At 65.6% G+C, this 54,376-nt stretch carries 53 protein-coding genes and 3 tRNA genes (1 of these 56 only partly in view); 27 read left to right on the top strand and 29 right to left on the bottom strand.

Annotated elements, in window-relative coordinates:
• Positions 1–1,011: the final stretch of a FimV/HubP family polar landmark protein gene (locus JVX91_RS25595; protein ID WP_345890264.1), read on the top strand. The gene continues 1,077 nt to the left of window position 1, outside the view; the window shows 1,011 of its 2,088 coding nt (coding positions 1,078–2,088); the start codon falls outside the window, past its left edge; the stop codon is at positions 1,009–1,011.
• Positions 1,012–1,474: 463 nt separating this feature from the next.
• Here JVX91_RS25595 and JVX91_RS25590 read toward each other — a convergent pair whose 3' ends face one another.
• Positions 1,475–3,679: a patatin-like phospholipase family protein gene (locus JVX91_RS25590; RefSeq protein ID WP_205336857.1), complete on the bottom strand. Its 2,205-nt coding sequence runs from the start codon at positions 3,677–3,679 to the stop codon at positions 1,475–1,477.
• 70 nt (positions 3,680–3,749) lie between these two features.
• Here JVX91_RS25590 and JVX91_RS25585 point away from each other — a divergent pair, with 70 nt between their 5' ends.
• Positions 3,750–4,034 carry a SelT/SelW/SelH family protein gene (locus JVX91_RS25585; RefSeq protein ID WP_081520272.1) on the top strand — a complete coding sequence of 95 codons (285 nt, stop codon included), beginning with the start codon at positions 3,750–3,752 and terminating at the stop codon, positions 4,032–4,034.
• A 123-nt stretch (positions 4,035–4,157) separates the two neighbouring features.
• Positions 4,158–5,150 carry an ADP-glyceromanno-heptose 6-epimerase gene (gene rfaD, locus JVX91_RS25580; RefSeq protein ID WP_205336856.1) on the top strand — a complete coding sequence of 331 codons (993 nt, stop codon included), beginning with the start codon at positions 4,158–4,160 and terminating at the stop codon, positions 5,148–5,150.
• Positions 5,151–5,540: 390 nt separating this feature from the next.
• Here rfaD and JVX91_RS25575 read toward each other — a convergent pair whose 3' ends face one another.
• From JVX91_RS25575 to JVX91_RS25565, 3 genes are all read right to left on the bottom strand, one after another.
• Positions 5,541–6,407, bottom strand: a complete 867-nt coding sequence (locus tag JVX91_RS25575) for a DMT family transporter (RefSeq protein ID WP_205336855.1) — start codon at positions 6,405–6,407, stop codon at positions 5,541–5,543.
• A gap of 84 nt (positions 6,408–6,491) precedes the next feature.
• Positions 6,492–6,833 (bottom strand): tRNA-binding protein, encoded by a 342-nt coding sequence (locus JVX91_RS25570; protein ID WP_205336854.1) that lies wholly within the window; start codon positions 6,831–6,833, stop codon positions 6,492–6,494.
• A 73-nt stretch (positions 6,834–6,906) separates the two neighbouring features.
• Positions 6,907–7,671 carry an AraC family transcriptional regulator gene (locus JVX91_RS25565; protein WP_205336853.1) on the bottom strand — a complete coding sequence of 255 codons (765 nt, stop codon included), beginning with the start codon at positions 7,669–7,671 and terminating at the stop codon, positions 6,907–6,909.
• Between the two features lie 127 nt (positions 7,672–7,798).
• Between JVX91_RS25565 and JVX91_RS25560 the strand changes: the two genes are divergently transcribed.
• Together JVX91_RS25560 and JVX91_RS25555 are read left to right on the top strand one after the other, a co-directional pair.
• Positions 7,799–8,608 carry a UDP-2,3-diacylglucosamine diphosphatase gene (locus JVX91_RS25560; RefSeq protein ID WP_205336852.1) on the top strand — a complete coding sequence of 270 codons (810 nt, stop codon included), beginning with the start codon at positions 7,799–7,801 and terminating at the stop codon, positions 8,606–8,608.
• Positions 8,605–9,636 carry a glycosyltransferase family 1 protein gene (locus JVX91_RS25555; protein WP_205336851.1) on the top strand — a complete coding sequence of 344 codons (1,032 nt, stop codon included), beginning with the start codon at positions 8,605–8,607 and terminating at the stop codon, positions 9,634–9,636. Before JVX91_RS25560 ends, JVX91_RS25555 begins: the two co-directional genes overlap by 4 nt.
• Here the strand turns inward: JVX91_RS25555 and JVX91_RS25550 are convergent, their stop codons facing one another.
• Positions 9,637–9,885, bottom strand: a complete 249-nt coding sequence (locus JVX91_RS25550) for a hypothetical protein (protein ID WP_205336850.1) — start codon at positions 9,883–9,885, stop codon at positions 9,637–9,639.
• A 216-nt stretch (positions 9,886–10,101) separates the two neighbouring features.
• Here JVX91_RS25550 and JVX91_RS25545 point away from each other — a divergent pair, with 216 nt between their 5' ends.
• Positions 10,102–11,235, top strand: a complete 1,134-nt coding sequence (locus JVX91_RS25545; protein ID WP_205336849.1) for a GNAT family N-acetyltransferase — start codon at positions 10,102–10,104, stop codon at positions 11,233–11,235.
• 371 nt (positions 11,236–11,606) lie between these two features.
• Here JVX91_RS25545 and JVX91_RS25540 read toward each other — a convergent pair whose 3' ends face one another.
• The 6 genes from JVX91_RS25540 to JVX91_RS25515 form a co-directional block, all read right to left on the bottom strand.
• Complete coding sequence (locus JVX91_RS25540) at positions 11,607–12,170, bottom strand: cytochrome b (protein WP_205336848.1); 564 nt, start codon at positions 12,168–12,170, stop codon at positions 11,607–11,609.
• Between the two features lie 142 nt (positions 12,171–12,312).
• Entirely contained in the window at positions 12,313–13,587 is a 1,275-nt protein-coding gene (locus tag JVX91_RS25535; RefSeq protein ID WP_205336847.1) for a virulence factor family protein, read from the bottom strand.
• 1 nt (position 13,588) lies between these two features.
• Positions 13,589–16,222: a bifunctional lysylphosphatidylglycerol flippase/synthetase MprF gene (mprF, locus tag JVX91_RS25530; RefSeq protein WP_205336846.1), complete on the bottom strand. Its 2,634-nt coding sequence runs from the start codon at positions 16,220–16,222 to the stop codon at positions 13,589–13,591.
• A 164-nt stretch (positions 16,223–16,386) separates the two neighbouring features.
• Positions 16,387–16,463: transfer RNA gene (locus JVX91_RS25525), tRNA-Met, on the bottom strand.
• A gap of 117 nt (positions 16,464–16,580) precedes the next feature.
• Positions 16,581–16,657, bottom strand: a tRNA-Met gene (locus JVX91_RS25520).
• A 116-nt stretch (positions 16,658–16,773) separates the two neighbouring features.
• Positions 16,774–16,850 (bottom strand) — tRNA-Met (locus JVX91_RS25515).
• Between the two features lie 288 nt (positions 16,851–17,138).
• Here JVX91_RS25515 and dinB point away from each other — a divergent pair.
• Positions 17,139–18,197, top strand: a complete 1,059-nt coding sequence (gene dinB, locus JVX91_RS25510) for a DNA polymerase IV (RefSeq protein ID WP_205336845.1) — start codon at positions 17,139–17,141, stop codon at positions 18,195–18,197.
• Positions 18,198–18,200: 3 nt separating this feature from the next.
• On the opposite strand, the gene JVX91_RS25505 is transcribed toward dinB, so the two are convergent.
• The 4 genes from JVX91_RS25505 to JVX91_RS25490 form a co-directional block, all read right to left on the bottom strand.
• Complete coding sequence (locus tag JVX91_RS25505) at positions 18,201–18,599, bottom strand: META domain-containing protein (protein WP_205336844.1); 399 nt, start codon at positions 18,597–18,599, stop codon at positions 18,201–18,203.
• Positions 18,596–19,036, bottom strand: coding sequence for a hypothetical protein (locus tag JVX91_RS25500; protein ID WP_205336843.1), 441 nt, complete (start codon positions 19,034–19,036; stop codon positions 18,596–18,598). Before JVX91_RS25500 ends, JVX91_RS25505 begins: the two co-directional genes overlap by 4 nt.
• A gap of 62 nt (positions 19,037–19,098) precedes the next feature.
• Entirely contained in the window at positions 19,099–20,088 is a 990-nt protein-coding gene (locus JVX91_RS25495) for a 2-hydroxyacid dehydrogenase (RefSeq protein WP_205336842.1), read from the bottom strand.
• A gap of 14 nt (positions 20,089–20,102) precedes the next feature.
• Complete coding sequence (locus JVX91_RS25490) at positions 20,103–22,874, bottom strand: response regulator (RefSeq protein WP_205336841.1); 2,772 nt, start codon at positions 22,872–22,874, stop codon at positions 20,103–20,105.
• A gap of 126 nt (positions 22,875–23,000) precedes the next feature.
• Between JVX91_RS25490 and JVX91_RS25485 the strand changes: the two genes are divergently transcribed.
• From JVX91_RS25485 to mazG, 6 genes are all read left to right on the top strand, one after another.
• Complete coding sequence (locus tag JVX91_RS25485) at positions 23,001–23,714, top strand: response regulator transcription factor (protein WP_205336840.1); 714 nt, start codon at positions 23,001–23,003, stop codon at positions 23,712–23,714.
• A 2-nt stretch (positions 23,715–23,716) separates the two neighbouring features.
• Positions 23,717–25,063, top strand: a complete 1,347-nt coding sequence (locus tag JVX91_RS25480) for a sensor histidine kinase (protein WP_205336839.1) — start codon at positions 23,717–23,719, stop codon at positions 25,061–25,063.
• 126 nt (positions 25,064–25,189) lie between these two features.
• Positions 25,190–26,089, top strand: a complete 900-nt coding sequence (cysM, locus tag JVX91_RS25475) for a cysteine synthase CysM (protein WP_205336838.1) — start codon at positions 25,190–25,192, stop codon at positions 26,087–26,089.
• 1 nt (position 26,090) lies between these two features.
• Positions 26,091–27,479, top strand: a complete 1,389-nt coding sequence (rlmD, locus tag JVX91_RS25470; protein WP_205336837.1) for a 23S rRNA (uracil(1939)-C(5))-methyltransferase RlmD — start codon at positions 26,091–26,093, stop codon at positions 27,477–27,479.
• Between the two features lie 89 nt (positions 27,480–27,568).
• Entirely contained in the window at positions 27,569–29,827 is a 2,259-nt protein-coding gene (gene relA, locus JVX91_RS25465; protein WP_205336836.1) for a GTP diphosphokinase, read from the top strand.
• Positions 29,820–30,653: a nucleoside triphosphate pyrophosphohydrolase gene (gene mazG, locus JVX91_RS25460; RefSeq protein ID WP_205336835.1), complete on the top strand. Its 834-nt coding sequence runs from the start codon at positions 29,820–29,822 to the stop codon at positions 30,651–30,653. The genes relA and mazG overlap by 8 nt, the downstream gene beginning before the upstream one ends.
• A gap of 67 nt (positions 30,654–30,720) precedes the next feature.
• Here the strand turns inward: mazG and JVX91_RS25455 are convergent, their stop codons facing one another.
• Positions 30,721–31,653, bottom strand: coding sequence for an aspartyl/asparaginyl beta-hydroxylase domain-containing protein (locus tag JVX91_RS25455; RefSeq protein WP_205336834.1), 933 nt, complete (start codon positions 31,651–31,653; stop codon positions 30,721–30,723).
• Positions 31,654–31,816: 163 nt separating this feature from the next.
• On the opposite strand from JVX91_RS25455, the gene JVX91_RS25450 reads away from it, so the two are divergent.
• Entirely contained in the window at positions 31,817–32,356 is a 540-nt protein-coding gene (locus tag JVX91_RS25450; protein WP_205336833.1) for a DUF2058 family protein, read from the top strand.
• An 18-nt stretch (positions 32,357–32,374) separates the two neighbouring features.
• On the opposite strand, the gene JVX91_RS25445 is transcribed toward JVX91_RS25450, so the two are convergent.
• Genes JVX91_RS25445 through JVX91_RS25435 form a run of 3 tightly spaced genes read right to left on the bottom strand, consistent with a single transcriptional unit; the run spans position 32,375 to position 33,147 of the window.
• Entirely contained in the window at positions 32,375–32,653 is a 279-nt protein-coding gene (locus JVX91_RS25445) for a Rho-binding antiterminator (protein ID WP_205336832.1), read from the bottom strand.
• Between the two features lie 4 nt (positions 32,654–32,657).
• Complete coding sequence (locus JVX91_RS25440; protein ID WP_205336831.1) at positions 32,658–32,912, bottom strand: DUF2024 family protein; 255 nt, start codon at positions 32,910–32,912, stop codon at positions 32,658–32,660.
• 10 nt (positions 32,913–32,922) lie between these two features.
• Complete coding sequence (locus JVX91_RS25435; RefSeq protein WP_205336830.1) at positions 32,923–33,147, bottom strand: thioredoxin family protein; 225 nt, start codon at positions 33,145–33,147, stop codon at positions 32,923–32,925.
• A gap of 114 nt (positions 33,148–33,261) precedes the next feature.
• Here JVX91_RS25435 and JVX91_RS25430 point away from each other — a divergent pair, with 114 nt between their 5' ends.
• Entirely contained in the window at positions 33,262–33,831 is a 570-nt protein-coding gene (locus tag JVX91_RS25430) for a MarR family transcriptional regulator (protein ID WP_205336829.1), read from the top strand.
• A gap of 164 nt (positions 33,832–33,995) precedes the next feature.
• Here JVX91_RS25430 and JVX91_RS25425 read toward each other — a convergent pair whose 3' ends face one another.
• From JVX91_RS25425 to JVX91_RS25410, 4 genes are all read right to left on the bottom strand, one after another.
• Positions 33,996–35,285 carry an outer membrane protein transport protein gene (locus JVX91_RS25425; RefSeq protein WP_205336828.1) on the bottom strand — a complete coding sequence of 430 codons (1,290 nt, stop codon included), beginning with the start codon at positions 35,283–35,285 and terminating at the stop codon, positions 33,996–33,998.
• A 185-nt stretch (positions 35,286–35,470) separates the two neighbouring features.
• Positions 35,471–35,950, bottom strand: a complete 480-nt coding sequence (locus JVX91_RS25420; RefSeq protein ID WP_205336827.1) for a hypothetical protein — start codon at positions 35,948–35,950, stop codon at positions 35,471–35,473.
• Positions 35,951–36,131: 181 nt separating this feature from the next.
• Entirely contained in the window at positions 36,132–36,779 is a 648-nt protein-coding gene (locus JVX91_RS25415) for a tetratricopeptide repeat protein (protein WP_205336826.1), read from the bottom strand.
• Positions 36,780–36,890: 111 nt separating this feature from the next.
• A complete protein-coding gene (locus tag JVX91_RS25410; RefSeq protein ID WP_205336825.1) occupies positions 36,891–37,745 on the bottom strand; it encodes a sulfurtransferase in 855 nt (284 codons plus the stop codon).
• Between the two features lie 82 nt (positions 37,746–37,827).
• On the opposite strand from JVX91_RS25410, the gene JVX91_RS25405 reads away from it, so the two are divergent.
• Positions 37,828–38,622, top strand: a complete 795-nt coding sequence (locus tag JVX91_RS25405) for a lysophospholipid acyltransferase family protein (RefSeq protein ID WP_205336824.1) — start codon at positions 37,828–37,830, stop codon at positions 38,620–38,622.
• A gap of 4 nt (positions 38,623–38,626) precedes the next feature.
• Here the strand turns inward: JVX91_RS25405 and JVX91_RS25400 are convergent, their stop codons facing one another.
• A complete protein-coding gene (locus JVX91_RS25400; protein WP_205336823.1) occupies positions 38,627–39,688 on the bottom strand; it encodes an SMP-30/gluconolactonase/LRE family protein in 1,062 nt (353 codons plus the stop codon).
• A 139-nt stretch (positions 39,689–39,827) separates the two neighbouring features.
• On the opposite strand from JVX91_RS25400, the gene rnd reads away from it, so the two are divergent.
• The 3 genes from rnd to JVX91_RS25385 all read left to right on the top strand — a co-directional run bounded on the left by rnd (position 39,828) and on the right by JVX91_RS25385 (position 42,453).
• Positions 39,828–40,961, top strand: coding sequence for a ribonuclease D (gene rnd, locus JVX91_RS25395; protein WP_205336822.1), 1,134 nt, complete (start codon positions 39,828–39,830; stop codon positions 40,959–40,961).
• 15 nt (positions 40,962–40,976) lie between these two features.
• The gene (locus JVX91_RS25390; protein ID WP_205336821.1) at positions 40,977–41,270 is read left to right on the top strand and encodes a YcgL domain-containing protein; all 294 of its coding nucleotides are present in this window, start codon (positions 40,977–40,979) and stop codon (positions 41,268–41,270) included.
• A 250-nt stretch (positions 41,271–41,520) separates the two neighbouring features.
• Positions 41,521–42,453, top strand: a complete 933-nt coding sequence (locus JVX91_RS25385) for a D-2-hydroxyacid dehydrogenase (RefSeq protein ID WP_205336820.1) — start codon at positions 41,521–41,523, stop codon at positions 42,451–42,453.
• A gap of 99 nt (positions 42,454–42,552) precedes the next feature.
• Here the strand turns inward: JVX91_RS25385 and JVX91_RS25380 are convergent, their stop codons facing one another.
• Positions 42,553–43,146, bottom strand: coding sequence for a nitroreductase family protein (locus JVX91_RS25380; RefSeq protein ID WP_205336819.1), 594 nt, complete (start codon positions 43,144–43,146; stop codon positions 42,553–42,555).
• Between the two features lie 266 nt (positions 43,147–43,412).
• On the opposite strand from JVX91_RS25380, the gene JVX91_RS25375 reads away from it, so the two are divergent.
• Positions 43,413–43,862, top strand: a complete 450-nt coding sequence (locus JVX91_RS25375; protein WP_205336818.1) for a YcgN family cysteine cluster protein — start codon at positions 43,413–43,415, stop codon at positions 43,860–43,862.
• 56 nt (positions 43,863–43,918) lie between these two features.
• The gene (locus JVX91_RS25370) at positions 43,919–44,548 is read left to right on the top strand and encodes a LysE family translocator (protein ID WP_205336817.1); all 630 of its coding nucleotides are present in this window, start codon (positions 43,919–43,921) and stop codon (positions 44,546–44,548) included.
• 7 nt (positions 44,549–44,555) lie between these two features.
• Here the strand turns inward: JVX91_RS25370 and JVX91_RS25365 are convergent, their stop codons facing one another.
• Positions 44,556–44,897 (bottom strand): CPCC family cysteine-rich protein, encoded by a 342-nt coding sequence (locus JVX91_RS25365; RefSeq protein WP_205336816.1) that lies wholly within the window; start codon positions 44,895–44,897, stop codon positions 44,556–44,558.
• The gene (locus JVX91_RS25360) at positions 44,897–46,957 is read right to left on the bottom strand and encodes a S9 family peptidase (protein ID WP_205336815.1); all 2,061 of its coding nucleotides are present in this window, start codon (positions 46,955–46,957) and stop codon (positions 44,897–44,899) included. Before JVX91_RS25360 ends, JVX91_RS25365 begins: the two co-directional genes overlap by 1 nt.
• Before the next feature lie 103 nt (positions 46,958–47,060).
• Between JVX91_RS25360 and JVX91_RS25355 the strand changes: the two genes are divergently transcribed.
• The 4 genes from JVX91_RS25355 to JVX91_RS25340 all read left to right on the top strand — a co-directional run bounded on the left by JVX91_RS25355 (position 47,061) and on the right by JVX91_RS25340 (position 49,444).
• Positions 47,061–47,531, top strand: a complete 471-nt coding sequence (locus JVX91_RS25355; RefSeq protein WP_205336814.1) for an MFS transporter — start codon at positions 47,061–47,063, stop codon at positions 47,529–47,531.
• A gap of 65 nt (positions 47,532–47,596) precedes the next feature.
• Entirely contained in the window at positions 47,597–48,043 is a 447-nt protein-coding gene (locus JVX91_RS25350) for an HIT family protein (protein ID WP_205336813.1), read from the top strand.
• Between the two features lie 3 nt (positions 48,044–48,046).
• Positions 48,047–48,820: a class II glutamine amidotransferase gene (locus tag JVX91_RS25345; RefSeq protein WP_205336812.1), complete on the top strand. Its 774-nt coding sequence runs from the start codon at positions 48,047–48,049 to the stop codon at positions 48,818–48,820.
• Between the two features lie 99 nt (positions 48,821–48,919).
• Positions 48,920–49,444 carry a DUF2937 family protein gene (locus tag JVX91_RS25340; protein ID WP_205336811.1) on the top strand — a complete coding sequence of 175 codons (525 nt, stop codon included), beginning with the start codon at positions 48,920–48,922 and terminating at the stop codon, positions 49,442–49,444.
• 32 nt (positions 49,445–49,476) lie between these two features.
• Here JVX91_RS25340 and aceK read toward each other — a convergent pair whose 3' ends face one another.
• A complete protein-coding gene (gene aceK, locus JVX91_RS25335; RefSeq protein WP_205336810.1) occupies positions 49,477–51,213 on the bottom strand; it encodes a bifunctional isocitrate dehydrogenase kinase/phosphatase in 1,737 nt (578 codons plus the stop codon).
• 149 nt (positions 51,214–51,362) lie between these two features.
• On the opposite strand from aceK, the gene JVX91_RS25330 reads away from it, so the two are divergent.
• Together JVX91_RS25330 and JVX91_RS25325 are read left to right on the top strand one after the other, a co-directional pair.
• A complete protein-coding gene (locus JVX91_RS25330; protein WP_205336809.1) occupies positions 51,363–51,860 on the top strand; it encodes a GNAT family N-acetyltransferase in 498 nt (165 codons plus the stop codon).
• Between the two features lie 85 nt (positions 51,861–51,945).
• Entirely contained in the window at positions 51,946–52,851 is a 906-nt protein-coding gene (locus JVX91_RS25325; protein WP_205336808.1) for a DMT family transporter, read from the top strand.
• Between the two features lie 185 nt (positions 52,852–53,036).
• Here the strand turns inward: JVX91_RS25325 and JVX91_RS25320 are convergent, their stop codons facing one another.
• Entirely contained in the window at positions 53,037–53,939 is a 903-nt protein-coding gene (locus JVX91_RS25320; protein WP_205336807.1) for a DMT family transporter, read from the bottom strand.
• Positions 53,940–54,376 lie beyond the last annotated feature (437 nt).

Below are 54,376 nucleotides of genomic sequence, written 5' to 3'. Positions count from 1 at the left end.
GCTCTGGGCGCATTGCTCATCGGTCTGCTCGTGGCACGCCGCAAGCGCAACGACAAGCCGGTGGAGAAACCGCCGGTCCAGGCTGCTGCCGCCGAACCGATCAGGCCGCTTCCGCCGGCCAAGCCGCTGGCTGCCGCAGTGGTCGCGCCGGTACCGATTCCGCATCCGGTGGTGATTGCCACGCCGGAGGCTGGCGTCGCTCGCCTGCCTGCCGCCAGCGCCGACAGCCTGGAAGGCGCCGATATCTACATCGCCTACGGCCGCTTCAACCAGGCCCGCGACATGCTGCGCAAGGCCGTGGCCGCCGAGCCGCAACGCCGCGAGCTGCGGATCAAGCTGTTGATGGTGCTGGCGGAACTGGGTGATGTGATCGGTTTCCACGAGGAAGAGCGCAGCCTGGTGGCCATCGGTGGCGACCAGAAGCAGATCGACCAGTTGAAGTCCCGCTATCCGGCCATGCTGGCTCGTCCCGAGGACGAACTGCAGGGCCCCACTGGCGAGACCCTCACCGATTGGGACGACCTGGAACTGGGCGATGTCGCCGAGCCGGTACCGGCCGCCGCTCCGCAGGCTTCTGCAGCTGACGACCAGGCCGATTTCGCGATGAACCTCAGCGATCTTTCGCTGGATCTGGATTGGGACAAGCTCGACAACCCCTTCGAGTCGCCCAAGCAGGGCAAGGTCGCGGCCAAGGTCGAGCAGGGCGTGCCGACGGATTTCCGCAGCAACCTGCACGAGCTGCCGGAAATCACCGAGCTGGACCTGGGCGAGCATGGCGAGATGTTTGGCCAGGGCCGCAAGGCGCAGGCGGTGGACGATGACCTGAGCTTCGAGCTGCCGGACGATCTGGGCAGCGAGCACGACGAGCTGCTGGCCAGCCTCGACCGCGCCCGCGCCTGCATCGACCAGGGCAACCTGGAGGAGGCCTATCGCATTCTCAAGCAGGTCATCGAGAACGGCGACTCCAAGGCCAAGGCCGAAGCCCGCGAGTTGCTGGCGCTGATTGCCTGATCCATTGTCTGAATGAAAAAGCCCGGCACCTGCCGGGCTTTTTCATGGGCGCGGTAATCGCTGGATGCGGGCCATGCCGGCCCGTCGCGGAGAGGCTCCGCTCCTACAAAAGCCGCTCGGTCCGTCGCGGAGAGGCTCCGCTCCTACAAAAGCCGCGCGGTCCATCGCGGAGAGGCTCCGCTCCTACAAAAACCGCTCGGTCCGTCGCGGAGAGGCTCCGCTCCTACAAAAGCCGCGCGGTCCATCGCGGAGAGGCTCCGCTCCTACAAAAGCCGCGCGGCCCGTCGCGGAGAGGCTCCGCTCCTACAAAAAACGTGCGGTCCAGGCTGCACGCTCTATAGGAGCGGACCTTGTCCGCGAAATCCCCCCACGGAGCACCCACCCAACCGCTGCCACACGCCGCACGGGCGCCGCCGTGCTCCCAGAGGCATCCGCTCCTACCGGAAAGCTACCCAGCGATGCCTCAGAAATTCCGCCCCAGGTTGATGTACATGGCGTGCTCGTCGGCGTCGTTCAGGCCGTAGCTGAAGGACAGCGGACCCAGCGGTGTCTCGAAGCCCATCAGGATGCTGCCGGCGTTGATGTAGCCGGTGTCGTAGCTGTTGTCGTTGTTCCACACCCGACCGCGTTCCAGGCTGCCGCCCAGGTAGAAGGGGAAGTCCAATGGCAGGAACGAGCGCTCCGTCATGCGCCGGTAGTAGATGACCCGCCCCAGGCTGTAGTTCTGCCCTGCGATGGCGTCCTGGCGATAGCCGGAGAGTTGCCGGGCGCCGCCAAGCAGGAAGCTGGACACCACCACGTCGGCGTCATCGAGCGTGCGGCCGTATCCACCGCCCAGGACCCAGGTGTTCGGTCCGCTGCTCAGTGCCTTGTCCAGGCGGATGTCCCACTGCCGGTAGCGATCGTCGTCGCCCAGTGACGGCGTGTGCTCGCGGTAGGAGGTCTGGATGTCCTCGCCTTCGCGGGGGAAGTCCACGTTGTCCATGGTGTCGAAGGAGTATTTCAGCTCCGCGTAGCCTTCGTTGAAGTGGTAGTTGGGCAGGTCCTGCTCGCCGACCCGGACGTCCGCCTTGCCGAAGGCCTGCGCCACGCCGAGGCGGATTTCACCGTTGTTGGCGATCTGCCGGCCCAGGTTCAGCCCGTAGCCGTAGCGCTCCAGGCGGTACTCGGCGATGGGGTCGTCGTTGTCGGTGGCCTCGACGTTCTGCGCCTCGTTGAACAGGTAGGGCGCGACGAAGTAGCGCGAGCCCACATCCAGCGGCTGGTAGAACTCGCTGTAGATTTCCTGCTGGTCGCCGATCTGCAAGCGCGTCAGCCATTCCGCGCCGAGGCGGTTGATGCCGTTCATGCGGTAGCTGCCGCCGACGTTGAAGGTGCTGTCGCCACTCAGGTCGTCCGAGAGGTTCAGGCCCAGGCGCAGGTAGTCGGTGCCGCCACGCTTGCCATAGGCGTGGATGACCAGCGCGTTGCCGGCCTTGCCATCCTTGCCTTGCTTGCTGTGCACCACGCGGTACTGCACCTGGTCGAAGTAGTCCAGGCCATAGAGCGTGCTCATGTCGCGCTGCAGGCGCTCCAGGTCCAGGCGCTCGCCCAGGGGCTGGCGGATGTAGTGGAGGATGACGTCGTCGCTGACCTTGGAATTGTTCTCCACCTCGATGCGATCGATCACCGGCTGCCGTTCGCCCAGGGTGCGCGCTTCGCCCAGCGCGACGGTCTGGCTATCGGCCGGTTTGCGCAGCGTGGTCAGCCGCGGGGCGAGGATACTGGTGGCGCGATAACCGGCGTCGATCAGCTGCGATACGCGGCCGAAATCGGTGGAGCTATAGCCGCTGAGCGGCGGTTGCACGAGGATGTCGCTGGACTTCAGCGTGGCCAGTTGCGCCTCGGAATTCTTGCGGGTCATCAGGGTGACGGACTGGTTGAGCATGTCCACCACGGTGGTCAACTGCTTGCGGTCGAGCAGCGGGTTGCCGATGTCGACGACGATCACCACGTCGACGCCCATCTGCCGCGCCACGTCTACCGGGATGTTGTCGATCATGCCGCCGTCCACCAGCAGCTTGCCGTTGACCTCCACCGGCGCGAACACCGCCGGGATCGACATGCTGGCGCGGATCGCCTGGGGCAGGTGGCCCTTGCTGAACACGACTTTCTCGCCGGTGGATATGTCGGTGGCCACCGCACGGAACGGGATCGCCAATTGGTCGAAGTCGCGGGTATCGCTGGTGTGCACCAACAGGCTCTCCAGCAGCATCGACAGGTTCTGCCCCTGGATCGCCCCAAGCGGTAGGCCGAGGGTACCGTCGTCGCGGAAGCTGAGTTTCTGCTTCACCAGGAAGTCGCGGTCGTCCTGTTTGCGGCGGAATGGCACATCCACCCGCGGCGGCGAGTCGGACAGCGCTTCCTTCCAGTCCAGTCCCAGGGCCAGTTGTTCCAGCTCCGCGGGCGTGTAGCCGGCCGCATAGAGCCCGCCGATCACCGCGCCCATGCTGGTGCCGGCGATGGCGTCGACATGAATACCCTGTTCGTCCAGCGCCTTGAGCACGCCGATGTGTGCCAGCCCTCGCGCCGCGCCGCCGGAAAGGACCAGGCCGATCTTCGGCGGAGTGTTCGCCGCCAGGGTGCCGAGGGGAAGGAGGAGGAGGAGGGCGAACAGCAGTCGGCGCATGAAGAGAAGAGTCCGGTAGGGCGTTTCAGAGCGGTATTATAGGATTGCGTCCTACAGCAGAGTCTGATTCATGTCCGAAGCCAAAGCCGAAATCGTCATCACCTATTGCACCCAGTGCCAGTGGCTGCTGCGCGCCGCCTGGCTGGCCCAGGAACTGCTGAGCACCTTTGGCGACGACCTGGGCAAGGTCAGCCTGGTGCCGGGCACCGGGGGAGTCTTCCAGATCACCTGCGATGGCGAGCAGATCTGGGAGCGCAAGGCCGACGGCGGTTTCCCCGAGGCCAAGGTGCTCAAGCAGCGGGTCCGCGACCGCATCGATCCGCAACGCGACCTGGGGCACAACGACCGTAGCTGAAACCTGGCTGTACCAGGCGGCGGATAGTTTCGTTAGCTGGCTAACTTCCTTGCTTCATGTCAACGGGCCAAGCCGGCACCACTTTTAGTCTGAGGGTACCCATTCTCCGCAGGAGGTGCCCTCATGAGCATCATTGTCACTGGCGCCGCCGGCTTCATCGGCAGCAACCTCGTCAAGGCGCTGAACGCGCGCGACGAGACAGACATCATTGCGGTCGACGATCTGACCGATGGCGACAAGTTCGCCAATCTTGCCGACTGCGACATCAGCGATTACCTCGACAAGCGCGATTTCATTGCGCGTTATGCCCGCGGCGACTTCGGCGTGGTGCGCGCGCTGCTCCACCAGGGCGCCTGCTCCAGCACCATGGAGCGCGACGGGCGCTACATGATGGACAACAACTACCGCTACAGCTGCGAGTTGCTGGACGCCAGTCTGTCGCTGGGCGTGCCGTTCCTCTACGCCTCGTCGGCGGCGGTCTATGGTGGCGGCCAGGAGTTTCGCGAGATGCGCTCCTGCGAGCGGCCGCTGAACGTCTACGGCTATTCGAAATTCCTCTTCGACCAGCGGGTGCGCAAGGTGCTGCCTGCAGCACGCAGCCAGGTCGCCGGCTTCCGCTACTTCAACGTCTACGGTCCGCGGGAGCAGCACAAGGGACGCATGGCCTCGGTGGCCTTCCACTGCTTCAATCAGTTCCGCGAGACGGGCAAGGTGAAACTCTTCGGCGAGTACGGCGACTACCCGGCCGGTGGGCACCTGCGCGATTTCGTGTCAGTGGAGGATGTCGCGAAGGTCAACCTGTACTTCCTCGACAACCCCGAGCGCAGCGGCATCTTCAACCTCGGCAGCGGCCGCGCCCAGCCGTTCAACGACGTGGCGCTGGCGGTGATCAATACCCTGCGCGCGCAACAGGACCAGCAACCGCTGACCCTGGACGCGGCGATCCGCGCCGGCTTGCTGGAATACACCGAGTTCCCGGACGAGCTGCGTGGCAAGTACCAGTGCTACACCTGCGCCGACATCGCTTTCCTGCGCGAGGCGGGTTACCGCACGCCGATGATGGGCGTGGAAGAGGGCGTGGAGCGCTACTGCCGCTGGTTGCTGCAACAGGACTGAACCGCCTGTATCGCGAGGTTTACCCAGTCTTTACCCAGTGCTGACACTCCGGTTGGGGCAAACGCGCGATCATTGTGCCCAGAGTCGAAGCTCACCCGCTCCCACCGGCGTGCCGGAACCGGGGCAGCTCTCACCCAATGCACGGCGCCTTGTCCAGGCGCCACACCGAACAGGCCGCCTTGCAGGCTGTCGTGCGATGAATCCTTGGTATTCCCTCCCCGGGGCAAGGTTCGAGATACGCACGCTGCGGGGCGGCCTTCTTTTTGCTCCCGGTTCCATGTAGGAGCGGAGCTTCTCCGCGAAGTCCCGGCGTAGCCGGGAAAGCTGTTGAGCCCCCAATCATCGGCCTGGCGGCCGGATCGCGGATGAGATCCGCTCCTACAAGGGAGCCTAGTGCGAGCCGCGTGCGCTGAGGAAGGTCGCGAAGATGATCAGCGCGCCGCCTGCCAGCATCCGCACACTCGGTTCCTCGCCGAACAGCACGGCGGCGAAGGCGATCCCGTAGACCGGTTCCAGGGCGAAGATCACCGCCGCCGTGCGCGCCTTGATCAGCCGCAGGCTGGCGACGAACAGGCTGTGGGCGACACCGGTACAGAGCACGCCCAGCGCCACCAGCCACAACCAGTCCAGGCCGCGGATCGAGGGCAGCTTGAAGAGCACCAGCGGCAGCAGGCAGGCGATGATCGTCAGGTTCTGGCACAGCGCCGCCTGGATCGGATCGATGCCGCGCACGCTGACCCGGTTGGCCAGCGACAGCAGGGCGAACAGCAGTCCGGAAAGAGTGCCCCAGAGCAGGCCGGCGGTGGCGCCGTCGCGCAGGTCCAGGGTCGGCGTGACCATCACCAGGCCGATGCACACCAGCGCTACCACCAGGTATTCGCCCTTGCGGATGCGTTCGCGGAACAACAGTCCTTCCAGCAACACGGTGAAGGCCGGGAAGCTGGCGAAGCCGAGGGTGGCGACCGCCACGTTGCCGACTTTCACTGCGAGGAAGAACGTCAGCCAGTGGGTGCACAGCAGTACGCCGCCGCCCACCAGCATGGCCGCCTGTTTCAGCGTGGGGCGCTGCTGCTGGCGTAGATGCCCGGCAAACACCGCGGCCAGCGATAGCGAGCCGAACAGCGCACGGCCAAAGACGATGATCAGGGGGCCGGCGAGGATGAGTTTGCCGAAGATGCCGGACAGCCCGAACATCAGGGCACCGATGTGCAGGCCGATCAGGGCGCCGCGGGGCGTGAGCTGGGTAATGCGATTCATGCCTGAGCCCCCGTCGATTGCGGTGACGGGGCCTTGTCGGGAATGGGGAGGAGCCGGGCCGGCCGGCGCGTGGTGAAACGGCGATCAGGCCAGCCGCGCGCCATTGGGCAGCGCTTTGTCGAAACCGGCCAGCACCACCTTGTCGTCGCTGTCATAGGCGCCGGTGACCAGCACCTCCGAGCGCACGCCGGCGATGGATTTGGGTTCGAAGTTGCACACACAGAGCACCTGGCGGCCGATCAGCTCGTTGGCTTCATAGTGCGCGGTGATCTGGGCGCTGGAGGTCTTGATCCCCAGCGGGCCGAGGTCGACCTGGAGGATGTAGGCGGGCTTGCGTGCCTTTACGTTGGGTTCGGCCTGGACGATGGTGCCCACGCGCAGTTCGACGCGCTCGAAATCCCGCCACTCGATGGTGTCTGCCGACATTGCTGTTCTCTTCTATCAGCCAGTTCGATGGCCGGCAGTCTAGGCCTTGGGCACGCGGCTGTCTGTCGCGCGGCTAGCGGGAATTGTCGCGCGCCTCCTGGCGCAGCTGGCGCGCCGTGGTGCCGAACTGGCGCACCAGGGCAGCGGTGAAGGCGCTCTGCGAGGCGTAGCCAACCTGCGCGGCGATCTCGCCGACCGACTGGTGCGAGCCGCGCAGCAGGTCGCGGCCCAATTGCAGGCGGCGCTGGCGTACGTAATCCATGGGCGTCTGCCCGGTCTCGGCGAGGAAGCGGGCATGGAAGCGCGCGGCGGAAAGCCCGGCGAGCCGCGCGAGATCAGCCACCTGCAGCGGATGCGCGGCGTGTCGATCGATATAGCTGTCGAGGCTGGCCAGCGGCAGTTGCGCCGGTTCCTCCACGCGTTGCTGGCCGGCGGCGAGGCTGGCAAGCAAGAGGATCGCACCCTGGCGCGCGAGCACCGGGTCGTGCAGCGAGCTGCCGGCCAGCCAGTGCACCAACTGCGCCTGGTCGTTGTTGAGCAGGCGCTGGCCGGGTGTTTCCAGCAGGCGGCGGCCGGCATCGCTGTGCAGGCCGAGGCTGCCGAGCAAGTCGTCCTCATCTTCCAGGTCCACCACCAGGCAGCGACTGCCATCGGGGCTGGCGCAGGCGTGATGGGCCTCGCGCGGTACCACCGCAAAGGTCTGCCGGGTCACCAGGCTGCCGCGCCCGCCGACCTCGAAGTCCAGGCTGCCGGACAGGCCCAGCACCAACTGAGCGTGGCTGTGGCTGTGGGCGAGGTGGTCGTGGCTGTAGGTGCGCAGAGAGAGGATCTGGCTCATGTCGAACTCCGGTGGCAGGTCGCCAGTCTAGCGCGGCGTTGGCTGTAACGGGACTGTCGCCAGTCGGTCATGTGGACTTCACCGGCAACGCCGAAGATCGGACAAACCCCTCTGGAGGTCGCCGACGATGAGCAGCGCGCAACGCATGACGCCGACGAAGAAACAACGGGTACGGACCCTGTGGATATCCGACGTCCACCTCGGTACCCGCGATTGCCAGGCCGAGCATCTGGCCGGCTTCCTCAAGCGCTACCACGCCGACCGCATCTACCTGGTGGGCGACATCATCGATGGCTGGAAGCTGCGTGGCGGCATCTACTGGCCGCAGGCGCACACCAACGTGATCCGCCGCCTGCTGACCATGAGCAAGCGCGGCACCGAGGTGATCTACGTCACCGGCAACCATGACGAATTCCTGCGCCGCTATTCCTCGCTGCTGCTGGGCAACATCCGCCTGGTGGACGAGATCGTCCACACCACCGCCGACGGCCGCCAGTTGCTGGTGATCCACGGCGACCAGTTCGACGTCATCACGCGCTACCACAAGTGGCTGGCCTTCCTCGGCGACTCCGCCTACGAGTTCACCCTGACGCTGAACCGCTGGCTGAATCACTGGCGCCGTCGCTACGGCTATGGCTACTGGTCGCTGTCGGCGTACCTCAAGCACAAGGTGAAGACGGCGGTGAACTTCATCAGCGACTTCGAGGAGGCCATCGCCCACGAGGTGCATAAGCGAGGCCTCAACGGCGTGGTCTGTGGGCACATCCACCACGCGGAGATCCGCCGGATCGGCGAGGTGGAGTACCTCAACTGCGGCGACTGGGTGGAGTCCTGCTCGGCGCTGATCGAGCACTGGGACGGCAGCATCCAGCTCTATCGACTGGCCGAGGAGCAGGCGCGGATTGCCGAGCCCGCGGCGGTCGAGTCGGCGGCATGAGGCTGCTGATCGTCACCGATGCCTGGCTGCCGCAGGTCAACGGCGTGGTCACCAGCCTCAGGGCGCTGGTGGCCGAACTGGAAGCGATGGGGCATGCGGTTGGCCTGATCACCCCACAGGATTTCCGCCACGTCCCTTGCCCGAGTTACCCGGAAATACCGCTGGCGTGGGATCTCTGGACCGTCGGCGAGAAGATCGGCGAGTTCGCCCCGGATTGCGTCCATCTCGCCACCGAAGGCCCGCTGGGCTGGGCCGCCCGGCGCTGGCTGGTGCGACGGGGGATGAAGTTCAGCAGCGCCATCCACACCCGCTTTCCCGAATACGTTCATACCCGTTGGCCCTGGTTGCCGTTGGGCTGGGGCTATGCCTTCCTGCGCCGTTTCCATGCGCCCAGCGAGGCCGTGCTGGTCAGCAGCGAGCGCATGCGCGGTACGTTCGCTTCGCATGGCTTTGCCAATCTGGCGCTGTGGCGCAAGGGTGTGGATATCCAGCGCTTCCAGCCGAGAGAAGGCGTGCCGACAGGCGAGCCGGTGTTTCTCTATGTGGGCCGGCTGGCGCGGGAAAAGAACCTGGAGGCCTTCCTCGATCTCGATCTGCCGGGGTGCAAGCGCGTGGTTGGCGACGGCCCGCAGCGCGCGGTGCTGGAGGCGACTTATCCACAGGTCGAATTCCTCGGCTATCGCCATGGCGAGGAATTGGTCGAGGCCTATCGCAGCGCCAGTGTGCTGGTCTTCCCGTCGCTAACCGACACCCTTGGCCTGGTCATGTACGAAGCCCTGGCGTGCGGCACGCCGGTTGCCGCGTTCCCGGTCAGCGGACCGCTGGATGTGCTGGAAGAGGGCGTCACCGGAGCAATGGACACGGACCTGCTCAGCGCTTGCCTACGGGCGCTGTCACTCGATCGCCAGGTCTGCGCGCAATGGGCATGCGGGCAGACCTGGCGTATGTCCGCGCAGGAGTTCCTGTCGCTTCAAGTGCGCGCGAGGGCATTGCCGCTCAACGAAGAACCCGCGTACGTCGACGGCTGATCAGAACAGCTGGCGGTCGTGGTCCAGGCTTTGGTCCACCAGCCACTTACCGTGGGCGATGGAGGCGTGCTGGGCCTTTTCCAGGTCCGACATGAAGGCGTATTCCACCGGCAGCGTCTTGCGTCGGGTGGTGTGCCCGTCCGGGCTGGTGATATGGCAGCCGGCGGCCCAGGGAGTGGGCAAGCCGGGGTGTTCGACGACATCGGCGGTGATGGTGTACTTGCGGTACTCGCATTGCATCAGGCTCATGGGGCGTCCTCCTGGCTGTGCGCCAACAGCCCCGGAAACGAGCGGTTGGCGGGCGGAACGGTGCCAGCGCCGAGCGCCGGCAAGCCTTGCTAACCCCAAAAATAGATCACCCGGCCGCTCTTCCGGATGGATACCGACGAACGCGAATGTCACAATCGCCAGGGTTTTCCCGCTGGAATCTTCCCAACGCCCGCGCGCCGCGCCAGACTGTCGGCCATGCCTATCCAGACCCTTTCCCGCCTTGCCGAAGTGGATGCCCGTCAGTGGGACGCCCTGCTGCCGGATGACCAGCCGTTCCTGCGCCATGCCTTTCTCTCCGCGCTGGAAGAAAGTGGCAGCGTCGGCGGTCGCACGGGGTGGAAACCGTCCCATCGTGTGCTGCTGGGCGACGATGGCCGCCTGCTTGCCGCGGCACCAGCTTATCTGAAAAGCCATTCCTACGGTGAATACGTGTTCGACTGGGGCTGGGCGGATGCCTGCCTGCGCGCCGGCATTCCCTATTACCCCAAGTTGCTGGTGGGCATTCCCTTCACGCCGGTCGGCGGTGCCCGCCTGCTGGGCGCACCGGAAGCGGCGTTGAGCCTGGTTGGCGCGTTGGCGGGCGAGGTGGATGAAGGGCATTGCTCCGGCGTGCACGTGAATTTCACCGATCCGGCGGCGGACACGCTGTTGGCGGGTGCAGACGGCTGGCTGGAGCGCCTGGGTTGCCAGTACCACTGGAGCAATCGCGGTTACCGCGACTTCCAGGACTTCCTCGATGCGCTCAGCTCGCGCAAGCGCAAGCAGATCCGCAAGGAGCGCGAGCAGGTCGCCGGGCTGGGACTGGACTTCATCTGGATGGAAGGGCGCGAGCTTTCGGAAGCGCACTGGGACTTCGTCTACGCCTGCTACAGCAGCACCTACGAGGTGCGCGGGCAGGCGCCGTACCTGCGCCGGGCGTTCTTCAGCCTGATCGGCGAGCGTATGCCGGAGGCGATCCGCGTGGTCTTCGCTCACCAGAATGGCCGGCCCGTGGCCATGGCTTTCAGTCTGCTCGGCGGCGATACGCTGTACGGCCGCTACTGGGGTTGCCTGGCGGAGTTCGACCGTCTGCATTTCGAGACCTGCTTCTACCAGGGGCTGGACTTCGCCATTGGCCATGGCCTGCAGCGCTTCGACGCCGGTGCGCAGGGCGAGCACAAGCTGATTCGTGGCTTCGAGCCGGTGATCACGCGCTCCTGGCATCGCCTGGGGCACCCAGGGCTGCGCGATGCAGTGGAGGAATTCCTGGTGGGGGAGCGGGCGGGCATCCTGGCCTACGCCGAAGAGGCCCGTGCTGCGCTGCCCTATCGCCAGGACCGCTCTTCGTAGGAGCGGATCTTATCCGCGATCCGCCGCAGGGCGCCTTCTCCGGCACGTGCTGGGCGATGCTTGCTTAGGGCATGCGCTTGGCTTCGGAGTGCTCGTGCGACGAGGGGGGATTTCGCGGACAAGGTCCGCTCCTACAGGTTGAGGCTGAGCGCTTTTGTAGGAGCGGATCTTATCCGCGATTCGCCGCAGGGCGCCTTCTCCTGCACGTGCTGGACGATTCTTGCCTGATTGGCTTCGGAGTGCTCGTGCGACGACGGAGGATTTCGCGGACAAGGTCCGCTCCTACAGGTTGAGGCTGAGCACTTTCGTAGGAGCGGATCTTATCCGCGATTCGCCGGCAAGGCCGGCGCCCAGCCCGTTCGAGCGGAAGCCTACTCAGGCTTGGCCTCGCCCTTGCCCGGCAGCATCCGCACCAGTGTGTTGTCGCGGCTGATGTAGTGGTGGAACAGCGCAGCCAGGGCGTGGATACCGATCAGCCAATAACCGAGCACGGCGATGGTCTCGTGCCAGTACTTCACCTGCTTGGCCAGGTCCGGGTTCTTGTCCACCAGGTGCGGCAGCTCCATGCCCCAGAACGGCACCGGTTTGTCAGCAGCGCTGAGGATGATCCAGCCGGCCAGCGGCAGACCGATCATCATGCCGTACAGTGCCAGGTGCGCGAGCTTGGCCAGGATCATTTGCCAGGCCGGCGGGGCCGGAACGATCGGCGGGGTGGGGTAGATGAAGCGGCCGATCAGGCGTAGCCAGACCAGCACGAAGACACTCAGGCCGAGCATGAAGTGCCATTGGGAGAACAGCGCGCGGGTGTCGCTGCCTTTGGGGAAGTTGGTGCGATATTCCATGCAGAAGTACACGGCGGCGATCAGCACCAGCATGATCCAGTGCATGGCAATGGACAGGCTGCCGTAGCGGGACGGGGTCTTGGACAGGCTCATGACGGTTCCTTGTTTGGCTCAGGTATCGTGGCGCCCCGTTCTGGCGACGGGGCTGCCAGTCTGAGCATAGAGCCTTAAACCTGCCCGAAACACCGTGAAGGCAAATTGAAAGGGCCGCAATGTGCGGCCCTTTTGATGTCGGTCAGCCTTCGTCGTCGGCTGACTGGCGCGAGCGGATGGCGTTTACCAGGCGCTTGGCGAGTGCCGGGTAGTCTTCGTCGAAGTGGTGGCCGCCGGGAAGCTGCAGGTTCTCGCCCACCGCCTGGGGCTGGGTGCAGCCGCTTTCGTCCTTTTCTTCGATGCCATACACGCAGAACACCTTGGGTGCCGGCAGGCGGGCCATTTCCGGGCCGGTGGACGCTTCCTGGCCGGCCTTGCCGAGCCAGCCCTGCACCTCAATCTCGAAGCTGCCGCTGCGGGCGAAGGCCAGCAGGATCACCGAGCTGACGTCCTTCTTGGCGTCCGCCGGCAGGCGGTTGTAGATCGCCGGCAGTACATCGGCGCCGAAGGAATAGCCGGCCAGCACGAAGTGCTTGGCACCCCACTTTTCGCGGTAGTGCTGCATCAGCACGGCGAGGTCGGCGGCGCTCTGTTCCGGGGTCTTGTGCTCCCAGAAGTAGCGCAGGGCGTCGACGCCCACTACCGGGTAGCCCAACTCGGCCATCTGCGCCGCGACGTCGCGGTCCAGATCGCGCCAGCCGCCATCGCCGGAATAGAACAGGGTGACGGTTTCCGAGGGCTTGGCGGCCGGGACTTCGACCACCGGCACGTTGTCGCCGCCGCCCTGCAACTGCTGGCGCAACTGGTCGGCGAGAACCTTGGGCAGCGGGGTGTCGTAGTCGCTGATCACTGTTTCGGCGTTCTGCAGGCCACGGGCGAAACGTGCGCTGGCGTCGTCCGGGTTGTCGTTCCAGGCGGCCAGCCAATGGCCGTGGGCGGCAGTCTGCGGCAGCGGAGTGGCGGCGCAGTCGGGTTTCTCCAGGGAGAAGCCGACCGACAGCGCCTTGGCCTTGTCGTCGCTCTGTCCGGCAAGCCAGCGGAAGGCGTAGGCGCCACCTGCGCCGATACCGGCGACCATGTTCGGTTGGCCGTCGAGCAGCTCGCCGGCGGCCTTCAGGCGCGACTGCTGGAGTGCGCAGTCTTTTTCCGGGAAGACGAACTGCACGACGCGGGCGCCGCTGTCATGGGCCAGGGCCAGCAGTTGGCCGTCGTCGAGCTTCTGATCGGCTTCGACGGCGAGCAGTACGCGAGCGTTCGGCTGCTTGCCGGGAATCGCCAGGCTGACGGCGCTGCCGTCGGGCAGTTGGCGGTGTTCGAGCTTGGCCTCGGGGGCCGGGCGGCTCCACAACAGGAGGCCGACGGCAATGACGATCAACACGAGGAGGGCGAGCAGGTGCCGCCAGCGACGTTTCAACATATCAGCGTTTCACCAATCCACTCAGGCCGCCTGCGATGAGGGCGGCCGTATCGGCCAGGGCCACCAGCGGATCCAGTCCGGCGGGCACGGCCAGGTAACGGGGTTCCCAATCGGGCTGGAACTTGTCCTTGAAGCGACGCAGCCCCTGGAAATTGTAGAACTGCTCGCCCCGGCGGAACACCAGTGCGCCAAGGCGCTGGGTCAACGGAGCGCCACGGCGCGGCTGCAGGCCGGCCAGCGGCACCATGCCGAGGCTGAAGCGGGTGTGCCCGCTTTCCTTGTAATGCAGGATAAGGCCGAGCATGAGGAACTCCATGGTCAGCTTCGGGGCGTCGGGCGCCACGCGCATCAGGTCGATGCTCGCGAGTTCCTTGCTGGCGGTTTCCAGCAGGTTGGCGAAGGCCACGGCGCGGCCCTGGAAGCGGACCACGACGACGCGGAAATAGCGCAGGTATTCGGGGGTGAAACGCCCCAGCGAGAAGCCTTTCTCGCGTACATTCTTGCCGCCCAGCCAGGCGTCGGAGATGGCGCGCAGCTCGTCCATCGGCGCCTGCCCGGCGTCGTGGAACTCCAGGCTCAGGCCGTCGCGCTGGCCACGGTTCCAGGTGTAGCGCAGGTCCTTCATCTCCTTGCCCTTGCTCTCCAGGTCGAAGCGGCGCAGGTCGACCCGCGCCTCCTCGCCGAGCTTGAGCGCGGTCAGGCCGATGTCCATGTACAGCGGCAGGTTCTCCGCGCGCACCTGGTAGAACACCGGGCGCGCATGGTGCAGGTCGCAGAGGTCGCGGAACTGCCAGATCAGTTCCGCGCGGGCCTGGGGCGGGCCGATCGGATCGAACAGCGCCACCAGGCTGCGACCGCGGCGGGCGTACATCAGGAAGGCGTCGTTGCCTTCGTGGAACAGCAGTGCCTTGTCGCCCGAGAGGGCCAGACCGCCGTCGGGCTGCTCGGAGCCGGAGAGGATGCCGGCCGCGGTGTCCAGTTCTTCCCGGGTCGGTTCGTGGATGACCGGCGGCTCGGTGCGCAGCAACCAGTACAGCGCGAGGGCCGCCAGCAGCAGGCAACTGCCCAGCGCCGCACGCAAGCCCCGCGGGGCGTCGGCGTCCAGGGCGAACTGCCACCAGAGTTCCTGGCTGTAGGGCACGTCCTGGTAGGCGAACAGCAGGAGCCAGATCGAGGCGGCGATGACGCAGGCGGACGCGCCCAGGTAGAGCGGCGAGAAGGGCAGGTCCATCAGCCGGCTGCGGCGGTAGAACGCGCTGCGGAAAATCGTCAGCAGGCTAGCGGTGAAGCTGAGGATCAGCGCTTCTTCCCAGTCGAAGCCCTTGAGCAGGGAGAGCACCGCGCCGGCGATCAGCAAGCAGAGGGTCAGCGCCCAGGCGGCGGAGAGGCGGCGGCGCAGGCCGTGGGCAAGCAGCAGGCAGAGCACACCGATCAGGCTGGCAGCGAGGTGCGAGGCATCGATCAGGCGGTGCGGAACCAGGAAGCCCACTTCGTCCAGACGGGTGTCGATGGACGGCGTGGCGCCGGAGAACAGCAGGACGACGCCGGAGATGAACACCAGCAGCGAGAGTATCTGTGCAGCGAAACCGGAGGCCACGCGCACCGCCTGCTTGGCCACCAGGATGCGCCGGGCTTCGAGGAACAGCAGCAACAGGCAGGCGACGATCAGCGGCAGTACGACGTAGATCAACCGATACAACAGCAGCGCGGCCGCCAGTGGCGCGGCGCCAAGCTGGTTGGCGAAGGCCGCCAGCAGTACCGCTTCGAACACCCCGACGCCGCCCGGTACGTGGCTCAGCACGCCGGCGGCCAGGGCGATCAGGTAAACCAGCAGGAAGGCGCCGAACGGCGGAGCTTCGGGCAGCAGCAGGTAGAGCACGGTGGCGGCGGCGGCCACGTCGAGCGCGGTGATCAGCAGTTGTAGCAGCGACAGGCGCAGACCCGGCAGGCGCAGGGTGCGGCGGCCAACGCGGACCAGATGGCTGTCCGGTGACGGTTGCTCGGGCAAACGACGGCGCTCGATGCCCACGACCAGCAGGATGCAGAACGCGATGATGGCCAGGGCCAGCACCGTTACCAGCCATTCCGGCAGGTGCAGGGCGAGGGAGGCATCGGACAGGTCGCTCAGCGCGGCGAGGGCGGCCAGTATCGGCAGCGCGCAACCCAGGGACAGGCTGGCGAAGAGGGTCATCAGCGCGACGTCGCCGGCGCCCAGCCCTACGCGGGCATAGAGTCGGTAGCGCACGGAGCCGCCGGAGAGCATCGACAGGCCCACGGCATTGCCGATGGCGAAGGCGGAGAAGCCGCCCGTGAGCAGTGCCGGCGTGGGCAGCTTCACCCCGGCGAAGCGGCTGGCGGACCATTCGTAGCCGAGCAGGACGATAAAGCCCGCCACGGTCGCGGCGACGGCGCCGAACAGGGAGGTATTTGGCACGTCGAGCAGGGCGTCGTGCAGGGAATAGGCGTCGATATCGCGCAGCAGGTGATAGCAGGCGATCAGCGCCAGGCTGAACAGCACCAGGGTGACGCCGAGGCCGAGTGCCTGACGGTTGGCGTTGACCCAGGTAAGCCAGGTCGCTCGCGATGGAACATCTTCGGTGGCAGGGGTATCAGGTGTGGCGGGGTTGGCGCTCATCGGGCACCTCAATCGATTTAGCGCGACAGAGTAGGGGCACTGACGCGAATTCCCAAGTCCCCGGAAGAGTATTTTCCTGATCCGTGAGACGCCACCCGTGGGTGATCAATTTTTCCGGCACAACAAAAAAAGCCACTCCTAAGAGTGGCTTTCTTCTTGATGTCTGGTTGCGGGAGCAGGATTTGAACCTACGACCTTCGGGTTATGAGCCCGACGAGCTACCAGACTGCTCCATCCCGCGGCGGCAATTCTACGGAAATGAAGCGAGGTGTCAAACGATATTTTCGTTTTCGATCAAAGATTTAAATCGCGCGCAAACGAAAAAGGCCACTCCGAAGAGTGGCCTTTTCCTTGTGTCTGGTTGCGGGAGCAGGATTTGAACCTACGACCTTCGGGTTATGAGCCCGACGAGCTACCAGACTGCTCCATCCCGCGCCGGCCATTCTACGGAAATGAAAGCCTCTGTCAATCGATATTTGTTCTGCGATCAATAATTTAAATGATGCGCAAACGAAAAAGGCCACTCCGAAGAGTGGCCTTTTTCTTGTGTCTGGTTGCGGGAGCAGGATTTGAACCTACGACCTTCGGGTTATGAGCCCGACGAGCTACCAGACTGCTCCATCCCGCGACAGCCATTCTACGCCGGTGGGGCGGCGTGTCAACGGAAAAAGGGAAAAAGTGATTTTTTATCAGATATTTAGCGTAGCCATGGGGTTCTCCCGTGGGCGGCCCTCCGGCTGCCCGGGGCTATTCGAGTGGCGCCATGCCATCCAGGCCTGCCTGCGCTCGCAGCCAGTCGCAGGGAGATGCCTCGGGGGGGGGGAGGTCTGCGGAATGGCAGGATTTTGCTTTACCATGGCCGGGTTTTCCGTTGCCTTTCCGGGCGACCTCCGATGGTGATGCAGGCGCTTTCTCCGTGACTCGGCAACGAAAGATCATCCACATCGATTGCGACTGCTTCTATGCCGCTATCGAAATGCGCGACGACCCGAGTCTGGCGGGCAAGCCGTTGGCCGTGGGCGGTTCGCCGGACAAGCGTGGAGTCGTCGCCACGTGCAACTACGAGGCGCGCGCCTACGGGCTGCACTCCGCGATGGCGATGCGCACGGCGGTGAAGCTGTGCCCGGACCTGACCATCGTTCGCCCGCGCATGGACGTCTACCGCGAGACCTCTCGGGATATCCACGCAATCTTCCGCGACTACACCGACCAGATCGAGCCGCTGTCCCTGGACGAGGCCTACCTGGACGTCAGCGACAGCGAGCGCTGCGGCGGCAGCGCCACGCGCATCGCCCAGGAAATCCGCAAGCGTGTCTGGGAAAACCTGCACATCACGGTGTCCGCCGGGGTGGCGCCGAACAAGTTCATTGCCAAGATCGCCAGCGACTGGCGCAAGCCCAACGGTCTGTTCGTGGTGACGCCGGACGAGGTGGACGGCTTCGTCGCCGAGTTGCCGGTGAAGAAGCTGCACGGCGTCGGCAAGGTCACGGCGGAGAAGCTGGCGCGCCTGGGCATCCGCACCTGCGCGGACCTGCGCGACTGGTCGCGCATTCAACTGGCCAAGGAATTCGGCAGTTTCGGTGAGCGCCTCTGGGGTTTGTCGCGGGGTATCGACGAGCGCCCGGTGCAGGTGGACAGTCGGCGCCAGTCGATCAGCGTGGAAAACACCTTCGACCAGGACCTGCCGGACCTGGCCGCCTGCCAGGAAGAGCTGCCGTCACTGCTGGGCGAGCTGGAACGGCGCATGACGCGCCTGGACGCCAGCTACCGTCCGGGCAAGCCCTTCATCAAACTGAAGTTCCACGATTTCACCCAGACCACCCTGGAGCAGGCGGGCGCCGCGCGGGACCTGGAAAGCTACCGGTTGCTGCTGGGGCAGGCTTTCCAGCGTGGCAACAAGGCCGTACGCCTGATCGGCGTGGGCGTGCGCCTCGTCGATCTGCGCGGGGCGCACGAGCAGCTCAGCCTGTTCTAGGCCTCAGCCCTCGGGCCACATGCGCATGGCACGTCCGCTCGCCGGCCAGAAACGCAGTTCACCTTCGTCGTTGATGTCCCAGCGCTGGATTTGCCCGAGCATCTTCAGGAAGCGTTGCTCCTGCTCCATCAGCGCTTGCGCGCAGAGCTTGCGGGTGGCGCCGGGCTGGCCGAAGGTCAGCTTGTCGTCAACCAGCGTGTAGCTGGCGAACCAGTGGTTGCAGCCGGCACTGCCGTAAGCGCGGCCCTTGCCGTCCAGGGTGAGGGTGATGTGGCTGTAGTCGATCAGCGGGCGTTCGCCGATCCATTCCACGCGGTAGGTCTGCTCGGCTTCAGGAACCGGCTTGCTGGCGCAACCGGCCAGGGCCAGCGCGGCGCAGGCGCTGGCGATCAGGGCTTTCATGCAGTCTCCTTGCTCTGACAATCCGGACACAGGTGACGGTTGTCGACCCGCGCCCATCCGAGTTCGGCGATGCGTTTCTCGGCGGCCGGCTGCAAGGCAGCCTTGCCGAGGGTGGCATCGACGGCGAATTCGAAGTCCAGTGTAGCCGCGCAACCGTCGCAGTTGACCTTCCACTCGTGGATACCCAGTTCACGGAATACCGGCCCCTTCGCCACGGCCATCCACTGTCCCGGCGGATTGATCAGGTGGCGGACCTTTTCCACTTCCAGGGTCATGCTCAGGCTTTTGCTGCCCTTGAGGCTGACCAGCAGGGTGTCGCCGGCCTTGATCGAGCCGCCGACGCCGGTGACCTGGTAGCGGCCCGGAGTCAGTGCGCGGCATTCGTTCAGGGTGAATTGTGGGTTGAGCAGGGTATAGCGGAAATCGTGCTGGGCCATGGGTCCTCCGGGAAAGCGCGGCATTCTAGGCGGCGTGGGGCCGGGATGCGAGCGGCAACCGATCAGCCATCGACCAGGTTGACCGGCTTTCCGGCCTGCCAGGCGGCGATGTTGTCCAGGGTGGTGTCGGCGATCCCGGCCAGTGCTTCGCGGGTGAGGAAGGCCTGGTGCGCCGTGATGATCACGTTGGGGAATGTCAGCAGGCGCGCCAGTACGTCGTCTTGCAGCGGTTGGTCGGAGCGGTCGGCGAAGAAGATGTCGGCCTCCTCCTCGTAGACGTCCAGGCCCAGGTAGCCGAGCTGTCCACTCTTGAGCGCCTCGATGAGCGCCGGGGTGTCCACCAGGGCGCCGCGGCCGGTGTTGATGAGCATCGCGCCGCGCTTCATGCGCGCCAGGCTGGAGGCGTTGATCAGGTGGCGGGTGGCATCGTTGAGCGGGCAGTGCAGGCTGAGGATGTCGGACTCGGCGAGCAGTTGATCCAGCCCGACGAAGCTTCCGCCCAGCGTCTCGATGGCGTGGTTGGGGTAGGGGTCGTAGGCCAGGATGCGGCAGCCGAAGCCCGCCATGATGCGGGCGAAGACCTCGCCGATCTGCCCGCTGCCGATCACGCCGACGGTGCGCCCGTGCAGGTCGAAGCCGGTCAGGCCGTGGAGCGAGAAGTCGCCTTCGCGGGTGCGGTTATAGGCGCGGTGAAGGTGTCGGCAGAGCGCCAGGACCAGTCCTACAGCATGTTCGGCCACGGCGTGGGGCGAATAGGCCGGAACGCGCACGACGGCCAGACCCAGTGCCCGCGCCGCGGCGAGGTCGACGTGGTTGTAGCCCGCCGAACGCAGGGCAACCAGACGCGTTCCGCCTGCGGCGAGGTGTTCCAGCACCGGGCGGGACAGGTCGTCGTTGACGAAGGCGCAGACCACCTCGAACCCCATCGCCAGGGCGACGGTGTCCTGGCGCAGTTGCGTCTGCTGGAAGTGCAGTTCGAAGCCGTGGCGGTGGTTGGCGGCGAGGAAGCTGTCGCGGTCGTAGGTCTGGTTGCTGAACAGGATGATGCGCATCGGGGCTCCCGTTTTCAGTGCGTGGTGTCCGCGGCGCCCTCGGCGCGACCTTCCGTGGCCTTGGCCAGTTCGGCCATGGCCTTGTCCAGTTCGTCCAGCGCGGCGGGGACATCCGGATCGTTCTGCTTGAGCAGCGTTTCGGCGCGCTGGCAGGCGGCGCGCAGCATCGGCACGCCGCAGTAGCGGGTGGCGCCATGCAGGCGGTGGATGCGCTCCAGCAGGGTGTTGCGGTCGTTGCGCTCGCGGGCCTGGCGAATCACCTGGCGATCGGCGGACAGGGAAGCCAGCAGCATGCCCAGCATGTCGGCGGCCAGCTCGGACTTGCCGGCGGCCAGGCGCAGGCCTTCCTCGGGGTCGAGCACGCTGAGGCTGTTCAGCGCCGGGCCCGCTATCCGCGGCCGGTCGTCACGCGGCTCGCCCAGGGCAAGGCCGGTCCATTTGAGAATCACCTGGACGAGTTGGCGCTCGTCGATGGGTTTGGTCAGGTAGTCGTCCATGCCGCCCTGCAGCAGCGCGCGTTTCTCGTTGGCCAGCGCGTGGGCGGTGAGGGCGATGATCGGTACCGGGCTGACCTCGCGATCGCCTTCCCAGTGGCGGATCGCCTCGGTGGCCTGGCGGCCATCCATGCCGGGCATCTGCACGTCCATGAATACCAGGTCGAAGCGCTCGCGCTGCACGGCATCGACGGCGGCCTGCCCACCGTCCACGGCAACCACGTCGGCGCCCAGGTCGCTCAGCAGGGTTTTCACCAGCAGCAGGTTGGCTGGATTGTCGTCCACGCAGAGCAGGCGCGGCGTGCGTTCCAGCTTGCCATTGACGGTCTTTTCCTTGCGCAGCGGGCGAAGGTGCAGCAGCTCGTTCATCGCCTGCTGCAATTTGCGCGTGCAGGCCGGCTTGCTCTGCACCTGGGCGTCGGGCAGCACGTCGTTGTAGTGCGCCTGCTCGATGGTCGGGCAGAGCACCAGGCTCTTGCAGCCATGCTGCTCGAACTCGCGGATGGACTGGCGCAGCGCTTCCGGCGGATGCTCGGCGGCGGTCACGCCGAGCAGCGCCAGGGTGATCGGCACCTCGCCTTTCGGGTCGGCGAGCAGGGCCTTCTCCAGCGCGGCGAGGTCGCTGAACTCGGAAACGTCCAGGCCGCAGTCTTCCAGTTGGTGATGCAGGGCGGTGCGGGTCAGTTCGTGGGGTTCATAGAGCGCCACGCGCAGGCCGCCGGCGAGGGCGGGCGGCAGGTCGTCGCCGTCGTCGCGGGCTTTGGGCAGATTGAGGCTGATCCAGAATTCCGAACCATCGCCGGCGCTGCTTTCCACGCCGATCTCACCGCCCATCTGTTCGATCAGGCGCTTGGATATCACCAGCCCCAGGCCGGTGCCGCCGGCCTGGCGCGAGAGCGAGTTGTCGGCCTGGCTGAAGGCCTGGAAGAGGGCGCGCAGGTCGGCATCGGTGAGGCCGACGCCGGTGTCCTGCACGCTGATGCGCAGCTGCGCGCGGTCGTCGCTCTCGTCTTCGAGCATGGCGCGTACGGCGATGCTGCCGTCGTGAGTGAACTTGATGGCGTTGCTCACCAGGTTGGTCAGCACCTGCTTCAGGCGCTGCGGGTCACCCACCAGCTGCAGCGGGGTATCGCGGTAGATCAGGCTGACCAGCTCCAGGTGCTTCTCGTGGGCGGCGGGGGCGAGGATGGTCAGGGTGTCCTGGATCAGCTCGCGCAGGTTGAAGGGGATGTTCTCCAGTACCAGCTTGCCGGCCTCGATCTTCGAGAAGTCGAGGATCTCGTTGATGATGCCCAGCAGGCTCTCGGCGGACTTGTGGATGGTGCCCAGGTAATCCTGCTGACGCGAGGTCATCTCGCTCTTCTGCAACAGGTTGGTGAAGCCGATGATGCCGTTGAGCGGGGTACGGATCTCGTGGCTCATGTTGGCGAGGAACTCGGACTTGATCCGGCTCGCCTCCAGGGCCTCCTTGCGTGCCAGGTCCAGCTCGATGTTCTGGATCTCGATGGTCTCCAGGTTCTGCCGCACGTCCTCGGTGGCCTGGTCGATGTTGTGCTGCATCTCTTCCTGGGCGCTCTGCAGCGCCTCGGCCATGCGGTTGATACCGCCAGCCAGTTCATCCAGCTCATGGCTGCCGAGGGCGGGGAGGCGGGTTTCCAGGCGGCCTTCCTTGAGCTGGGCGACGCCTTGGGCGATCTGTCCCAGCGGCGCGTTGATCGCGCGGCTCATGCGCAGGGCGAGGAGGGCGGTGACGGCCAGGCCCGCCCCAATAAGCAGCAGGCTGGTGAACAGGCTGCGGTAGCCGCGCAGCAGGGTGCCGTGGTGCGAGAGTTCCAGCTCGACCCAGCCGAGCAGCTTCTCGGCGTCTTCGTCGGGGTCCCCGGAGAGGCTGCGGTGCTTGCCCAGCACCGGCAGTAGGAAGTGGGTGGTGTCCAGGCTGCTCGCCATGCTGAGGTGCGAGCCGTCGCCCGAGGGCATCGGGGTGAGGATGCTGGGGCCGGCGTGGACCAGTTTTTCTCGATCCGGATTGAGGAAGGTCACGGCGCGCACGTCGGGCTGGTCCAGCGCTTCGTTGGCGATGCGCTCCAGCAGCTCGTTGTTGTGATTGGCCATGGCCGGAGCGGACAGCGGCGCCAGCTGTTCGGCGATCAGTTGCCCGCGCTCGATCAGCTGGGCGTGCATGTCCGACAGCTGCACCCAGGTGAAATAGCCGCCCAGCACCAGCGCCAGCAGGCTGGTGGGCAGCAGGGTGAGCAGCAGTACCCGTCCCTTGATGCCGAGATCCTTGAACACGCGCTTCCTCCGATGCGTTTATCCCCGGCAGTGTAGCGGCTAAGGGTCGCTGCGGGAGCCTCGAACTTGCCGGGAATGTGCGAGATCGGGAATACTTCACGCAATTGCTAATCACTCTTATTTAATATGAATGCCATTGCTTCCCCGGGCGTGCGCCTGCTGACCATCGAGGACGACCCGACCCTGGGCGCCCACCTGTCTTCCCACCTGAGCGAGCGCGGCTTCGAGGTCACCTGGTGCCAGGATGGCGACGAAGGCCTGGCCCAGGCGCGCGGCGGCGACTACGACCTCGTGCTGATGGACATCATGCTGCCCGGCACCGGCGGCCTGGATATCCTCCGCACCCTGCGCCGCGAGCGCGCGGTGCCGGTGATCCTGATGTCCGCGCTGGGTGCCGAGCAGGACCGTATCGCCGGATTCTCCCAGGGCGCCGACGACTACTTGCCCAAGCCCTTCAGCCTCGCCGAGCTGAGCGTCCGCGTCGACGCGGTGCTGCGCCGGGTGGCCCTGGAGCGCGGCAGCCAGTCGTTGGGCAGTCCTGTCGCGGCGGGGCTGCAGCTGGATGAGCAGCGCAGCGACGTGGGCCTCGACGGGCAATGGGCCGGTTTGACGGGCACCGAGTACCGCCTGCTGGAAACCTTCCTCGGCAGCCAGGGCGAGACGCTGAGCAAACCCTTCCTTTATCAGCATGTGCTGCACCGCGCCTTCACCGCCCACGACCGCAGCCTGGACATGCACGTCAGCCACCTGCGCCGAAAGCTCCAGGCCATCGGCTATCTGCGCCACCAACTGCACACCGTCTGGGGCAAGGGTTACGTGTTCGCCGAGGCGGAGGACTGACGATGCCCGGCCGCCACTCGCTGTTCTGGAAGCTCGCGGTTGCCCTGGTCGCCCTCTGCCTGTCGGTGATCTGGCTGTCCTGGAACTGGGGCAAGCAGATGGAGCGTGACAGCTACAACCTCTCCGACGAAGCGCGCCAGGTGCTCGGCGGTTATGCCCGCGAGGCGCAGCAGGCCTGGCGCACCGATGGTGCGGCGGGCGTCGACGAGTGGCTCAAGCGAATGAAGCAGCGCGAGCCGATATGGATGGTCGTGGTCGATGGCCGCCTGCAATCATTGGCCTCGCAGCCGCTGGCGATGGACGAGGTGGCGCACCTGACCTTCCAGCGAGGGCTGGACTGGCCGGTGAGTTCACGCTCGGTGAACCTGCCGTTCATTGGCATCCCGTTCCCTGACGAGCCCACCGCCGGCCGCCTCGTATTGCAGCTGCCGCAGCGCTTCCTGCCTGGCGGCTTCACGTTCCTGCGTCAATCCATCAGCCACGCGCTGGTGCCGGCGATCCTCGCGCTGCTGCTCTGTGGCCTGATCTATCGGCACCTGGTGCGGCCACTGGGGCGACTGCGTGAGCACGCCAACGCCTTGCAGGCAGACAACCTGGGCTCGGTGGCTGGTCCGGAATTCAGCTTCCGCCGTGATGAGCTGGGAGAATTGGGGCGCGCGCTCGATCACATGGCTGAGCGCCTGCGCGGCCACGTCGGACTGCAGCGCCAGTTGCTGCGCGATCTTTCCCACGAGCTGCGCACGCCGCTCAGCCGCCTGCGCGTGGCGGGCGACAGTCCGATCAGCGAGGCGGCGTTGCGCCAGCGTGTCGAGCGCGAGGTCGAGGTCATGCAACGGCTTGTCGCCGACACCCTGGAGCTGGCCTGGCTGGACACCGAGCGGCCGCACCCGGCGCTGGAGGAAATCGACCTGCGCTCGCTCTGGGATCTGCTGGTGGACGACGCTCGTTTCGAGTCCGGCTGGGATGCCGAGCGCTTCCTTTATCAGGTGCCGGCGGACTGCCGGGTGCGAGGCCATCTCAACGGCCTGGCCCAGGCGCTGGAAAACCTGTTGCGCAACGCCATCCGCCACTCACCCGCGCAGGGGCGCATCCGTCTGAGCGGTCGCCGCGAACACGGCGGCTGGCATCTGTGGCTGGAGGATGACGGGCCGGGCGTTCCCACGGCGGACCTGGAGCGCATCTTCCTGCCGTTCACGCGGTTGTCCGATGCGCGCACCGGCGAAGGATTCGGCCTGGGCCTGAGCATTGCGCGCAGCTCGGTGCGCCTGCAGGGCGGCGAGCTGTGGGCGGATCGCGCCGATGCCGGTCTGCGCGTGCACCTGCGGTTGCCGGCAGCGGCGGCCGCCTGAGTCGCGTCTGACAGCGCCATTCCCCACGTCTTTCTCCAGGCAAACATGGCTTGTTAGGAAGTTTCGTATGGCGCGTGGTCTTTTGCCGGTATCATAGGGCGCCCTGTTCCAGATCCGAGTGCCTCCATGACCGTGCAGTACCCGACTATCGCCGATTGCATCGGCAATACCCCGCTGGTGCGCCTGCAGCGCCTGGCCGGGGAGACCTCCAACACCCTGCTGGTGAAACTCGAGGGTAACAACCCCGCGGGTTCGGTGAAGGATCGTCCGGCACTGTCGATGATCACCCGTGCCGAGCTGCGCGGCGATATCAAGCCCGGCGACACGCTGATCGAGGCCACGTCCGGCAACACCGGCATCGCCCTGGCGATGGCGGCGGCGATCAAGGGTTACCGCATGATCCTGATCATGCCCGACAACTCCACCGCCGAGCGCAAGGCCGCCATGACCGCCTACGGCGCCGAGTTGATCCTGGTGACCAAGGAGCAGGGCATGGAAGGTGCCCGCGATCTCGCCGACCAGATGCAGCGCGAAGGGCAGGGCAAGGTGCTCGACCAGTTCGCCAACGGCGACAATCCGATTGCCCACTACCATTCCACCGGCCCGGAAATCTGGCGTCAGACCGGCGGTGAGATCACCCATTTCGTCAGCTCCATGGGCACTACCGGCACCATCATGGGTGTGTCGCGCTACCTCAAGGAGCAGAACCCCAACGTGCAGATCGTCGGCCTGCAGCCGATGGAAGGCTCGGCCATTCCGGGCATCCGCCGCTGGCCGGAGGAATACCTGCCGAAGATCTTCGACGCCACCCGCGTCGACCGTGTCGTCGACATGCAGCAAACCGAAGCCGAGGACGTGATGCGTCGCCTGGCTCGCGAAGAGGGCATCTTCTGCGGCGTGTCTTCCGGCGGTGCGGTGGCGGCCATGCTGCGCCTGTCCCGCGAGCTGGAAAACGCGACCCTGGTGGCGATCATCTGCGACCGTGGCGACCGTTACCTGTCCTCGGGCGTGTTTGACGCTTCCTGACATGGCCAAGCAGAGATCCGGCCTGCGCTTCCAGCCCAGCGGCGGAGCGCGCAGCCCTGCGGTACCGGTGGGCAAGAAGCAGCGCCTGAACATCGAGCGCCTGGCCCATGACGGCCGTGGGATCGCCCACGCCGACGGTCGCACCTGGTTCGTCGCCAACGCCCTGCCGGGCGAGGCGGTGGAAGCCCGTGTGCTCTCGGCTCGCGCACAGATCGTCGACGCCCGCAGCGAACGCATCTTCACCGCCGCCGCCAATCGCCGCACCGAGCCGTGTCCAGTGGCCGGCAGCTGTGGCGGCTGCAGCCTGCAGCATTTGCCCCACGCCGATCAGCTGGCGCTCAAGCAGCGCACCCTGGCCGAACAGCTGGAGCGCTTCTCCGGCCTGGTTCCGGAAGAGTGGGCGGCACCGCTGGTCGGGCCGGAATTCGGCTACCGTCGTCGCGCCCGCCTCGCCGTGCGCTGGGATGTGAAGGCCAAGCGCCTGGACGTCGGCTTCCGCGCCGCCGCCAGCCAATCCATCATCGCCTTCGACGACTGCCTCGTGCTGGTGCCTGAGCTTCAGGCGCTGGCCCGCGAGTTGCCCGCCGTGTTGCGCGGTTTTGCCAAGCCCCAGGCGCTGGGTCATGTCGAGCTGTTCCACGGCACCGGCGCCGCGCTGCTGCTGCGGCATATCGAACCTTTGTCCGATGGCGATCTGACTCGACTGCTGGAATTCTGTTCGGCACGCGATGTGCAACTCTGGCTGCAAGGTGACGGGGAACCGACGCTTTGTTCCAGAGGCGCAGAAAACAGCGGACTTCCCGAAAATAACGGGAACGGGGAGCTTGGCTTCCGGCTCGAATCCTGGAATCTGACCCTGGCCTACCGTCCCGGCGACTTCGTGCAAGTGAACGCGCCGGTCAACGAGGCGATGGTCGCCCAGGCGCTGGATTGGCTGAACCCCGGCAGCGATGAGCGTGTGCTGGACCTGTTCTGTGGCCTGGGCAATTTCGCCCTGCCGCTGGCGCGCCAGGTGCGCGAGGTGGTAGGCGTGGAAGGTGTGCAGACCATGGTCGAGCGCGCCGCGGCCAATGCCCGGGCCAACGGCCTTGCGAATACACGGTTTCTTCAGGCCGACCTGTCGAAACCGCTTGCCGACGCCCCCTGGGCGGCGGAGGATTTCACCGCCGTGCTGCTCGACCCTCCGCGTGACGGAGCCTTCGAGCCGGCGCGGCAGATGCGTTCACTGGGCGCGGAGCGGGTACTCTATGTGTCCTGCAACCCGGCGACCCTGGCGCGCGACGCTGGCGAACTGGCCCGACAGGGCTACCGCCTGAAACGCGCCGGCATCCTCGACATGTTCCCGCAGACGGCCCATGTCGAGGCCATGGCTTTGTTCGAGGCAGGCTAGGAAGGCCTGCGCAATCCGACCGGCTCAAGCAAGAAAGGCCGGCGCAGTGAGCGGTGTGTTGTGGCGCACCGTGGGGAAGGGTAGACACGATGGTACAGGTGAGAGCGCACCAGCCGGTCAACACCGACGGCAGCATCAATCTCGAGGCCTGGCTGGACCATGTCCAGACCCTGGTCCCGGTACTGGATCGCAAGGTCCTGCTGGAAGCCTGCGAGTTCGCCCGCGAGGTCGAGGACAAGGCCGTCAGCACGACGGACAATTCCTGGGCCGACGGCACTTCCAGCTTCCAGACAGGGCTTGAAATCGCCGAAATCCTGGCGGACCTCAAGCTCGACCAGGAGTCGCTGGTTGCCGCGGTGATCTACCGTGGCGTGCGCGAAGGCAAGGTCAAGCTGGAGGACGTGGCGCAGCGCTTCGGCCCGGTGGTGGCCAAGCTGATCGAAGGCGTGCTGCGCATGGCGGCGATCAGCACCAGCCTCAGTCCGCGGCAGTCGTTGGTGCTCGGCACCCAGGCGCAGATCGAGAACCTGCGCAAGATGCTCGTGGCCATGGTCGACGACGTCCGCGTCGCGCTGATCAAGCTGGCCGAGCGTACCTGCGCGATCCGCGCGGTGAAGAACGGCGACGACGAAAAGCGCATGCGCGTCGCCCGCGAAGTCTTCGACATCTATGCCCCGCTGGCCCATCGCCTGGGCATCGGCCACATCAAGTGGGAGCTGGAGGACCTGTCCTTCCGCTACCTCGAACCCGACCAGTACAAGCAGATCGCCAAGCTGCTGCACGAGCGCCGGCTGGACCGCGAGCAATACATCGCCACCGTCATGGGGCAGCTCAAGGAAGCCCTGGCTGCCACCGGCATCAAGGCCGACCTGTCCGGCCGCGCCAAGCACATCTATTCCATCTGGCGGAAGATGCAGCGCAAGGGCCTGGACTTCAGCCAGATCTATGACGTGCGCGCCGTCCGCGTGCTCGTCCCCGAGATGCGCGACTGCTACACCGCGCTGGGCATCGTGCACACCCTGTGGCGGCACATTCCCAAGGAATTCGACGACTACATCGCCAACCCCAAGGAGAACGGCTACCGCTCGCTGCACACCGCGGTGATCGGCCCCGAGGGCAAGGTGCTGGAAGTACAGATCCGTACCCACGCCATGCACGAGGAAGCCGAACTCGGCGTCTGCGCGCACTGGCGCTACAAGGGTACCGACGTCAAGGCCAGTTCCAACCACTACGAAGAGAAGATTTCCTGGCTGCGCCAGGTGCTCGAGTGGCACGAGGAGCTGGGCGACATCGGCGGACTGGCCGAGCAACTGCGGGTGGATATCGAGCCCGACCGGGTCTACGTCTTCACCCCGGACGGCCACGCCATCGACCTGCCCAAGGGTTCGACGCCGCTGGACTTCGCCTACCGCGTGCACACCGAGGTCGGGCACAACTGCCGTGGCGCCAAGATCAACGGCCGCATCGTGCCGCTGAACTACAGCCTGCAGACCGGCGAGCAGGTGGAAATCATCACCGGCAAGCAGAGCGGGCCGAGCCGTGACTGGCTGAACCAGAACCTGGGCTACGTCACCACGTCGCGGGCGCGGGCGAAGATCGTCCACTGGTTCAAGCTGCAGGCGCGCGACCAGAACGTCGCCGCCGGCAAGGCCATGCTCGAACGCGACCTGGGCCGCCTGGCGCTGCCGCCGGTGGACTTCGAGAAGCTCGCGGAAAAGGCCAACTACAAGACCGGCGAAGATCTGTTCGCCGCCCTGGGCGCTGGCGATCTGCGCCTGGCCCACGTGGTGAACTACGCGCAACAACTGGTCGAGCCCGAACGCGGTACCGAGCAGCTCGAACTCATTCCGCGCAAACCGAGCAAGATCGGCCACGGCAAGCGCGGCGACATCCAGATCCAGGGCGTCGGCAACCTGCTCACGCAGATGGCTGGCTGCTGCCAGCCGCTGCCGGGCGACCCGATCGTCGGCTATATCACCCTCGGTCGTGGCGTCACCATTCACCGCCAGGACTGCGCTACGGCGCTGCAACTGGCCGGGCGCGAGCCGGAGCGGATCATCCAGGTCAGCTGGGGTCCGGTGCCGGTCAGCACCTATCCGGTGGATATCGTCATCCGTGCCTACGACCGTTCGGGCCTGCTGCGCGACGTCTCGCAGATGCTGCTCAACGAGCGCATCAACGTACTGGCGGTGAATACCCGCTCGGACAAGGAAGACAACACCGCGATCATGCGCCTGACCATCGAGATCCCCGGCCTCGATTCCCTGGGCCGCCTGCTGGCGCGTATCTCGCAGTTGCCCAACATCATCGAGGCGCGGCGCGACCGCGCGGGTGCCAAGGATGCATAAGCTCGACGACCTGCTGTACCTCATGGCCCGGCTGCGTGACCCGCAGAACGGCTGCCCCTGGGATCTGCAGCAGAGCTACGCGACCATCGTTCCCTACACGCTGGAAGAAGCGTACGAAGTCGCCGATGCCATTGAGCGTGGTGACTTCGACCATCTGCGCGAAGAGCTGGGCGACCTGTTGTTCCAGGTCGTCTACTACGCGCAACTGGCGCGGGAAGACGGGCGTTTCGAGTTCGACGCGGTGGTCGACGGTATCACCAGCAAGCTGATCCGCCGCCATCCCCACGTGTTCCCCGATGGCGATCTCTACGGTGAGCCGGACCCGGCGAAGCTGGAGGAAGCGGCGGTCAAGCAGCGCTGGGAGGAGCTGAAGGCCGAGGAGCGCGCCGCCAAGGCCGCCGAGCCGGTGCAACTGTCCCTGCTGGACGACGTGCCCAACGCCCTGCCGGCGCTCAGTCGCGCGGCCAAACTGCAGAAACGCGCCTCCCAGGTCGGCTTCGACTGGGCCGATGCGCTGCCAGTGGTGGACAAGGTCCGCGAGGAACTGGACGAGGTGCTCGAAGCCATGGCCGGTGGCGACACCGAAGCCCAGGCGGAGGAGGTGGGCGACCTGCTGTTCGTGGTGGTCAACCTGGCGCGCAAGCTCAAGGTCGATCCGGAAACCGCGCTGCGCGCCGCCAATGCCAAGTTCGAGCGGCGCTTCCGCTACATCGAGACGGCACTGCGCGACCAGGGGCGCACCCTGGAAGACAGCAACCTGGAAGAGATGGACGAGCTGTGGGGCGCCGCCAAGCGCGACGAGAAGAACCCGCTCAGCTGTGGATAAGTTCTCCCGCCCATGAAAAAGCCCCGCCAAGGCGGGGCTTTTTGTTGCTCTTCGCAGGAACAGTCGATCAGCCGAACATCCAGCGCAGCAGCAGGACCAACAGTACCACCGCAAGCACTGGCCGGCCGATGCGATAAGCCTTGGGATAGGCGCGCTTGAACACCTTCACCTTGCTGCCCACGGCATCGCCGAGGCGGATCAGTACCGAGTAAGCCTGGTTGATCCCGCCAACGCGCTCGCCTTCGACGTTCTGCGGCGCGGTGGCGCGGCCGAGGAAGGCGCTGACGCGGCGGTTGATGCGGGTCAGCAGCGGCGACTTGAGCGGTCGCTCGATGTCGCAGAAGAGGATCAGGCGCGACTCGTCGGTCTCGTTCTTCACCCAGTGGACGAAGGTCTCGTCGAACATCACGTCCTGGCCGTCGCGCCAGGCGTAGGGTTGGCCGTCGACGAAGATGCGGCACTCGTCGGAGTTCGGCGTGGCCAGGCCCAGGTGATAGCGCAGGGAGCCGGCATAGGGGTCGCGGTGCTTGTTCAGGTGGCTGCGCGGCGGCAGGCGGGTGAACATCGCGCCCTTGACGTTGGGGATGCTGCTCACCAGCTCCACGGTCTTGGGGCACAGTTGCTGCGCCGAGGGCAGGGGGCCGTCGTACCAGGTCAGGTAGAAGCGGGTCCAACCCTTCTTGAAGAACGAACCGAAGCCGGCCTCGTTGTTGTTCAGGGCGTCGCGGATGTAGCCCTCGTCGAACAGATTCTCGGCTTCCTCGCGGATCATCTGCCAGTTGTCGCGCAGCTTGTCGAGTTCCGGGAAACGCTCGCGGTCCAGGTAGGGCTTGGACGGTACGCTGGAGTTCAGGTACATCAGCGAGTTGTAGGGAGCGAACCAGGCGGAGTGGTTCACGACCTGGCGCAGGAACGGCAGCCGTACCTTGCCGCGCAGGTGCACATAGAGGATGGCAATGAGGAAAACTGCCAGAATCGCGACGACGATAAGTTTCAGCATGGAGGTGGCGGGTTCCGCTCCAGATGAGTGAAATCGAGCCAGGCACTTGCACTGCGCCGGCACAGGCCCGAGGATTATACCCCCTGTGCACCGCCTCGCCGAAGCTATGCGTTCGTCGAGACGTTGTCCTGCATCAATATGGGCTGTTGGAGAGCCTTACCGAATGAGCATGTCATTGCGTGACCAGTTGCTGAAGGCCGGACTGGTCAACGAGAAGCAGGCCAAACAGGCCGGCAAGCAGAAGCAGAAACAGCAGCGCCTGGAGCACAAGAACCAGGTGGCGAAGGACGACAGCCAGCGCCAGGCCGCGTTGCAGGCGCAGGCCGAGAAGCAGGCTCGCGATGCCGAGCTGAATCGCCAGCAGCAGGAAAAGTCCGAGAAGAAAGCCAAGGCCGCGCAGATCAAGCAATTGATCGAGGGCACGCGCCTGCCGAAGATGGAGTCGGACGACTACTACAACTTCGTCGACGCCAAGAAGGTCAAGCGCATCGCGGTGAACGACCTGATCCGTGACAAGCTCAGCCGGGGCAGCCTGGCCATCGTCAGCTACGACGGCCGCTACGAGATCGTTCCGCGCGACGCGGCGCTGCGCATCAAGGAGCGCGACGAGCGCCGTATCGTGCTGCTCAACGAGCCAAGCGGTGAGCCGGACGACGATGATCCGTACAAGGATTACGTAGTGCCCGACGACCTCATGTGGTGAGGTCGCTCCGGTCGTCCTTCAGGCCGGATTCAGCACCACCCTCCCGAAGCGCGCCTCCGCCACCACCGGCGTGATGGCGCGCAGGCGGTCCAGCCGCAACTCCCGGCTGGCGCCTTCCACCTGCACTTCCAGAAATTCCTCCAGGTTACCCTGGGCGTTGCGCCGTGTGTGGGTCGTCACGGCGGCGGCCTCGAACACCAGTCCATTGCGCAGTTCGATGCGCAGCCCATAGCGATAGGTGCAGGCGATCTCCAGGTAATCATGGAGATCGCAGTGCAGCGGCTGATAGACGTCCATGCCCTCAGCATCCTTCCATTTCGATGATGTGGTAACCCTGGCCGCGCAGCGATTCCGCCACCGTCGGGGAGGAGAATTCGCTGTGGCAGAACTGGCAACGGCTGACCTGCACGTCCTGCGCCTGAATGCCGCGCGATGCCAGCCAGTGCGCCGCGAATTCCTCGGCGCGGCTGGCATCGTCGGGCTCGACGAGGACGTCGAAGTGCAGGTAGCGGCCATCGCGGGTACGCACGTGGGTGTCGTAGACGTGGACCTGCATGGCGCTCACCTCACTTCAGGTCGGCGATGGCCGCACCGAAGTTCAGGTGCAGCACCTGCCCATCGACCACCAGGGCCGGCACCGATTTCACGCCAGCGGCCTCGGCTTCGGCGACCCGCGGCGACTGCTCGCCGAGGTGCACCAGCTCCACTTCCCGGTTCAGCAACGGCAGCAGCGCGCGCTCGGCTTCGACGCAGACGGGGCAACCGGCATGGTAGTAAACGGCTTTGTTCATGATCGTTCTCCTGAGTGATTAGGTATCGATTCGATACCAGTTCAGTCTGCGGGCGAAAAGACGCTTCTGTCAAACTGGTATTTGATCGATACTATCTATCGGGAGGATTAGCCCATGACCGATACGACCCTGTACGACTACCTCGAACGCATCGCCAGCCTGATGCGTGCCTGGGCCCGCGAGCAGCCGCTGATGGCTGACCTGCAGCCGATCCAGCTGAGCGCGCTGAATTACCTGGCGCGCTGCAACCGCTATTCGAATACGCCATTGGGGGTAACGGACTTCCTCGGGTTGACCAAGGGCACGGTGTCGCAGTCGCTCAAGGCGCTGGAGGCGAAAGGGCTGATCGAGAAGCGCCCGGACGCGCTGGACCGCCGCAGCGTGCATCTGGAGCTGACGCAAGAGGGCAGGGGATTGATCGATGCGCTGGTGCCGCCGGCCTTTCTGCGCCACGCCGAAGAGACGCTCGGCCAGCGCAGCGAGCTGCTGGTGGAACTGCTGCGCGAGCTTCTGGCGACGGTGCAGCGCCAGGAGAACGTGCCGGGCTTCGGCCTGTGCCGCACCTGTCGCTTCCATCAGAAGCTCGACGACGGCGCGCTGTGTGGTCTGACCGGGGAACGGCTGGAAACGCGCGAGGGCGATTTGATCTGCCGCGAACACGCCGAGCCCGACCAGGCGGCCTGAGCCGAAGTAGCGGTTCTTCGTACGAGCGAGCTTGCTCGCGAACCGATTGACTCCGAAGTCGCCCGGGAAAACCTGTTCGCGAGCAAGCTCGCTCCTACAGGGTTTCGCGCGCCGGAAATGAAAAAGCCGGGCATCAGCCCGGCTTTTTCATGACGCGGAAGCTATCAGAAGCGATAGGTCATCTGCGCGGTCAGGCCATGGGCGCTGTTGTCGTACTTGGCGCTGTAGGCCGGCTGCAGTTGCAGGCCTGCCAGTTCCTGGCCATCGGGCTGGTTCACGCCGGCGGTGGATTCCCACAGGTAGGCGTAGGCCACGTCGATGGTCATGTCGGCGTTGGGCGAGTAGCCGGCGCCCAGGGTGAAGATCTTGCGATCGCCCACCGGGATACGCACGGTACGGTGCTCGTTGGTGGTCGGCGACGGATCGTAGGCGAAGCCGGTACGCAGCACCCACTGGTCGTTCCACTGGTAGGAGGTACCGATGGCGGCGGACCAGGTGTCGTGCCAGCTGAGGTCTTCGCCGATGGTGTCGAATGCGGCCAGCGGGGCGCCGGTATTCTGAACCTCGATGGACTTCAGACGGCTCCAGCGCGTCCAGGTGGTGCCGCCGTAAACGGTCCAGCGGTCATCCAGCTTCTGGGTGATGGACAGGTCCAGCGACTCGGGCAGGGTGATGTCCAGGCTGGCATCCATGCGCGAATCGAACAGGCCGGCCGGCGAGTTGGACACGTTGGTGTGGCCCTTCAGCTCGTACTTGACCTTGGAGTGGTAGGTCGCGCCGATGGAGGTGCTGTCGGTCGGGGTGACCAGCAGGCCGACGTTGAAGCCTGCGGCGGTGTCGTCACCCTTGATGCTGATCTTGGTGTCGTCGCCGTTGCCGCCCAGGGCGCCGTTCAGCGCGCCGGTGTTCAGGTAGTTTTCCAGCTTGCCGTCGATGCGGTTGATGGTCGGACCGAAGCCGACGGCCACCACGTCGTTGAACTTGTAGCTGATGGTCGGCTGGACGGTGATCACCTGGACTTTGCTGTAGGAGCCGTGGGAACGGCCCTGGAAGCCACTTTCGTAGTCGTTGATGATGCCGTAGGGCACGTAGACGCCCAGGCCGACGCTGACCTTGTCGTCCAGCGGGGTGGCGAAGTAGCCGAACGGCACGGCGGCCAGGGGGACGGAGTCACCCTTGTTGCTGCCCGAGGCGGTGCTGTGGGCATCGCTGATGTCGTCCTTCGCGGAAACCACGGCAAGACCACCGCTGACTTCGGTGCGCTTGAGCTTGGACAGACCGGCGGGGTTGCCGTAGATGGTGCTGGCGTCCAATGCCGAAGAAGCACGGCCCGCGTAGGCGGTACCGGCGCCGCTGGCGCTCTGCTCGTTGATGGCGATGCCGTTGGCCAGGGCCTGGGCAGAGGCAGCGCTAATGGTCAGGGCTAGTGTGGTCTTGAGCCATGTTGTTTTCATTGTAAGAGCAACTCCTGTGTTTAACCGCGCGCAAGCTATCAAGATTCCCAGAACTTGGGTAGTGCCGGAAAAAGGCTCTACCTTGGGCCTTGAAGCTCAAACGAACGTTCCATCGGCGTGCTGGCCGTTCGTCGCTGTATGTAAAAAAATTCTGACCGAACGGTCATTTGATGTCTGGCTGTTTTCTATGCGACTTGTCTGAGATTTCCGATGTAGCTGTGCCAGGCGTCGACGAAGTCGTGCAGGCGGCCATGGGGGTGGAAAACCTGGCGCCAGATCCGGGCCAGTTCCATGGGGTCTTCCGCCAGTGGCAGAGGGAGGCGCTCGGCTTCGACCATCATCCAGGCGATCGCCGTGCTGTAGCGGAGATTGACCGTGAGTTCCAGGTGCGGTGCGTCGAGGAAGGCATGTTGGCTGGCCAGCCCTCTGACGCGGCTGGCCAGCTCGGGGTCCAGCGCCAGGAATCCGTCCCAGAGCGTCTGGTGCCGTTGCTCACCGATGCGATACAGCCCATGGCCATGGCTGTCATCGAGGGCGCTCCCCAGCGCCGACTGACAGGCTGCTGCCCCCAGCAGCAGCGATTCGGCCGCGACGCTGTGCCGCCCCAGATAATGCAGGGTAGGGCGGATCACAAACTGGCACAGGTCGTTGGCGGCGATTCCCATGACATCCTCGTCATCAATGACCGGCGGGGCTGGGCGACTTGGCAGCTTCTGTGATTATCCTCGGCCCCGCCGGAAGCGGACTTAGCCGCTCGAGTTGAAGTGTAGTGCGATGAAGATGATGTAAAGGACTGTTTTTAAATTGTTTTGACGGCGCAGCTATAATTCATATTCCGTCTGGCAATTAGATACTGGGCGGGAACTCCGGCATGGCTGCCAGCTTCTCCGCGGCCTCTTCATGGCCCTGGTCCGCCGCCTTCTGGTACCAGTCGCGCGCCTGCGCCGGGCTTTTCGCCACGCCGCGGCCCTTGGCATAGCTTTCCGCCACCTCGAACTCGGCATCCACATCGCCTTGTTCCGCCGACTTCATGTACAGGGCGAATGCCTTCTTGTCGCTGCGCGGGACGCCCGTGCCGTTCTCGTACATGATCGCCAGGTTGTACTGGGCATCCTTGTCGCCCTGGTCAACCGCCTTCTGGTACCAGAACACGGCCTTCTCCGCGTCCTGCTCGACGCCGTCGCCATTGTCGTAGGCGTTGCCGAGGTTGTACTGGGCGCAGGCGTTGCCCTGCTCGGCGGCCTTGCGGTACCAGTACGCCGCCTTCTCGTAGTCCTGCTCGAAGTCATCGCCGCCGGCGTCGTATTCCAGGCCGAGGTTGTACTGGGCCGATGCGTGGCCGGCCTTCGCCGCCTTCACCATGTCCTCGCCGGTCAGCTCGGACCATTGGTCCTCGAGGCCGCAAGGAGTGGCCTCCAGCGTGGCGGCGTGGGTTGCGGATAGGGTGCACAGGCACAACAGTGCGCTGGCGAGAAGCGTTTGGTGGATGCGCATGGGTTTTCACTCCTTTGAAAAATGGGCATGAGTCTGACGCATGCCCTTCTGCCTATCCATGGGGAAGCGGAAGGCCGTGTGTGACGTGCCTTCCGTTTTTCGTGCGGGAAGTCAGTCGCCCTTGGCTACCGGGCGCTTGTCGTCGGTGATCCATTCGCTCCAGGAGCCCGCGTACAGGCGACCCAGTGGATAACCTGCCAGGCTCAGGGCGAACAGATTGTGGCAGGCCGTGACGCCGGAGCCGCAATAGGCGACGAGATCCTCGGCCGGACGGCCGCGCAGCAGGCCGGCGAAGCGCTGGTGCAGGTGCTCGGGGCGAAGGAAGCGACCATCGCTGCCGAGATTGTCAGTGAAGGCTGCGCATTGGGCGCCGGGAATGTGTCCCGCCACCGGGTCGATCGGCTCGACCTCGCCACGGAAGCGCGGCAAGCCGCGGGCATCGATCAACGGCAAGCCGGCGTCGCCCAGTTGCGCGGACAGCTCATCGGCGCCGATCAGCAGGCTGTTGTCCGGCTCGGCCTTGAATTCGCCACGGCGTTCGGGCGTCTCGGCGGTAGTCAGGCGCAGGTCGGCTGCACGCCACGCAGCCAGTCCGCCGTCGAGCAGGTAGACACCCTCGCGTTTGCCCAGCCACAGCAGCAGCCACCAGGCCCGCGCGGCGAACGCGCCGGGGCCATCGTCGTAGAGCACTACCTCGCTGTCGCCATCCAGGCCCCAGGTGCGCAGGCGTTCCTGCAGGCGCTGCGGATCGGGCAGCGGATGGCGGCCTGTGACGCCCGCAATCACCGGAGACGAGAGGTCCTCGTTGAGGTCGGCGAAATGGGCGCCTGGAATGTGGTTTTCCTGGTAGCTGCGCGCGCCGTACGCGGGATCTTCCAGGGCAAAGCGGCAGTCGAGCAGGACGAGATTCGGGTCATCGAGGCGGGCGGCCAGTTGCTCGGGCGTGAGCAGGCGGGCGTAGGTCATGGGCGCGTTCCTGTGTCGTGACGGGGCTGAAACGCATCATAAGGCTTGTTATGAAGAAAAGTTGCTGGGGGAGTTGCCGAACATGCACAACCTGCAATCGGAGCCGCGCAAGGCCGGCCCGCTGCGCGTCGCCCTGGTGGGCATCGCGACCGTCATGATCACCCTGGGCTACAGCGTTCGCGTGCTGGCGCTGGGAGCCGTGGGCCGGCTGCGTCGCAGCAAGGTCGACGGTTTCACCCGCGCCTGGTCAGGCAGCCTGCTGCGCCTGACCGGTGCGCGCCTGAGCCGTCACGGCGAGGTGCCGGACTTCGGTGATGGCCGCCGCTACATGATCCTTTGCACCCATTCCAGTTTCTACGATATTCCGGCGATCTTCGTGACCATGCCCGGCTCGATCCGCATGCTGGCGAAGAAAGAGCTGTTCGCCGTGCCGGTGTGGGGCGCGGCGATGCGCGCGGCGGAATTTCCTTCCATCGACCGGCACAATCGCCACCAGGCCATGGCTGACCTGGCGAAGGCGCGGGAAATGATGGAAAGCGGCATCGTGCTCTGGGCCGCGCCCGAGGGCACGCGTTCCAAGGATGGCAAGTTGCAGCCGTTCAAGAAGGGCTGTTTCCGCCTGGCCCAGCAGACCGACGCCGTCATCGTGCCGGTGGCGATCCGGGGCATCCAGCAACTGCTGCCGGCTGGCGGCCTGAAGCTGAACCTGGGAATGCCGGTGGAAGTGCACGTCGGCCAGCCCATCGACTCCACCGCCTTCACCGATACGGGCGTGGAGGCGCTGATGGACGAGGTGCGCGAGCGCATGCTCGAGTTGCTGGAGCCGTCGGCTGCGCCAGCCAAGGCGACTGCCCGTGAGGCGCAGTCGCTGGCCTGAACGGTCAGTGCAGAGTCAGCCGGCCGATCCGATCGTTCTCCAGGCTGCCCAGGTAGAGCATGCCGTTCACCGGCTTCGCCGAGGTCACCATGCGCAGGTGCTGGCCGCTGGTGTCATGCAGGCTGCGCACGATCTCGCCTTTTTCGTTCACCTGGATCACCAGGCCATAGGGCACCGGCTTGGGCAGGACCGCGCGCGGCAGCTTGGTGAGCTGGCGTTTCAGCCAGGGCAGTTGCTGGATCAGGTCGGCGTCGGCCTTGCGCGGCGAGGGCAGGGCGACCCAGAAGGTGCCGTGGCGGTCGCTGGCCAGGTTGTCCGGCAGACCCGGCAGGTTGTCGATGAACACGTCGTGCTGCCCGGCCTTCTCGCCCTTGAGCCAGTAGCGGGTGATGCGGTAGCGGTAGGTCTCGTTGACCAGCACGAAGTCCTCGTTCTGCGACAGCGCCACGCCGTTGGCGAAATACAGTTCCTTGAGCAGTGTCTCGGTCTTGCCAGTGGCCGGGTCGTAGCGCAGCAGGCGGCCGTGGGGGCGGGCTTCGAGCAGGTCGAGGATGTAGTCGGGTTGGTGGAAGCGGCTGGAGGCATCGCTGAAATAGATGCGTCCATCGCTGGCGATGTCCAGGTCGTCGGTGAACGCGAAGGGAATGCCGTCGGCCGAGTCGGTCAGTACGCGGATCTTGCCCTGCGGGTCGATCTCCAGCAGCCCCTTCCAGGCATCGGCGACGATCAGGTTGCCGGCCTTGTCGAAGGCCAGGCCCAGCGGGCGGCCGCCGGTCTCGACGAAGGTTTCGGCCTTGCCGTCGGCGCCGATGCGCACGATGCGCCCGTCATCCAGCCCGGCGAAGACGCGGCCCTGGCTGTCCACGGCGGTGTCTTCGGGGCCGACGATCTGGCCCTGGGCGAGCAGTTCGGCCTTCATCAGCGTGTCATTGGGCTCCATCACGCCGGTCAGCGTTGGCGCCTTGGGTGGCGTCCAGGCCAGCGGGTCGATGGGGCTGGGTGTGAGTGCCAGGTAAACGGCCAGGGCGGCGGCCAGCAGGACGACCAACCCGAGGAATTTCTTCATGGAAAACTGCCTTATTGTTGTTGTGGGCGGGGCAGAGCGTAGAGGTTGCCATACAGACGTCACAGACCGATGGCCGAGTGGAATGCTCGCACATCATGCATCTCTATATACTGCGCGCACAGAAACGAAGGAGATGTTCGTGACCGTCCTCGATATTCAGTGGATTCGCGACGATGCCACCCTGGAGCGCAAGTGCCAGGATTGGAAAGAATTGCCCTACCTCGCGCTCGATACCGAGTTCATGCGTGTCGATACCTTCTACCCGTTGGCCGGCCTGGTGCAGGTGGGCGATGGAACCGGCGTGTGGCTGATCGACCCGCTGCTGATCCGCGACTGGTCGCCGTTCGCCGCGCTGCTCGAGTCGCCGCTGGTGGTGAAGGTGTTCCATGCCTGCGGCGAAGACCTGGAGGTCTTCCAGCGCCTGACCGGGAGCCTGCCGCAACCGCTGTTCGATACCCAGCTGGCCGCCGCCTACCTGGGCATGCCGCACTCCATGGGGTATTCCAAGCTGGTGCTGGAAATCCTCGGCCTCGACCTGCCCAAGGACGAGACGCGCTCCGACTGGCTGCAGCGTCCGCTGACCGACATGCAGGTGCGCTACGCCGCCGAAGACGTGCAGCACCTGGCCGAGGTCTACGTGAAGCTGGCGCCACGCCTGAGCGACGAGAAACTGCAGTGGCTGCTCGCCGACGGCGCGGACCTGGTGAGCAACCAGACCCGCGTCAGCGACCCGCAGCAGGCCTACCAGGACGTCAAGCTGGCCTGGAAGCTCAATCCCCAGCAACTCTCCGTATTGCGTGAGCTCTGCGTCTGGCGGGAAGAGCAGGCACGTCTGCGCAACCAGCCGCGCAACCGCGTCCTGCGCGAACACACCCTGTGGCCCCTGGCGCGTTTCCAGCCGGCCGACAAGGTCGCGCTGGCGCGGATCGACGACATGCACCCGCGCACCGTGCGCCAGGATGGCGACACCCTCATCGCGCTGATCGCCCACGCGGCGAAACTGCCCGAGGCCGACCGCCCGGAAACCCTCCCCGAGCCACTGCCGCGCGAAGTCACGCCGGTGCTGAAGATGCTGCGCGAAGTCGGCCAGAAAGAGGCCGAGCGCCTGGGCATGGCGCCCGAGCTGATGCTGCGCAAGAAAATCCTCGAAGCACTGCTCAAGACTGGCTGGCCGAACGGCCCCTACCAACTGCCCGAATCGCTACAGGGCTGGCGCCGCGAGCTGATGGGCCAGGCACTGCTGGACAGCCTCGCTGCTCCCACCTCCGAATAACGCGGAAGAACCGACATGAAACGCATCTGCTCCATCTATAAAAGTCCGCGCAAGAACGAGATGTACCTGTACGTCGACAAGCGCGAAGCCCTGAGCCGCGTACCCGAGGCGCTGCTCACCGTGTTCGGCGCGCCGCAGCACACCTTCGACCTGGTCCTGAGCCCGGAGCGCCAACTGGCCCGGGAGGACATCAACGTCGTGCTGGAGAACATCGAGAAGCAGGGTTTCCACCTGCAGATGCCGCCAGCGGAGGAGGAGTACATCGAGCACCTGCCCGAGGAGCTGCTGCGCAGGAACGATCCTGTCTGACCAACGATTTCGACCGTACATCCCTCGAGCCGCGTCTTTGCCCAGTGCTGGCACTGTGCAAGTGCGCGGCTTGAGCGCATGATGCGCGGACGTAAAGGGTTCAACGGAGCGGAACGCTTGGTCTCCGGCTGTGTCTATAGCGGCCTGACTTCCCCCGAACTGATGCCGATTTCAATGGGAAGCCCTCTTGAAGCGAGTCCAGATGCGCCAACCGGAAATGCTCCACCGATCACTGCGAAAGGCTTGAGCCATGCGCCTTCTCGTACTCGATCGTGAACACGCTCTCTACGCCGCCCTGCTCATGGCGGCCGAACCTCGTTTGACGGTGATTTCCGGCAACAACCCGGACAACCTGCTCGAAGCCGCGGCCGAATGCCCGGTCTGGCTCGGTGAGCCCGACCTCGCCGCACGCCTGCTGCGCCAGGGTGTGCACCCGGTGTGGATCCAGTCGAGCTGGGCGGGCATCACCCCGTTGCTGGCCGACGACCTGCCCAAGGACTATGCGTTGACCCGCGCGGTCGGCATCTTCGGCCAGGTCATGACTGAATATGTGCTGACCTACATGCTTGCCCACGAGCGGCAGATGCTTGGCCGCCTGGCCAGCCAGGTTGGCGTGCAGTGGGACGACCGCGTGCCCGGCAGCCTGAGTGGCCGCCAGGTGCTGATCGTCGGCACCGGCGAGATCGGCCAGGCCGTGGCGCACATGCTGGCGCCTTTCGGCGTTGACCTGGTCGGTGTGGCGAAGCATCCGCGCGCGCTGGTGCCTTTCGGCCGCATGGGCGGAATGGACGACCTGCCGCGTCTGGCCGAGACCGCCGACTATGTGATCAACCTGCTGCCCGACACGGCGGATACCCAGGACATCTACAACCTGGCGCTGTTCCAGCGTATGAAGCCTACCGCGCTGTTCCTCAACGCCGGGCGCGGCACGTCGGTGGTGGACGAGGATCTGGTTGCCGCGCTGGAAGCCAACCAACTGGCCGGTGCGGTGATCGATGTCTGCCGCCAGGAGCCGCTACCGCCGCAGCATCCGTTCTGGCACACACCGCGCCTGCTGCTGACCGGGCATACCGCTGCGCCGACGCTGCCGAGCCTGTTGATCGATCTGTTCCGCGACAACCTCACCCGCTTCTGGGCCGGGCAGGCGATGCGCGGCGAAGTGGATTTCTCCCGCGGTTACTGATCGCTGTCGCATCCATGAAAAAGGCCCCAATCGGGGCCTTTTCCTTTTGGCTTTTCGTAGGAGCGAGGGGACGCCCAGTCCTCGCTCCTATAAAGGGCGTCAGAGCGAGAAATCGCCCTCGGCCACGATCTCCGCCAGCGGACGGCGGGCGTTCGGGACTTCGCGGGCCTGCAGGCTCTCGGAGAGGATCGACTTGTCGCCCAACTTGCCAATGGCGATCACCGCGTGGATTTCGTGGTCCGCCGGGACTTTCAGCTCAGTGCGCGCCAATTCGCGGTCGAAGCCGGCCATGCCATGGGTGTGCCAGCCGGCCAGGCTCGCCTGCAGGGCGAGGAAGCCCCAGGCGGAACCGGTGTCGAAGCTGTGCCACAGCGCCGGCTTCTCTTCGGTGGAGCCGGGCGGGGCGAAGGTGGTCTTCGACAGCACGACCACCAGCGCCGAGGCGTGCTGCGCCCAGCCGCGGTTGAACTCGCCCAGCAGGTTCAGGTAACGCTGCCAGTTCGGCGTGTCGCGCAGGGCGAAGAGGAAGCGCCAGGGCTGCGAGTTGAAGGAGGAGGGCGCCCAGCGCGCGGCCTCGATGAAGCTCAGCAGGGTCTCCTGGGGAATGGCTTCGCCGTTGAAGGCGCGGGGCGACCAGCGATTGATGAACTGCGGGTCGATGGGGTGCTCGGAAACGCGGGGGTTGGCGCTCATGGTGGTTCCTTGAATGGCGTGGAATCTGCCGATGGTGCCGTGGTCGGCCGGGCATCGCGGTGGGAACGGGCGGCGCGGCGGCGGAAGGCGGCTGGCGGGTCGCGCGACAGGTGCGAAACGTGTGGCGGACCGGGCCCGTGGGTCGGTCAAACTACCCAGCGCAGCCCGCCCTGGCAAGCGCTTCGCGGTCAATGGTCGCCTGCACTTGGCCTTACAGCCCGTGGGGCTTAGACTTTGCGCCCCGTGAAATTGCCCCTGTACAAAAAATGGCCGCCAAAGTCGAACCCTTCTGGAAACGCAAGACCCTCGACCAGCTCGATCAGGAGGAGTGGGAGTCGCTGTGCGACGGCTGCGGCCTGTGCTGCCTGCAGAAGCTGGAGGACGAGGACGACGGTGCCGTCTACTACACGCGCATCGCCTGCAAGCTGCTGGACCTGAAGACCTGCCGTTGCACCGACTACGCCAACCGCCGCGCCAGTGTGCCCGACTGCATCCAGCTCACCCCTGCCCAGGCCGATGAATTCCAGTGGCTGCCGCCGACCTGTGGCTACCGCCTGGTGTCCGAGGGCAAGGATCTGCCGCTTTGGCACCACCTGGTCTGCGGTGATCCGGACGCCGTGCACCACGAGCGTATCTCGCAATCGGGGCGCATGCTCAGCGAGAACTCGGTGGCCGAGGATGACTGGGAAGAACACCTGATCTTCCGCGCCGGCTGATTCCACCCCGTAGCAGCGGCATGGCATGCTGCGCGTCTTCCTGCCGGAGCCGCGCCATGCCCAGCCTCGAAAGCCTCAGCCTGTTTTTCATCGCGACCCTCGCACTCAACCTCACCCCCGGCCCGGACATGCTCTACGTGGCCTCGCGTTCGGCCGCCCAGGGCACGGCGGCCGGTCTGATGTCGACCCTCGGGATCGGCGCCGGCTGTGTGGTGCACATGCTGGCCGCGGCCTTCGGCCTGTCGGCGCTGCTGATGATGTCCAGCGTGGCCTTCGGCGTGCTCAAGTGGCTGGGGGCGCTCTACCTGATCTGGCTCGGCGTGCAACTGATCCGTGGCGCCTGGCGCGAACAGAGACGCGCCGAGCTCGAACCGGCGCGCCTGAGTCGGGTGTTTCTGCAGGGCATGATGGTCAACGTGTTCAACCCGAAGGTAGCGCTGTTCTTCCTCGCCTTCCTGCCGCAGTTCGTTCCTGCCGGCAGCCCGGACTTCGTGCTGCAGATTCTTTGCCTCGGCCTGCTGTTCAACCTCGGCGGATGCCTGGTAAATGCCGTGGTCTCGGTGATCGCCGGGCGCGTCGGCAACCGCGTGGGCAGCAACCCGATGTGGCGGCGCTGGCAGCAGACCGCCTCGGGCGGGTTGATCGTCGCCATGGGCGTCGGCCTGGCTTTCAGCAGCCGCCGCTGAGGGATGTTCAGGTTGGCGTGCGCAGCCAGTAGCAGGCTTCCTCGCCGGACAGGGGCGCTTCCTCGTCCGGCAATTCCACGCGCTTTTGCCATAGCGGGAACCAGCGCTCGTCTTTCTCGTCGTCGATGGTCGCCGGTCGCACCTGGGTGCGGAAGCGCCGTTCACAGGCGCCCCATTGCACGAAGTTGACCTGCGCCTCGATCAGGCTGACGGCGTTGGCGCCGCCGCGCGCGTCGGGGAAGCACAGCTGCAGGTGATCGTCTTCCCAGAAGCAGATCTCGCAGATTTCGTACGACCCCGGAGGGTCGCCGAAACTGAAGTAGCCGCAGCAGGGGCAGGTGTAGAGCATCAGGCGTTGCCTTCGATGCCCAGCACCTTGAACAGGAAGGCGTACTCCAGCGCCACGTCCTTCAACCCCTGGTAGCGTCCGCTCATGCCGCCGTGGCCGGCGCCCAGGTCGGTCTTGAGCAGCAGCAGGCGGTCATCGGTCTTGCTGACGCGCAGCTTGGCGACCCACTTGGCGGCCTCCCAGTACTGCACGCGGCTGTCGTTGTAGCCGGCCACCACCAGCAGGGCGGGGTAGTCCTGGGCGCTGACGTTCTCGTAGGGCGCATAGGCCTTGATCCGCGCGTAGACCTCCGGTTCCTGCGGGTTGCCCCACTCGTCGTACTCGGTGACGGTCAGCGGCAGGTCCGGATTGAGCATGCTGTTGAGCACATCGACGAAGGGCACTTCGGCAATGGCGGCGGCGAACAGCTGCGGGCGCTGGTTGAGCACAGCGCCAATCAACAGGCCGCCAGCGCTGCCGCCGCTGATGGCGAGCTGGGCCGGCGTGCTGTAGCCGTGGGCCAGCAAGTGCTCGGCGCAGGCGATGAAGTCGCCGAAGGTGTTCTGCTTGTGTTCCAGCTTGCCGGCGCGGTACCAGGCTTCGCCCAGCTCGCCGCCGCCGCGCACGTGGGCGATGGCGAAGACGAAACCGCGTTCCAGCAGGCTCAGGCGGGCGTGGGAGAACCAGGGGTCAAGGCTCTCGCCGTAGGCGCCATAGCCATAGAGATAGAGCGGCGCCGGCTCGCCACGGGCGATGCTTTCCAGCACGTCGCGGCGGCCGACCAGGCTGATCGGCACCTGCACGTCGTCGGCGGCATCGGCCCACAGGCGCCGGCTTTCATAGGCGTCGGCGTCGAACGGCCCTTCCACCGGGGTTTCCTTCAGCACCTTCTGTTCGCCGCTCGAAAGCTCCAGCTGGCGGACTTGCGCCGGACGGTTGAGCGCTTCGTAGCGCAGGCGGATCACCGGGCTGTCGAACTCCAGGCTGTCCTGCACGTAGAGGTTGTAGGCGGCGTCCGGCAGGTCGACGCGATGCGCCGGCTGCCCGTGCGGATGCACCTCGACGATGGGCAGGCCGCCTTCGCGCAGGCTCAGGGTCAGGGCGCTGGCGTTGAGGGTGACGCCTTCGAACATCACGTCATCGCGGTGGGCGATCAGCTCCCGCCAGTGCGCTCGGGTCGGTTGTGCCTCGCTGGCGTGGAACAGGGCGAAGTTGATGCCGGTCTGGTTGCTGCGAATCAGCCAGGCCCACTGGTCATTCAGGCGACCATGGTCCGGGTAGTATTCGTGGCCTTCCTCGCGCGGGGCCAGGCAGACGAATTCGCCGTCCGGCGTATCGGCATCCAGCACCCAGGCTTCGCTGGTGGTCTTGCTGTTGAGCAGCAGCACCAACTGACGTTCGGAACTGGCACGGTAGCAATGCAGGAAGAAGCGCCCGTCGCTTTCCTCGAAAATCTGCTCCGCGCCGCTGTCACCCAGGCGATGGCGATACAGCTTGTGCGGCCGGTGGGTCTCGTCCAGCTCGCCGAAGAACAGGGTGCGGTTGTCGTTGGCCCAGGTCAGGCTGCCATCGCAATCCTCAAAGGGCAGGGCGGTGACGCTGCCGTCAGCCAGTTCCTTCACGTAGAGGGTGTAAATCTCGTCGCCGCTGGTATCCAGGCTGTAGGCCAGCTTCGAGTGGTCAGGGCTGATGCTGAACGCGCCAACGGAGAGGAATCCATCACCCGCCAGGGCGTTGGGGTCCAGCAGCAATTGCTCGGCGCTTTCGTCCACGGTCAGTGAACCATCCGCCGGACGCGGGCTGCGGTAGTGACGGGCGTATTCGTCGCCGGCCGTGGTGCGCTGGTAGTAGAGCCATGGCCCCCAGGGCGTGGGGAGCGAGAGATCGGTCTCGCGGATGCGGCCCTTGATCTCCTGGAACAGCGTTTCGCGCAGGGCTGCCTGAGGAAGAAGCTGATCTTCCAGGTAGGCATTTTCCGCTTTCAGGTAGTCCAGAACGTCATCGGCATCGCGATTTTCCAGCCAGGAATAAGGATCGGCGGCGGCCTCGCGGCGGGCGATGGGGGGCTGGCGGTCGGTCATGGCGATTCCTCGGCGGCGGCATGGATGACGCTCGGCTGCGCACCCATGGGTAAAAGCAGCTATCATACGCACCCCTCTGTCGACACCGCACGTACGCACGCGCATGAACGAACACGATTACATGCTTGCCTGGGGCGCCTATATTGCCGCCGGCCTCGGCCTGACCCTGGTCTGGTTCCTGATGACCGGCTGGATGTGGCGCTGGCTGCGCGAACCGCTACGGGTGATCGTGGTCGTCCTGTTGTTCACCCCCACCCCGGTGGACCCGGCGAACAACCTGTATGCCCCGGCGATTGCCATCACCGCGCTGGACGTCGTGTTCAAGGTCGGCAACAACGCCTGGCGCGCGGTTTCCGATCTCGCGCTGGTACTACTCGCGGCCTTCGGCCTGTACCTGCTGTTCGTGCTGATCCGCTGGCCGCTGGAGCGCTCCATCAGGAAGCGCCGCCAGGAAAAGGTCGACGAAGACGAGCCGACCCTGCGCCAACTGATGCAGCCGGAACTGATGCCGGGCGTCGACAGCCGCACGGACGACCACGGCGAACGCCGCATGCGGATCGAGCCGCGCCTGTAGCTCGCGCCTTGCGTCCTGCCCCGCACGCGTCCAGCATGAACTGAACGACCTCTTCAGGAGTTCCCATGGACTGCGTGTTCTGCGCCATCGCGGCCGGTCGCGTGCCGGCCCATACCCTCTACGAAGACGACCATTTCATCGTGCTGCTGGACATCTACCCGCTGCGCCCCGCGCACCTGCTGCTGGTGGCCCGCGAGCACGCGGCCTTCCTGCACCAGCTTCCGGAAGCGGCCCAGCAGGGCCTGATTCCGCTGGCCGAGCGCATGGAGCGTGTGCAACGCCGCGCCGGTTACGGCCGGGTTGGCATCAATCTGCTGGTCAACGACGGCCCGGCCGCCAACCAGCACGTTTCACATTTTCATCTGCACCTGATCCCGCGTGAGCTGAATGACCTGCCGGCCTTGCTGCTGCGCGCGCTCACGCGTTTCCTGCCATTGGGGCGGGCCAGGATGCAGAATCGCCTGGAACGCGAGCTGCATCAGCTGCGCGAGGCACTGATGGAGGAGAACTGATTCATGTGCGAGTTGCTCGGCATGAGCGCCAACGTCCCGACGGATATCGTCTTCAGCTTCACCGGGCTGATGCAGCGCGGCGGCGGCACCGGCCCGCACCGTGATGGCTGGGGCATCGCCTTCTACGAAGGGCGCGGTGTGCGGCTGTTCCAGGATCCGTCGGCGAGCGTCGACTCGGAGGTGGCGCGGCTGGTGCAGCGCTACCCGATCAAGAGCGAGGCGGTGATCGGCCATATTCGCCAGGCCAACGTCGGCAAGGTCTGCCTGGCCAACACCCACCCGTTCGTGCGCGAAATGGGCGGACGCTACTGGACCTTCGCGCACAATGGCCAGCTGGCCGGCTTCAACCCGACACCGGGAATGTACCGGCCGGTAGGCGATACCGACAGCGAGGCTGCCTTCTGCGACCTGCTCAATCGGGTGCGCCGCGCCTTCCCCGAGCCGGTGCCGGTGGAAGTGCTGCTGCCGACGCTGGTAACGGCGTGCGCCTCCTACCGCGAGAGCGGTGTGTTCAACTGCCTGCTCAGCGACGGCGACTGGCTGTTCACCTTCTGCAGCACCAAACTGGCCTGGATCACTCGCCGCGCGCCGTTCGGGCCGGCGCGGCTGAAGGATGCCGACCTGCAGGTGGACTTCCAGTCCGAAACCACGCCCAACGACGTGGTGACGGTGATCGCTACCGAGCCGCTGACCGACAACGAGAACTGGACCCTGATGCAGGGCGGCGAATGGATGCTCTGGTGGCGCGGCGAAATCGTCACCCAGGGGCGCATCTGACCGGGACGTGAGGCAGTCCCGGAACCGACGGGGCGCGATGGGCGAGAATCGCCGCTGCCTTGCCCAAGAGCACGCTGATCATAAGAACAAGGGGGAAACATGCTGCGCAGTTACATTCGCATGGTGCTGTTCGCACTGGGACTGATGGTCGCGGTCCAGGTGCCGGGCTTCATCAAGGACTACGCACAGCGCGTCGACGCCCATCGCATCGAGGCGACCCAGGCGCTGCAGGGCTTCAAGGGCACCTCTGGGGAGTTCTTCCAGGGCGACCTCAATGCCCTGGTGGCGCATTACCGTGGTAGCGCCGATCCGGTGTTCCAGCGCGACGCCGACAACATCGAGCGCCTGATGCGCCGCGCCCAGCTGTTCGAGAACGAATGGCAGGCCCTGCAGGGCAACTGGTACCAGCGCGCCTTGCACATGGTGACGGCGCCGAACCACGAGTTGCTGCAGGAGACCTACGCGAACTACCGCTACCAGGTGGTGCTGGAGCCCGAGGCCATTGGCTGGGCGCTGGCCGGCGGCCTGGTGCTGGCGTGGATCGCCGAGGTCCTGATGGCATCGGTGGCCGCGCTGGTCGGCCTGGGCGACAACCGTCGCGCTTCGCGCCGGCATTGGAACTGATAGCGGACGGCTTCCTGTAGGAGCGAGGTCCGCTACCGCGCCAGCGCTTCCTCCGGCGACTCGTGCCGGCGGTAGGGGAACACGTCGATCACCTTCCCGGCGCGAATCTGCTCCTGCAGGCTCTTCCAGTAATCCGCGTCGAACAGGTTGCCGTGCAGCTTGGCGAATTGCCGGCGCAACTTCAGGTCGACGAACAGGAAGCGCGGGAACTCCTCCGGGAACACGTCCATCGGCCCCACCGAATACCAGGGCTCCGAAGACATCTCATCCTCCTCGTAACGCGCCGGCGGGATGTGGCGGAAGTTCACCTCGGTCAGGTAGCTGATCTCGTCGTAGTCGTAGAACACCACGCGGCCGTGGCGGGTGACGCCGAAGTTTTTCAGCAGCATGTCGCCGGGAAAGATATTCGCGGCCGCCAGCTGCTTGATCGCCAACCCATAGTCCTTCAGTGCTTCCTCCACCTGGGCCTCGGTGGCGTGTTCCAGATAGATGTTCAGCGGGGTCATCCGGCGCTCGGTCCAGCAGTGGCGGATCAGCACCACGTCGCCCTCCAGCACCACGGTGGATGGCGCCACGTCCAGCAGCTCGGCCAGGCAGTCGGGGTCGAACTTGCTCACCGGGAAGCGGAAGTCGGCGAACTGCTGGGTATCGGCCAGGCGCCCCACGCGGTCGTGGTTCTTCACCAGTTGGTACTTCTGGATCACAGTGGCGTGGTCGACGTTCTTGGCCGGGTTGAAGTTGTCCTTGATGATCTTGAACACGGTGTTGAAGCCCGGCAGCGTGAACACGCTCATCACCATGCCGCGCACGCCGGGGGCCATGACGAAACGGTCGTCGGTGGTCGCCAGGTGGTTGATCAGCGCGCGGTAGAACTCGCTCTTGCCCTGCTTGTAGAAGCCGATGGAGGTATACAGCTCGGCGATGTGCTTGCCCGGCAGCAGGCGTTTGAGGAAGGCCACCATCTCCGCCGGCACCGGCGCATCCACCATGAAGTAGGAGCGGGTGAAGGAGAAGATGATCGAGACCTCCGCTTCGTCGGTGATCACCGTGTCGAACTGGATGCCGCGCCCCTCGTGGTGCACCAGCGGAAACACCAGCGGCCATTGTTCTTCGGGAGTGAACAGGCGGCCCACCAGATAAGCGCCCTTGTTGCGGTAGAACACCGAGCCGATCAGCTCGATGGTCAGGGTCGGGTCCTTGCACACCCAGTCCGGCAGGTTGGCGTGCAGCAGGTGGTCCATGCGCTCCAGGTCACGCTCGCGGTCGTCGTAGTCCACGGCGAAGCGGTAGTCGTCGAAGATGCTTTCCAGCGCCTGGCGCAGCTTTCCGCCGGGGCGGTAGATGCGCGTGTGCGGGTCGCGGGAATGAGCGCGCAGCGACGGGCGGGTGGTGTGCACGAACATCGTGCCGTCGCTGATGTTGTCATGGCTGAACAGGCCGCAGAAGATCGAGTTGAACCAGGTTTCCGCCAGTTCGTCGTCAAGCCGCGGGTCGATCAGGGTGATGTAGGCGCTCTTGGCGATGGGCCAGCGTTCGACATCCACCAGGTCGATATGCGCCATGGCCTCGGTGAGGCGGCCGACGGTCTCGGCGACCTTTTCCTCGTACAGGTTGATGCGCTCGGCCGAGGCTTGCTGGGCATCCTGCCAGAGCGCCTGCTCGAAGCGCGCGGGCGCCCCGGCGGTGATCTGGTGGAAACGTGCGCGGTAGTCGTCGAAGCCTTCGAGGATCAGGGTCGCGATCTCGGTCGCCGGCCAGTGCTGAGCCATGGGAGCGCCTCTGCAGAGTTCGTGTGCAGCGAGCTTAGCCATGGGCAAGGGCGAGGGAAAGGGCGAATTCTCCGGGTAATCCTGCAGCTTTATTGCGTATCCCACGTATGCTGGTCGGCCTGTTCTTTCCGGCAAGGAGCCGACAAACGATGGACACCATTCGCATCGAACGTTGCACGGAGCAGCACATCAACGCTCTCGCGGCCCTCTACAACGACCCAGCCGTCGCCCGCCAGTTGCTGCAGATGCCGCACCAGGCGCCGGACCTGTGGCGCAAGCGGCTGGTACTGGATGACGAACGCCGGATCACCCTGATGGCGATGCACCAGGACCAGGTGGTTGGCAGCGCCAGTCTCGAACAGTACCCGCGCGTGCGCCGTGGCCATTGCGGCAGCATCGGCATGGGCGTGGCAACGGCCTGGCAGGGGCGTGGAATCGGCACGCGGCTGCTGGCCGAGCTGATGGAGGTTGCCGACAACTGGATGGGCTTGCGTCGCGTCGAGTTGACCGTCTTCTCCGACAACCAGCCAGCCATCGCGCTGTATCAGAAGTTCGGCTTCGAGGTGGAAGGGCACCTGCGCGAGTTTGCCCTGCGTGATGGCGTTTACGCCGATGTGTTGAGCATGGCGCGCCTGCGCAAAAGCTGACGGTGGACTTTGAAAGTCAGCTGTGGATGGATGTGATTTCCCACCAGCGTAGGCTGGTGGCTTACCTGCCCTGGAGCTGTTCGCGATGAATCCCGCTGCTCTGCTGAACCTGCTCGCCCTGGCCGCCATCTGGGGCGCCAGCTTCCTTTTCATGCGCCAACTGGTGCCCGCCATCGGGGTGATGCCAACGGCGTTCTTCCGAGTATTCCTGTCGGCCGCCGGGCTGGTGGTGATTCTGCTGGTGTTGCGTACGCGCTGGGATTTTCGCGGCAAGCTCAAGCGCATCCTGATCATCGGTGTGATCAGCTCCGGCATTCCCGTGCTGATGTACAGCCTGGCGGCGCAGACACTGCCGGCGGGCTATTCGGCGATCTTCAACGCCACCACGCCGCTGATGGGCGTACTGATCGGCTCGCTGTTCTTTGGCGAGGCGCTGACCGGGGCCAAGGGGCTCGGCGTACTGCTCGGGCTGGCGGGCGTGGCGGTGCTGACCCGTGCCGGCCCGGTGCCGTTCGACGCCGCGCTGCTGTGGGGGGCCGCTGCCTGCCTGGTGGCCACCACCTGCTACGGCTTCGCCGGTTTCATTACCAAGCGCTGGATCAACGACCAGGGCGGACTGGACTTCGGCGTCTCGGCGCTGGGCAGCCAGACCGGCGCGACCCTGTGCCTGCTGCCGTTCTTCCTCGGCACTAGCCTGGACATGCCGCTGGCGCCGCTGGCTGAGCCGAAGATCCTGCTGGCGCTGGCCGGGCTGGGTTTTCTCTGCACGTCCTTCGCCTATGTCCTGTACTTCCGTCTGCTGGCCAGCATCGGCCCGCTGAAGACCATGACGGTGACTTTCCTCATTCCGCCGTTCGGCGTGCTCTGGGGTGTCCTGTTGCTGGACGAGTCGTTGTCCTGGGCGCACCTGCAGGGCGGCGTGCTGATCGCCGTGGCGCTGTGGCTGGTGCTGCGGCCGGCGCCGGTGGCGAAGGTGGAAGCGGCGGGGTGATTGATTGGATAGGGGAAGAGGGCTGATACCCTGGCGCAGTGGGCTCCCCTCACCCTAACCCTCTCCCTGGGGGAGAGGGGACTGTCCTCGGCATCCGGCGAGCGTCGAGTCTTCCTCAGACTCCAAGCGGCCCCCTCTCCCTCTGGGAGAGGGCGGGGGTGAGGGGGCGTCCGGATGATGGAGCATCAGTTATCAGCGACTTCCCTTGTCTTTGCAGCAGGCACCGGAGCCGCCTGGCGAAATACTAGCATCAACCCCACCACGATCAGCCCCATCCCCAGCAGGCCGAGGGCTGACAGGCGATTGCCAAACACCAGGTAGTCCATCAGCGCCGTGACCGCCGGCACCAGGTAGAACAGGCTGGTGACGTTGACCAGGTTGCCCGCCGCGATCATCCGGTACAGCAGCACGGTGGCCAGCACCGAGACCATCAGTCCCATCCACAGCGCGCTGAGAATGAACGCCGCATTCCATTCCACGTGCAGCGGCTGGAAGGGCGCCACGGCGAGGCACAGCACCAGCCCGGCGATGTACTGCAGGGGCAGGGTGCCCAGCGGGTTCTCGCGGATGTTCTTCTGCAGGATCGAGCCACCGGTGATCGACAGCAGCGCCAGCAGGCAGCAAGCCAGCCCGGCGAAGGTCAGGCCGGACAGCCCGATGCTCTGGTAGACCACCATCACCAGCCCGATCAGGCCGAGTGCCAGGCCACCCAGGCGTGATGCGGAGTGCCGGCGTTCCAGCAGGAAACTGGTGAGCATCGGTTGTACGCCGAGCACGGTGGCGATCACGCCGGGGGTGACGTGCAGGTCCAGCGCCATCAGGTAGAAGATCGGGTAGATACCCAGCATCACCAGGCCGGTGAGCACGGCGTAGCGTACTTGCTTGCGCTCGCGTGGCCAGCGCAGGCCGATCATCGGCGAGAGGATCAGCAGCGCCACCAGTGCGGTGCTGAAGCGGGCGATGAGGAAGACCATCGGCGAAGCGTGGGCCAGGCCCCATTTGCTGATGATGGCGGCGCTGCTCCACAGCAGCACGAAGAGGGAAGTGCTGGCCAGGGCGGCCAGGGAAGAACGAGTGAACGAAATCATGCAATGCACCTGTCGTCAGGCAGATCACGACCAGCCTTCGAGTGGCCGGCACAGGCCGTGGTCGCGTCAGAGGAACGCGGGAAACCAGGCGGTGGAAAACGCGTGAGGCGTCAGAAGCTCACGCCGGGTGGCGGGTAGGCCGCACCGGGAGGCGGAGGCGACGCGACAGCGACGACAGGAGGGTAGGTCGCGCCCATACCCGCGCCGCGTGCCGGAGAGGCTGCAGCGAGGATTGCCGGGACGGGCAACGGGTAATGGGACATGGAAGGCAAACCTGTTCAGTGGGGCAGCGAGGGCTGCGTGTGCTGACTATAGCGGGCGTTGCGCGGTGAGGCGAGCCTGCTCACGAGTCCGGCGGCAATCTGCGATTCCTGCGACAGAAACGACAACGCGCACAGGCTGCACGTGTGCTGGCGCTTTTCGTAGGGGCGTTCGAC

It is taken from the genome of Pseudomonas sp. PDNC002, assembly GCF_016919445.1.
Taxonomy (GTDB): Bacteria; Pseudomonadota; Gammaproteobacteria; order Pseudomonadales; family Pseudomonadaceae; genus Pseudomonas.
The sequence above is the reverse complement of the archived record's forward strand: the minus strand, read 5'-3'. Positions and strand labels throughout refer to the sequence as shown.

What these genes read in the sequence shown, in the direction of transcription:
- JVX91_RS25590 (WP_205336857.1), bottom strand. Translation starts at nt 3,679, where the DNA reads ATGCGCCGACTGCTGTTCGCCCTCCTCCTCCTCCTTCCCCTCGGCACC.
- JVX91_RS25585 (WP_081520272.1), top strand. Translation starts at nt 3,750, where the DNA reads ATGTCCGAAGCCAAAGCCGAAATCGTCATCACCTATTGCACCCAGTGC.
- rfaD (WP_205336856.1), top strand. Translation starts at nt 4,158, where the DNA reads ATGAGCATCATTGTCACTGGCGCCGCCGGCTTCATCGGCAGCAACCTC.
- JVX91_RS25575 (WP_205336855.1), bottom strand. Translation starts at nt 6,407, where the DNA reads ATGAATCGCATTACCCAGCTCACGCCCCGCGGCGCCCTGATCGGCCTG.
- JVX91_RS25570 (WP_205336854.1), bottom strand. Translation starts at nt 6,833, where the DNA reads ATGTCGGCAGACACCATCGAGTGGCGGGATTTCGAGCGCGTCGAACTG.
- JVX91_RS25565 (WP_205336853.1), bottom strand. Translation starts at nt 7,671, where the DNA reads ATGAGCCAGATCCTCTCTCTGCGCACCTACAGCCACGACCACCTCGCC.
- JVX91_RS25560 (WP_205336852.1), top strand. Translation starts at nt 7,799, where the DNA reads ATGAGCAGCGCGCAACGCATGACGCCGACGAAGAAACAACGGGTACGG.
- JVX91_RS25555 (WP_205336851.1), top strand. Translation starts at nt 8,605, where the DNA reads ATGAGGCTGCTGATCGTCACCGATGCCTGGCTGCCGCAGGTCAACGGC.
- JVX91_RS25550 (WP_205336850.1), bottom strand. Translation starts at nt 9,885, where the DNA reads ATGAGCCTGATGCAATGCGAGTACCGCAAGTACACCATCACCGCCGAT.
- JVX91_RS25545 (WP_205336849.1), top strand. Translation starts at nt 10,102, where the DNA reads ATGCCTATCCAGACCCTTTCCCGCCTTGCCGAAGTGGATGCCCGTCAG.
- JVX91_RS25540 (WP_205336848.1), bottom strand. Translation starts at nt 12,170, where the DNA reads ATGAGCCTGTCCAAGACCCCGTCCCGCTACGGCAGCCTGTCCATTGCC.
- JVX91_RS25535 (WP_205336847.1), bottom strand. Translation starts at nt 13,587, where the DNA reads ATGTTGAAACGTCGCTGGCGGCACCTGCTCGCCCTCCTCGTGTTGATC.
- mprF (WP_205336846.1), bottom strand. Translation starts at nt 16,222, where the DNA reads ATGAGCGCCAACCCCGCCACACCTGATACCCCTGCCACCGAAGATGTT.
- JVX91_RS25505 (WP_205336844.1), bottom strand. Translation starts at nt 18,599, where the DNA reads ATGAAAGCCCTGATCGCCAGCGCCTGCGCCGCGCTGGCCCTGGCCGGT.
- JVX91_RS25500 (WP_205336843.1), bottom strand. Translation starts at nt 19,036, where the DNA reads ATGGCCCAGCACGATTTCCGCTATACCCTGCTCAACCCACAATTCACC.
- JVX91_RS25495 (WP_205336842.1), bottom strand. Translation starts at nt 20,088, where the DNA reads ATGCGCATCATCCTGTTCAGCAACCAGACCTACGACCGCGACAGCTTC.
- JVX91_RS25485 (WP_205336840.1), top strand. Translation starts at nt 23,001, where the DNA reads ATGAATGCCATTGCTTCCCCGGGCGTGCGCCTGCTGACCATCGAGGAC.
- JVX91_RS25480 (WP_205336839.1), top strand. Translation starts at nt 23,717, where the DNA reads ATGCCCGGCCGCCACTCGCTGTTCTGGAAGCTCGCGGTTGCCCTGGTC.
- cysM (WP_205336838.1), top strand. Translation starts at nt 25,190, where the DNA reads ATGACCGTGCAGTACCCGACTATCGCCGATTGCATCGGCAATACCCCG.
- rlmD (WP_205336837.1), top strand. Translation starts at nt 26,091, where the DNA reads ATGGCCAAGCAGAGATCCGGCCTGCGCTTCCAGCCCAGCGGCGGAGCG.
- relA (WP_205336836.1), top strand. Translation starts at nt 27,569, where the DNA reads ATGGTACAGGTGAGAGCGCACCAGCCGGTCAACACCGACGGCAGCATC.
- mazG (WP_205336835.1), top strand. Translation starts at nt 29,820, where the DNA reads ATGCATAAGCTCGACGACCTGCTGTACCTCATGGCCCGGCTGCGTGAC.
- JVX91_RS25455 (WP_205336834.1), bottom strand. Translation starts at nt 31,653, where the DNA reads ATGCTGAAACTTATCGTCGTCGCGATTCTGGCAGTTTTCCTCATTGCC.
- JVX91_RS25450 (WP_205336833.1), top strand. Translation starts at nt 31,817, where the DNA reads ATGAGCATGTCATTGCGTGACCAGTTGCTGAAGGCCGGACTGGTCAAC.
- JVX91_RS25445 (WP_205336832.1), bottom strand. Translation starts at nt 32,653, where the DNA reads ATGGACGTCTATCAGCCGCTGCACTGCGATCTCCATGATTACCTGGAG.
- JVX91_RS25440 (WP_205336831.1), bottom strand. Translation starts at nt 32,912, where the DNA reads ATGCAGGTCCACGTCTACGACACCCACGTGCGTACCCGCGATGGCCGC.
- JVX91_RS25435 (WP_205336830.1), bottom strand. Translation starts at nt 33,147, where the DNA reads ATGAACAAAGCCGTTTACTACCATGCCGGTTGCCCCGTCTGCGTCGAA.
- JVX91_RS25430 (WP_205336829.1), top strand. Translation starts at nt 33,262, where the DNA reads ATGACCGATACGACCCTGTACGACTACCTCGAACGCATCGCCAGCCTG.
- JVX91_RS25425 (WP_205336828.1), bottom strand. Translation starts at nt 35,285, where the DNA reads ATGAAAACAACATGGCTCAAGACCACACTAGCCCTGACCATTAGCGCT.
- JVX91_RS25420 (WP_205336827.1), bottom strand. Translation starts at nt 35,950, where the DNA reads ATGGGAATCGCCGCCAACGACCTGTGCCAGTTTGTGATCCGCCCTACC.
- JVX91_RS25415 (WP_205336826.1), bottom strand. Translation starts at nt 36,779, where the DNA reads ATGCGCATCCACCAAACGCTTCTCGCCAGCGCACTGTTGTGCCTGTGC.
- JVX91_RS25410 (WP_205336825.1), bottom strand. Translation starts at nt 37,745, where the DNA reads ATGACCTACGCCCGCCTGCTCACGCCCGAGCAACTGGCCGCCCGCCTC.
- JVX91_RS25405 (WP_205336824.1), top strand. Translation starts at nt 37,828, where the DNA reads ATGCACAACCTGCAATCGGAGCCGCGCAAGGCCGGCCCGCTGCGCGTC.
- JVX91_RS25400 (WP_205336823.1), bottom strand. Translation starts at nt 39,688, where the DNA reads ATGAAGAAATTCCTCGGGTTGGTCGTCCTGCTGGCCGCCGCCCTGGCC.
- JVX91_RS25390 (WP_205336821.1), top strand. Translation starts at nt 40,977, where the DNA reads ATGAAACGCATCTGCTCCATCTATAAAAGTCCGCGCAAGAACGAGATG.
- JVX91_RS25385 (WP_205336820.1), top strand. Translation starts at nt 41,521, where the DNA reads ATGCGCCTTCTCGTACTCGATCGTGAACACGCTCTCTACGCCGCCCTG.
- JVX91_RS25380 (WP_205336819.1), bottom strand. Translation starts at nt 43,146, where the DNA reads ATGAGCGCCAACCCCCGCGTTTCCGAGCACCCCATCGACCCGCAGTTC.
- JVX91_RS25375 (WP_205336818.1), top strand. Translation starts at nt 43,413, where the DNA reads ATGGCCGCCAAAGTCGAACCCTTCTGGAAACGCAAGACCCTCGACCAG.
- JVX91_RS25370 (WP_205336817.1), top strand. Translation starts at nt 43,919, where the DNA reads ATGCCCAGCCTCGAAAGCCTCAGCCTGTTTTTCATCGCGACCCTCGCA.
- JVX91_RS25365 (WP_205336816.1), bottom strand. Translation starts at nt 44,897, where the DNA reads ATGCTCTACACCTGCCCCTGCTGCGGCTACTTCAGTTTCGGCGACCCT.
- JVX91_RS25360 (WP_205336815.1), bottom strand. Translation starts at nt 46,957, where the DNA reads ATGACCGACCGCCAGCCCCCCATCGCCCGCCGCGAGGCCGCCGCCGAT.
- JVX91_RS25355 (WP_205336814.1), top strand. Translation starts at nt 47,061, where the DNA reads ATGAACGAACACGATTACATGCTTGCCTGGGGCGCCTATATTGCCGCC.
- JVX91_RS25350 (WP_205336813.1), top strand. Translation starts at nt 47,597, where the DNA reads ATGGACTGCGTGTTCTGCGCCATCGCGGCCGGTCGCGTGCCGGCCCAT.
- JVX91_RS25345 (WP_205336812.1), top strand. Translation starts at nt 48,047, where the DNA reads ATGTGCGAGTTGCTCGGCATGAGCGCCAACGTCCCGACGGATATCGTC.
- JVX91_RS25340 (WP_205336811.1), top strand. Translation starts at nt 48,920, where the DNA reads ATGCTGCGCAGTTACATTCGCATGGTGCTGTTCGCACTGGGACTGATG.
- aceK (WP_205336810.1), bottom strand. Translation starts at nt 51,213, where the DNA reads ATGGCTCAGCACTGGCCGGCGACCGAGATCGCGACCCTGATCCTCGAA.
- JVX91_RS25330 (WP_205336809.1), top strand. Translation starts at nt 51,363, where the DNA reads ATGGACACCATTCGCATCGAACGTTGCACGGAGCAGCACATCAACGCT.
- JVX91_RS25325 (WP_205336808.1), top strand. Translation starts at nt 51,946, where the DNA reads ATGAATCCCGCTGCTCTGCTGAACCTGCTCGCCCTGGCCGCCATCTGG.
- JVX91_RS25320 (WP_205336807.1), bottom strand. Translation starts at nt 53,939, where the DNA reads ATGATTTCGTTCACTCGTTCTTCCCTGGCCGCCCTGGCCAGCACTTCC.